53 protein-coding genes, 1 tRNA gene and 1 pseudogene (2 of these 55 running past the window's edge) are annotated in these 56,481 nt (G+C 66.4%); 45 read left to right on the forward strand and 10 right to left on the reverse strand.

Annotated elements, in window-relative coordinates; translation table 11 throughout:
* The 4 genes from VGC56_RS07450 to VGC56_RS07465 all read left to right on the forward strand — a co-directional run.
* A protein-coding gene (locus VGC56_RS07450; protein ID WP_464124251.1) for a hypothetical protein crosses the window boundary here: on the forward strand, positions 1–440 show its 3' portion. The gene continues 133 nt to the left of window position 1, outside the view; the window shows 440 of its 573 coding nt (coding positions 134–573); its start codon lies beyond the left edge, outside the window; its stop codon occupies positions 438–440.
* A gap of 209 nt (positions 441–649) precedes the next feature.
* A complete protein-coding gene (locus tag VGC56_RS07455) occupies positions 650–1,780 on the forward strand; it encodes an HlyD family secretion protein (protein WP_464124252.1) in 1,131 nt (376 codons plus the stop codon).
* A 4-nt stretch (positions 1,781–1,784) separates the two neighbouring features.
* Positions 1,785–3,929, forward strand: a complete 2,145-nt coding sequence (locus tag VGC56_RS07460) for a peptidase domain-containing ABC transporter (RefSeq protein WP_464124253.1) — start codon at positions 1,785–1,787, stop codon at positions 3,927–3,929.
* A gap of 51 nt (positions 3,930–3,980) precedes the next feature.
* Complete coding sequence (locus tag VGC56_RS07465; RefSeq protein ID WP_464124254.1) at positions 3,981–4,847, forward strand: hypothetical protein; 867 nt, start codon at positions 3,981–3,983, stop codon at positions 4,845–4,847.
* 2,169 nt (positions 4,848–7,016) lie between these two features.
* On the opposite strand, the gene VGC56_RS07470 is transcribed toward VGC56_RS07465, so the two are convergent.
* Positions 7,017–7,469 (reverse strand): Fic family protein, encoded by a 453-nt coding sequence (locus VGC56_RS07470; protein WP_464124255.1) that lies wholly within the window; start codon positions 7,467–7,469, stop codon positions 7,017–7,019.
* A 1,709-nt stretch (positions 7,470–9,178) separates the two neighbouring features.
* On the opposite strand from VGC56_RS07470, the gene VGC56_RS07475 reads away from it, so the two are divergent.
* Positions 9,179–9,400 (forward strand): hypothetical protein, encoded by a 222-nt coding sequence (locus VGC56_RS07475; RefSeq protein ID WP_464124256.1) that lies wholly within the window; start codon positions 9,179–9,181, stop codon positions 9,398–9,400.
* Positions 9,401–9,643: 243 nt separating this feature from the next.
* Entirely contained in the window at positions 9,644–10,234 is a 591-nt protein-coding gene (locus VGC56_RS07480) for a hypothetical protein (RefSeq protein WP_464124257.1), read from the forward strand.
* 616 nt (positions 10,235–10,850) lie between these two features.
* Here the strand turns inward: VGC56_RS07480 and VGC56_RS07485 are convergent.
* Positions 10,851–10,927, reverse strand: a tRNA-Arg gene (locus tag VGC56_RS07485).
* 48 nt (positions 10,928–10,975) lie between these two features.
* On the opposite strand from VGC56_RS07485, the gene VGC56_RS07490 reads away from it, so the two are divergent.
* A complete protein-coding gene (locus VGC56_RS07490; RefSeq protein ID WP_464124258.1) occupies positions 10,976–11,566 on the forward strand; it encodes a class I SAM-dependent methyltransferase in 591 nt (196 codons plus the stop codon).
* Between the two features lie 2 nt (positions 11,567–11,568).
* On the opposite strand, the gene VGC56_RS07495 is transcribed toward VGC56_RS07490, so the two are convergent.
* The 3 genes and pseudogenes from VGC56_RS07495 to thiS all read right to left on the reverse strand — a co-directional run.
* Positions 11,569–11,937, reverse strand: a complete 369-nt coding sequence (locus VGC56_RS07495) for a hypothetical protein (protein WP_464124259.1) — start codon at positions 11,935–11,937, stop codon at positions 11,569–11,571.
* Position 11,938: 1 nt separating this feature from the next.
* A complete protein-coding gene (locus tag VGC56_RS07500) occupies positions 11,939–12,724 on the reverse strand; it encodes a thiazole synthase (RefSeq protein WP_464124377.1) in 786 nt (261 codons plus the stop codon).
* 581 nt (positions 12,725–13,305) lie between these two features.
* Positions 13,306–13,521, reverse strand: a pseudogene (thiS, locus tag VGC56_RS07505) (sulfur carrier protein ThiS); the annotation flags it as partial.
* A gap of 23 nt (positions 13,522–13,544) precedes the next feature.
* On the opposite strand from thiS, the gene aroQ reads away from it, so the two are divergent.
* The 4 genes from aroQ to VGC56_RS07525 all read left to right on the forward strand — a co-directional run bounded on the left by aroQ (position 13,545) and on the right by VGC56_RS07525 (position 17,829).
* Positions 13,545–13,985, forward strand: a complete 441-nt coding sequence (gene aroQ, locus VGC56_RS07510) for a type II 3-dehydroquinate dehydratase (protein ID WP_464124260.1) — start codon at positions 13,545–13,547, stop codon at positions 13,983–13,985.
* A gap of 29 nt (positions 13,986–14,014) precedes the next feature.
* Positions 14,015–14,512 (forward strand): acetyl-CoA carboxylase biotin carboxyl carrier protein, encoded by a 498-nt coding sequence (gene accB, locus VGC56_RS07515; protein ID WP_464124261.1) that lies wholly within the window; start codon positions 14,015–14,017, stop codon positions 14,510–14,512.
* A 4-nt stretch (positions 14,513–14,516) separates the two neighbouring features.
* The gene (gene accC, locus VGC56_RS07520) at positions 14,517–15,863 is read left to right on the forward strand and encodes an acetyl-CoA carboxylase biotin carboxylase subunit (RefSeq protein WP_464124262.1); all 1,347 of its coding nucleotides are present in this window, start codon (positions 14,517–14,519) and stop codon (positions 15,861–15,863) included.
* Positions 15,864–15,963: 100 nt separating this feature from the next.
* A complete protein-coding gene (locus tag VGC56_RS07525) occupies positions 15,964–17,829 on the forward strand; it encodes an autotransporter domain-containing protein (protein WP_464124263.1) in 1,866 nt (621 codons plus the stop codon).
* Between the two features lie 14 nt (positions 17,830–17,843).
* Here the strand turns inward: VGC56_RS07525 and VGC56_RS07530 are convergent, their stop codons facing one another.
* The gene (locus VGC56_RS07530; RefSeq protein WP_464124264.1) at positions 17,844–18,464 is read right to left on the reverse strand and encodes a M12 family metallopeptidase; all 621 of its coding nucleotides are present in this window, start codon (positions 18,462–18,464) and stop codon (positions 17,844–17,846) included.
* A gap of 213 nt (positions 18,465–18,677) precedes the next feature.
* On the opposite strand from VGC56_RS07530, the gene VGC56_RS07535 reads away from it, so the two are divergent.
* From VGC56_RS07535 to VGC56_RS07590, 12 genes are all read left to right on the forward strand, one after another.
* Complete coding sequence (locus VGC56_RS07535) at positions 18,678–20,522, forward strand: di-heme-cytochrome C peroxidase (protein WP_464124265.1); 1,845 nt, start codon at positions 18,678–18,680, stop codon at positions 20,520–20,522.
* 10 nt (positions 20,523–20,532) lie between these two features.
* The gene (locus VGC56_RS07540) at positions 20,533–21,777 is read left to right on the forward strand and encodes a cytochrome P450 (RefSeq protein WP_464124266.1); all 1,245 of its coding nucleotides are present in this window, start codon (positions 20,533–20,535) and stop codon (positions 21,775–21,777) included.
* 48 nt (positions 21,778–21,825) lie between these two features.
* Positions 21,826–22,401 carry a NifU family protein gene (locus VGC56_RS07545; protein ID WP_464124267.1) on the forward strand — a complete coding sequence of 192 codons (576 nt, stop codon included), beginning with the start codon at positions 21,826–21,828 and terminating at the stop codon, positions 22,399–22,401.
* An 89-nt stretch (positions 22,402–22,490) separates the two neighbouring features.
* The gene (tsaB, locus tag VGC56_RS07550) at positions 22,491–23,102 is read left to right on the forward strand and encodes a tRNA (adenosine(37)-N6)-threonylcarbamoyltransferase complex dimerization subunit type 1 TsaB (protein WP_464124378.1); all 612 of its coding nucleotides are present in this window, start codon (positions 22,491–22,493) and stop codon (positions 23,100–23,102) included.
* Positions 23,099–23,569 carry a ribosomal protein S18-alanine N-acetyltransferase gene (gene rimI / locus VGC56_RS07555; RefSeq protein ID WP_464124268.1) on the forward strand — a complete coding sequence of 157 codons (471 nt, stop codon included), beginning with the start codon at positions 23,099–23,101 and terminating at the stop codon, positions 23,567–23,569. The genes tsaB and rimI overlap by 4 nt, the downstream gene beginning before the upstream one ends.
* A 114-nt stretch (positions 23,570–23,683) precedes the next feature.
* On the forward strand, positions 23,684–24,109 hold the full coding sequence (locus VGC56_RS07560; protein WP_464124379.1) for a Ros/MucR family transcriptional regulator: 426 nt from the start codon (positions 23,684–23,686) through the stop codon (positions 24,107–24,109).
* A 73-nt stretch (positions 24,110–24,182) separates the two neighbouring features.
* Positions 24,183–24,608 (forward strand): Fur family transcriptional regulator, encoded by a 426-nt coding sequence (locus VGC56_RS07565; RefSeq protein ID WP_464124269.1) that lies wholly within the window; start codon positions 24,183–24,185, stop codon positions 24,606–24,608.
* Positions 24,605–25,348 (forward strand): lysophospholipid acyltransferase family protein, encoded by a 744-nt coding sequence (locus VGC56_RS07570; RefSeq protein ID WP_464124270.1) that lies wholly within the window; start codon positions 24,605–24,607, stop codon positions 25,346–25,348. Before VGC56_RS07565 ends, VGC56_RS07570 begins: the two co-directional genes overlap by 4 nt.
* A 7-nt stretch (positions 25,349–25,355) precedes the next feature.
* Positions 25,356–26,687, forward strand: a complete 1,332-nt coding sequence (gene miaB / locus VGC56_RS07575; protein ID WP_464124271.1) for a tRNA (N6-isopentenyl adenosine(37)-C2)-methylthiotransferase MiaB — start codon at positions 25,356–25,358, stop codon at positions 26,685–26,687.
* Positions 26,687–27,688 carry a PhoH family protein gene (locus tag VGC56_RS07580; RefSeq protein ID WP_464124272.1) on the forward strand — a complete coding sequence of 334 codons (1,002 nt, stop codon included), beginning with the start codon at positions 26,687–26,689 and terminating at the stop codon, positions 27,686–27,688. The genes miaB and VGC56_RS07580 overlap by 1 nt, the downstream gene beginning before the upstream one ends.
* Positions 27,685–28,194 carry an rRNA maturation RNase YbeY gene (gene ybeY / locus VGC56_RS07585; protein ID WP_464124273.1) on the forward strand — a complete coding sequence of 170 codons (510 nt, stop codon included), beginning with the start codon at positions 27,685–27,687 and terminating at the stop codon, positions 28,192–28,194. Before VGC56_RS07580 ends, ybeY begins: the two co-directional genes overlap by 4 nt.
* Complete coding sequence (locus tag VGC56_RS07590; RefSeq protein ID WP_464124274.1) at positions 28,194–29,081, forward strand: hemolysin family protein; 888 nt, start codon at positions 28,194–28,196, stop codon at positions 29,079–29,081. The genes ybeY and VGC56_RS07590 overlap by 1 nt, the downstream gene beginning before the upstream one ends.
* A gap of 13 nt (positions 29,082–29,094) precedes the next feature.
* Here the strand turns inward: VGC56_RS07590 and VGC56_RS07595 are convergent, their stop codons facing one another.
* Positions 29,095–29,625: a TlpA family protein disulfide reductase gene (locus VGC56_RS07595; protein WP_464124275.1), complete on the reverse strand. Its 531-nt coding sequence runs from the start codon at positions 29,623–29,625 to the stop codon at positions 29,095–29,097.
* Positions 29,626–29,709: 84 nt separating this feature from the next.
* Between VGC56_RS07595 and VGC56_RS07600 the strand changes: the two genes are divergently transcribed.
* The 11 genes from VGC56_RS07600 (at position 29,710) to VGC56_RS07650 (ending at position 40,801) form a co-directional block, all read left to right on the forward strand.
* Positions 29,710–30,489 (forward strand): enoyl-CoA hydratase-related protein, encoded by a 780-nt coding sequence (locus tag VGC56_RS07600; protein ID WP_464124276.1) that lies wholly within the window; start codon positions 29,710–29,712, stop codon positions 30,487–30,489.
* A gap of 47 nt (positions 30,490–30,536) precedes the next feature.
* On the forward strand, positions 30,537–32,069 hold the full coding sequence (locus VGC56_RS07605) for an acyl-CoA carboxylase subunit beta (protein ID WP_464124277.1): 1,533 nt from the start codon (positions 30,537–30,539) through the stop codon (positions 32,067–32,069).
* A 22-nt stretch (positions 32,070–32,091) separates the two neighbouring features.
* Complete coding sequence (locus VGC56_RS07610; protein WP_464124278.1) at positions 32,092–32,784, forward strand: TlpA disulfide reductase family protein; 693 nt, start codon at positions 32,092–32,094, stop codon at positions 32,782–32,784.
* 43 nt (positions 32,785–32,827) lie between these two features.
* Entirely contained in the window at positions 32,828–33,805 is a 978-nt protein-coding gene (locus VGC56_RS07615) for an SHOCT domain-containing protein (protein WP_464124279.1), read from the forward strand.
* Positions 33,806–33,818: 13 nt separating this feature from the next.
* A complete protein-coding gene (mce, locus tag VGC56_RS07620; protein ID WP_464124280.1) occupies positions 33,819–34,235 on the forward strand; it encodes a methylmalonyl-CoA epimerase in 417 nt (138 codons plus the stop codon).
* A gap of 44 nt (positions 34,236–34,279) precedes the next feature.
* Positions 34,280–34,534 carry a hypothetical protein gene (locus tag VGC56_RS07625; RefSeq protein ID WP_464124281.1) on the forward strand — a complete coding sequence of 85 codons (255 nt, stop codon included), beginning with the start codon at positions 34,280–34,282 and terminating at the stop codon, positions 34,532–34,534.
* Positions 34,534–34,806, forward strand: coding sequence for a type II toxin-antitoxin system RelE/ParE family toxin (locus tag VGC56_RS07630; protein WP_464124282.1), 273 nt, complete (start codon positions 34,534–34,536; stop codon positions 34,804–34,806). The genes VGC56_RS07625 and VGC56_RS07630 overlap by 1 nt, the downstream gene beginning before the upstream one ends.
* A complete protein-coding gene (scpA, locus tag VGC56_RS07635; protein ID WP_464124283.1) occupies positions 34,803–36,950 on the forward strand; it encodes a methylmalonyl-CoA mutase in 2,148 nt (715 codons plus the stop codon). Before VGC56_RS07630 ends, scpA begins: the two co-directional genes overlap by 4 nt.
* Complete coding sequence (locus VGC56_RS07640; RefSeq protein WP_464124284.1) at positions 36,947–37,552, forward strand: hypothetical protein; 606 nt, start codon at positions 36,947–36,949, stop codon at positions 37,550–37,552. The genes scpA and VGC56_RS07640 overlap by 4 nt, the downstream gene beginning before the upstream one ends.
* Positions 37,552–38,571, forward strand: a complete 1,020-nt coding sequence (gene bioB, locus VGC56_RS07645; RefSeq protein ID WP_464124285.1) for a biotin synthase BioB — start codon at positions 37,552–37,554, stop codon at positions 38,569–38,571. Before VGC56_RS07640 ends, bioB begins: the two co-directional genes overlap by 1 nt.
* 220 nt (positions 38,572–38,791) lie before the next feature.
* A complete protein-coding gene (locus VGC56_RS07650) occupies positions 38,792–40,801 on the forward strand; it encodes an ATP-binding protein (protein ID WP_464124286.1) in 2,010 nt (669 codons plus the stop codon).
* A gap of 126 nt (positions 40,802–40,927) precedes the next feature.
* Here VGC56_RS07650 and VGC56_RS07655 read toward each other — a convergent pair whose 3' ends face one another.
* Genes VGC56_RS07655 through VGC56_RS07665 form a run of 3 tightly spaced genes read right to left on the reverse strand, consistent with a single transcriptional unit; the run spans position 40,928 to position 44,771 of the window.
* Positions 40,928–42,502: a sensor histidine kinase gene (locus tag VGC56_RS07655; protein ID WP_464124287.1), complete on the reverse strand. Its 1,575-nt coding sequence runs from the start codon at positions 42,500–42,502 to the stop codon at positions 40,928–40,930.
* Positions 42,499–43,215, reverse strand: coding sequence for a response regulator transcription factor (locus VGC56_RS07660; protein ID WP_464124288.1), 717 nt, complete (start codon positions 43,213–43,215; stop codon positions 42,499–42,501). The genes VGC56_RS07655 and VGC56_RS07660 overlap by 4 nt, the downstream gene beginning before the upstream one ends.
* A 5-nt stretch (positions 43,216–43,220) precedes the next feature.
* Positions 43,221–44,771, reverse strand: coding sequence for a DUF4153 domain-containing protein (locus VGC56_RS07665; RefSeq protein WP_464124289.1), 1,551 nt, complete (start codon positions 44,769–44,771; stop codon positions 43,221–43,223).
* Positions 44,772–44,959: 188 nt separating this feature from the next.
* Between VGC56_RS07665 and VGC56_RS07670 the strand changes: the two genes are divergently transcribed.
* The 11 genes from VGC56_RS07670 to VGC56_RS07720 form a co-directional block, all read left to right on the forward strand.
* Positions 44,960–45,199, forward strand: coding sequence for a WGxxGxxG family protein (locus VGC56_RS07670; RefSeq protein WP_464124290.1), 240 nt, complete (start codon positions 44,960–44,962; stop codon positions 45,197–45,199).
* Between the two features lie 25 nt (positions 45,200–45,224).
* Positions 45,225–45,773 (forward strand): hypothetical protein, encoded by a 549-nt coding sequence (locus tag VGC56_RS07675; protein ID WP_464124291.1) that lies wholly within the window; start codon positions 45,225–45,227, stop codon positions 45,771–45,773.
* A gap of 1,057 nt (positions 45,774–46,830) precedes the next feature.
* Positions 46,831–48,150, forward strand: a complete 1,320-nt coding sequence (locus tag VGC56_RS07680; RefSeq protein WP_464124292.1) for a DEAD/DEAH box helicase — start codon at positions 46,831–46,833, stop codon at positions 48,148–48,150.
* Positions 48,151–48,255: 105 nt separating this feature from the next.
* The gene (locus VGC56_RS07685) at positions 48,256–50,367 is read left to right on the forward strand and encodes a TonB-dependent receptor (protein WP_464124293.1); all 2,112 of its coding nucleotides are present in this window, start codon (positions 48,256–48,258) and stop codon (positions 50,365–50,367) included.
* Between the two features lie 48 nt (positions 50,368–50,415).
* Positions 50,416–51,060, forward strand: coding sequence for a glutathione S-transferase family protein (locus VGC56_RS07690; RefSeq protein WP_464124294.1), 645 nt, complete (start codon positions 50,416–50,418; stop codon positions 51,058–51,060).
* A 1-nt stretch (position 51,061) separates the two neighbouring features.
* Positions 51,062–51,547 carry an OsmC family protein gene (locus VGC56_RS07695; protein WP_464124295.1) on the forward strand — a complete coding sequence of 162 codons (486 nt, stop codon included), beginning with the start codon at positions 51,062–51,064 and terminating at the stop codon, positions 51,545–51,547.
* A gap of 81 nt (positions 51,548–51,628) precedes the next feature.
* Positions 51,629–53,194, forward strand: a complete 1,566-nt coding sequence (locus VGC56_RS07700; protein ID WP_464124296.1) for a hypothetical protein — start codon at positions 51,629–51,631, stop codon at positions 53,192–53,194.
* Entirely contained in the window at positions 53,191–54,003 is an 813-nt protein-coding gene (locus VGC56_RS07705) for a hypothetical protein (protein WP_464124297.1), read from the forward strand. Before VGC56_RS07700 ends, VGC56_RS07705 begins: the two co-directional genes overlap by 4 nt.
* Before the next feature lie 61 nt (positions 54,004–54,064).
* Complete coding sequence (locus tag VGC56_RS07710; RefSeq protein WP_464124298.1) at positions 54,065–54,403, forward strand: hypothetical protein; 339 nt, start codon at positions 54,065–54,067, stop codon at positions 54,401–54,403.
* A gap of 275 nt (positions 54,404–54,678) precedes the next feature.
* Positions 54,679–56,322 (forward strand): DNA polymerase III subunit gamma/tau, encoded by a 1,644-nt coding sequence (locus VGC56_RS07715; RefSeq protein WP_464124299.1) that lies wholly within the window; start codon positions 54,679–54,681, stop codon positions 56,320–56,322.
* Positions 56,323–56,481 carry the 5' portion of a YbaB/EbfC family nucleoid-associated protein gene (locus VGC56_RS07720; RefSeq protein ID WP_464124300.1) on the forward strand. 165 nt of this gene lie beyond the right edge of the window, so the window shows 159 of its 324 coding nt (coding positions 1–159); the start codon lies at positions 56,323–56,325; the stop codon falls past the right edge of the window. It abuts the gene before it with no gap.

Raw genomic sequence — 56,481 nt, forward strand, 5'->3', positions numbered from 1 at the left:
TGAAACCCGGATACGCCGTCGAGTTACGGGGAGAGAACGGCACTGACATCAGCGGCCAGACCGCTGCTACGCCGGAAGATTACGAGACAGCCAGCGTGGATCATCTGTTAGGCCGCGATGGCCGTTACTTCGTGGGATCCGTTGCGGTCGCGCCTGGCGCAACCCGCCGAACGCCGCCGCCGAAGCCGGGCGTCGTACGTTTTAAAGCCATCGAATATCCGCAAGGACAAACAGCGCTTGTTGTCGAAAACGGCTATTCATCAGCGCTGACGTACCACCTTGAGATTCTGGCAGGCGGCAAGAAACACAAGGCGACCGTATGTCTCGTGAAGCCGCATAGCCGCACAATTGAACATTGGCCGGGCAAGGTCAGTGTCCTGGACGTCCACGAGCCAAAGCTCATCCCATGGGATAAGGACAGCCGAGTCGTCTGCGGCTAGCGCCGATAGCGTGCTGTTTCCTGACTTTTGCGGTGCCACCTGAAATGCTAGCGCTTCCACCCAGTCCCCCCTCACGATCCGAGGGAGGGGGCGACCCAGCAAAAGACCTCTTCCGCAGCGAGGTTTTCGACGCTCGCCGCGGGCGACTCGCCGGTGAGATACTTCTCCACCAGGAGGGGTTTTCGCGGCTCCTGACCGCGCTCTTTGTCATGATATTTGCCGCCGCCGGTGCTTGGGTGGCGCTCGGCTCTTATCACCGGACAATCGAGGCGAAGGGTCTTCTGATCACAGCCACGAGCTCGGCAAAGATCCTTGCCAGTCGCACTGGTGTCGTAACGCAGCTTTTTGTGAAGGATGGTGATGTCGTAAGAGAGGGCCAAACCATCGCGACGGTGCGGGTGGAACAGGCGAGTGACGTCGGTGCCGGGCTTTCGGAGGCGGGGCAACGCGCCCTCGAGGAGGAGCAGAAACTGGCTCTAGCTCGTGCGTCTCTTGCCCGCCGGAAAATCTCGCTCCAGGACGCAGCCGTGACCGGGATCGTTTCAAGTCTCCGCTCGCAGCGTGCAAAGGTGTCGAAGGAGGCGAAGTGGCAAGGTGAGGTCGTTCGCTCTGAAGAGAAGAGCTTCAGAGCACTCGACAGCGTCGTTTCGCGTGGATGGGTCAGCAAGATTGAATATGAGCGCCGACGCGAAAGCTATCTTCAAGCAGTCGAGCAGCAAGCGCAGCTCGAAACTCAGGCTGAAGCTTTGAATGCTGAGGTTGTTAAAGTCGAGCAAGAAGGCACAGCTGGCCGGATGTCAAGCCAAGACGAGATACTAAGCTCTCTTTCGACCGCCCAAGGCTTACAGGAGCAGCGACTACAATTACAGGCTCAGCATGGTTACACCATCTCTGCACCTGTCGCCGGCCGGGTCACAGCCCTCCAGACGGGCTTAGGTCGCGCCGTCGGCGGGCCGGTTCCGCTCATGTCAATCGTCCCGCTTAACGCTGAGATCGAGGCGGAGATCTATCTTCCCTCACGGGCGATTGGCTTCGTCCGTGTAGGCGAGCGGGCGAAGCTCGAGTATGATGCGTTCCCGTATCAGCGCTACGGGAGTTTTGACGGGGGCATCATCTCCGTTTCCAGGGTTGCGCTGTCGCAAAATGAAGCCGATGTACCTTTCAAGGTAGAGGAGCCAGTCTACAAAGCAGTTGCGAGGATTGATCATCAAGACGTTTTGGCCTACGGGAAGCGATACTCGCTGAAGCCGGGCATGACCCTCACAGCATCCATTGTGTTGGACCAGCAGCCTTTCTGGGATTGGCTAATGAGCCCTTTCCGCGCCGCAAGCCGGGGCTGACGCATTGCAGCTTGAAACGCACCTCTTTCGACGCGGAACGCCGCTCTACTTTCAAACCGAAGCCAGTGAGTGTGGACTCGCCTGCCTGGCGATGACGGTCAGTGCGCACGGTCTAGTCGTTGATGTAAGTTCACTGCGGCGAAGATTTAGCATCTCGCTCAAAGGCGCTACCCTTCCAGCCTTGGTTCAAATGGCAGAAGCCCTCGGCTTCGCCGCCCGCGCGGTCCGGCTCGAGCCAACCGACTTTCGGTACTTGCGCCTGCCGGTGGTGCTCCACTGGAACCTCAATCATTTTGTTGTACTGGTGAGTATTTCGCGGCAGCGTGGAAGTCCTCGTTACCATATAAATGACCCCGCTGTCGGACGGGTTACGATGAACGCCCAAGACTTCTCAGACCACTTTACCGGAGTGGCGCTGGAGCTGTCGCCGACCCTTGGCTTCCGGCCGGCGAAGCAGGTCGAAAGATTGAAGATAAGTCAGCTCTGGAGTCGTATCGTTGGCCTCTGGCCCAGCCTCGCGCAGCTTTTGGCGCTGTCTATTCTGCTTCAGCTGGCCGCACTGGCTGCTCCATTCTACATGCAGTCTGCCATAGACTCGGCATATCCTGCAGGTGACCTCGACCTACTTCTCCTTCTCGCTCTCGGGTTTGGGGGGTTGGCGTTCATCACCATTTGCGTGACATGGCTACGGTCTCTCGTTTTGATAAATGTCAACAATTCGTTGTCATTTCAAATGTCGAGTAACCTGCTACAACATTTGGTTAAGCTTCCGCTTAGCTGGTTTGAGAAGCGCCAGGTGGGAGATATTATATCTCGTTTTACTTCGACCCAGCCTATTACCACGCTGTTGAGCGACGGGCTGATTTCCGGAATTATAGACGGCATCCTGGCGTCCACGACGCTGGCGCTGGTGTTCTTATACTCCCCTATGCTCGCGTCTATAAGTTTGGGCGCGACCGTCCTCTACGTGGTACTCAGACTCTCGTTTGTTCCCGCCTTACGATCATTGAACGTCGGGACGATCCGCGCAATTGCGGCAGAGAGTTCCACCTTCATTGAAACAATGAGGGGAATTTTTACAATTAAAGCCTCTGGCAATGAACAAACCCGACAGCGAGTCTGGTTCAGAAAAAAGTCTGACGTCGTTAATGCGCAGACTCGGCTGGCCCGATTGAATGCAGCGTTCGCTGCAGGTCAAGGACTGGTACTCAGTGCCGAGCGAGTCTTGTTTATATATCTAGGTATTCGCCTCGCGATGAAAGGAGAGATCACGCTCGGCTCAATTTTTGCCCTTCAGGCTTACAAGCAGCAATTTATGGATGCTACAGCTAGGCTTGTTGATCAGTCGGTGAACCTTACCCTCGTGAAAGTGCACCTCTCTCGCATCTCCGACATCGCTCTCAGTCAGGTGGAGCCGGCCCCCGAGGCGATGTCCGCGCCGCTATCTGGGCCGCCCGTAATAGAATTGAAAAACGTGTGGTACAAGTATGGGACGAACGAGCCCGACGTTCTTCGCGGCGTGTCAATTCGTATCGAGCCTGGTCAGTTCGTGGCTATAGTAGGACCTTCTGGGGGCGGGAAGACCACCCTGCTGAAGATCATGATGGGACTCCTTCCGCCTACCTATGGCGAGGTTCTGGTGAACGGAATCAGGCTCTCAAACTTCGGGCCCCAAAACTGGAGAAGTCAATGTGGTTTCGTTGGACAGGAGGACCTTCTCTTCGCAGGCTCCATCGCGGATAACATCGCTTTTTTCGATCCAGATTTGGACATGAGCAGGGTTCAGGCGTCTGCTGTTGAGGCGTGTGTGGCCGCCGAAATTGAGGCGATGCCGCTGAAGTACGAAAGTGCCGTTGGTGACATGGGATCGGTACTTTCCAGTGGGCAGAAGCAGCGGATCCTGCTCGCGCGAGCTTTCTACCGTCGCCCCGTCGCCATCTTCCTCGATGAGGTGACAGCCCACTTAGACGCCATGTCGGAAGGGTCCGTGCTCGCTGCGCTTGCAAAGTGCGACGCGACCCGGGTGGCAATTGCCCACAGGCCTCGTGCCCTGGAGATTGCGACGCGGCTTCTGGTTGTCCAGGATGGCACTGTCCGAGAATTTGCGAAGTCCGACTCAACAGTAGCTTCTGCGTCTGATAAGCAGTGATTCGCGGCGCGTCTCTGTGCCCAACTGCCATCGACCAAAGGAGCTTGGCGAATGTCCAACGTAGCGTCTTCCCCGGTTCGTGATCTTACCAATGCCGAGATGGCGCTCGTCGCCGGCGCGAGCTCGAGCGATGACCGTGATGACCCGGTCATTTGGCCGGTAGACCCGGGTGCCGATGTAGATGTGTATCTGGCTTTCGGTGGGTACGACGAATCTGCGGACAACGAATATGACACCAACTCGGACGATGTTCCCGCAGAAGGTGATCCTATCATCGTCACCGGACACCGGCTGAGCGACAACGATGACGGTTCATCATGGCAGGCGCCGGACTGGTGGTCGAATCCCTATCTCGCTCCAGGTGTCGAGACATGGGGCGGTAGCGGCGATGTACCAGAGGCCTCGCACGACCCTCTGACGCCGCATCAGATAGAGGTGGCGAGTAAGATTATTCAGGCGCGTGCCGCGGCGCTTAGAACGATAGTTGAGGAACATCCCGGTATTCAGGTCAACATGCCGGACCATACTCTATCAGACGCCGCGCACATGCTCGGTAACCTTGATAAAGCGCTTACTGCAATACAGGCTGGCACCCTAGGCTACGAGATCGCGGTCGGCGATAAGGACTTTCACGATGCGATTGCGTTCGCGTTCGGCCTAACGGCCGCTGCCATGGCTGCCGAGGCAGAGGCTCCGGCGGTCTTCGAGTTTCTGATTGGTGAGGGGGCCGAGTACGCCGCAAACCACATGGTCGATTGGATCGATGCCACGAAGGTTTGGATTAACGACGAAGCCCATTCCGCCAGTCAAGAGGTGCAGCATTGGGTGGAGACGCATCAGGACCAGACCGGAGACAACAGAAACCCAATCCAGGTCTATCAAGGAATGTTTGGGATTCCCATTAGCCCGCAGCTGTAGGATGGTTCAGATGGGGAGTCTGCCGTGCCGGCGGGCTCCCCCCGGATGGAGAGGCTCCAGCTTGAATAGTTCGCTTGCCGCAGCAGCCGCCGTCTTCGCGGTTGCTGCGTGCGCGGCAACGCCTGCACCACCGCGGAAGGGCCTACCAACCGCGGTTATTTACCTCCCTGGAGCCGATCCGGATGTCACGTCCCTGCGATTGATAGTTCGGTCCGGCACACTGAACGAGCAGGCGAGCACATGTGGGGCGATCCATCTCCTGGAGCATGTATGGGGAGGCCACTTGTTTGCGCGACTTCGGCCGGGCGCGGGTTTCCAAGTGCGGATCAACGGAGCGACGGGACCCGACCGAATGGTGATGTCTCTCGACACTACCGGAGGGACCGAGGGCTTCGAGGCAGCGTTAGATGCGTTCGGAGAGCTCTTCCAGAACCCGCCTGACCCGGAAGAGATTTCCCGCGAATTACCTTTAGTTCGAGCTGAACGCGACATCCGCAAGGCGCTCGGTCCGGCGGCGGAGGTTATCGTCGCAATGCAGCCGGCGGCACGTGAGAAAGCATCGGGCACCTGTCTCGTCGGCGCACCCAGCAGCGCCGTTGATGATCTCTGGCGCGGCTTGAGGTCGATCCCGATTCAACTCGTGATCGTTTCGGGAAGATCCGAGGATGCGACGCAGTCCGTTCTGCAGCGGTCATCGCTCATGCGCTACCTTCGCGGAGGCTCCGGCAACCGGCCGACTGTAGATTTTGACGTGCCGAAAGTGCCTCTGGCATCCCAACCGGGCAAACGGGTGTGGTTTGCTGCCGCCGATTCTGATCTGCTGACGTCCGCGTCCTACTGGATCTTGGTTGGCTCTCGATTGGGGCCAAGCGAGCCCCGACTAGAGCCGCTCGGGGATCTTGGCTACGAGGTCAGTTTCAAGACGCCTATCGCGGCTTCAGCCGACGAAGCCGTTGCGGCCGTACGGCGCGACATCATCGATGACCGATTAACCGATCGACAGGCCGAAGAAGCGTTGGAGCGCGCACGTGCTTTGATTTGCCGGTCCGTAAATGGGAGGACGCGTGAATCGATCGCAGCGGCTGATCTCATCGCTTTTGATCCTTGGTCGGGAATCCTGCCTCTCCAGCCTAGTTTTTGCTCAAGGAACAGCGGTACTCCGCGGCAGATTTTGAAGCACTGGGTAGAGGCACGATCTGGAGGTATGCGTCAACTGACAATCCCGTTTGAGTGGATAGCTCCGCAGGCCCCAAAGCCGACCCTCGCCGTCAAGATCTGTAGTCCGCCGAGTTCTACCCGTCTCGACGGCGGTGCAGCTTCCACAGAGCAGCTGACCCTGCGAGAGCTTCTAATCCGCCGGCTCCGACTCCGTGACCGTTTAGCCCTTAACGTTGCTCCAGCGCGATCTGCTGCTGAAGGCAGCCGGGAGTGCTGGGGGTTCGGTCTAATAGGAGTAGTGGCCTCCCCCGCGGACCTAGTCGCTTCCGTGCGTCGGGGGACGGGGAGTTTCCCGGTCGAAGCTTTGCAAGCTCGCACGGTCGCCTGTATGGAGTGGGCATCAACGGGAGCTCCCGGAACAGCGAGATCCGGGTGCGTGAGGCGTGGGAGTGGGGACGACGCGCGATTGGAGGCTGAGCTTTCAGATGCCACGGTGTTCAATCTTTAGTGAACGTCTCATGTTTGGCGTGGACGTGAAAACGGAACTTGCATGACCCGGTGGTCTTTGTTCGTCAGTCTCGTCGCGGTCTCGGCAGTTATTATTGCTTGTTGGATCAAGGGTGCGCTGACTGCGCGCTTATTTTTCATTTTGCCTATCATTCCGTTTTACCTTTACGTGACTGACATTCGAATTGCCGCCTGGACAAGGCGAGTTAAGACTCGCGATAATTAATCACCTTCGCTTGCCGCGGAGGGCGGCATCTGGTGGCATCTACTGGGCGCGTTGATCAATCCACGCGCCTCGTCCTGTGGGCCGCGAAGCCTCGGCCCAGGCACTCGGTTCCTCCTCTCAGTGGCCCCGCCCTTGAATTTGCATGCCCCCTGCGTGCCCGGGGAAATGGATAAGTGCGTCGCTAGCTTTTGAGGGACAATTCCTAGGTCACTCGCGCTGACTCGGCAGGTGGGTCGAGCGAAACGCGTTAGTCCGAACCGCCCCACGTCAAACACCGCCTATTGGGACAGTCTCGTCTGAAGGCGCCGGCATAATATCACCGACTGCGCCAGATACCGCATCATGTGCTCCCAATCGCCTTGTTGCTGAGCACGCCGAAGCGCCAACAGCCATGCCCCTCCGGTGACGAGTCCAATCTCATAGAGCGGGAGGTACGAGCGCGTCAGGCCGGATTCCTGGAGCATTTGATTGAACAGGATGCGGCTCATTCTCCCGTTCCCGTTCATGAAAGGGTGAATGGCGGCGGCCACGGTCATTGCGGCGGCGGCGGCGAAGGCTGGAGCCTCAACCCAAAGGGGCCGCAGCGATTCGGCTAGTCGTTCGATGAACTTTGAGATCGTCAGCGGATCCACGAAAGCCGACCGCCGTCCGAGGGCGTCTGCATGCGACTCAATCGGTTTAGTGCGGAAAGCAGCTTCGGCCTGGAGGGAGGCAGACTGCAGCGCGAGCATTTGGCGGCCGAGCGCTTCGCCGGACGCTAGTGCGCCACCATCAAAGCGAGATGCCCTCCCGAGTGCGGCCGTTTCTAATGCAACCCGGTTCAGCAGACCGGGACACCGTACCGAGCGGTCGAGGTGCGGGGTCAGGGGGTCGGTGAATTCCGTGAGTAGGTCAGGCTCCGTTGCTACGAATTTGTGGAGCAGCAAATGAAGTTTCGATAGATCCTCAGACGTCCAAGGTGCGAGGCCCCGAAGCTCACGGACGAAATCAGCTGTCGTGGTCGGAGGCACCACCGGTACGTCAGGGACTGGGAGGGGAAAAAGCATGGCCCTCCCGACCTCGCTGCTGGCTGTGTGGCTTTCTTACGACAATTTTATCTACATCGGCAAAAGTTGCAACATGACGCAGGTTGGGGGCGGCCGTCACCTCGTTGCAGGCAGCGTGCAGCTGGTGCGGCCACCGCGATTTCAGGAAGATCGAGGGTCCCGACTCGATCGTTTGAAGGGGCCGAGGACGAGGCCGTTCGCGATGGGTTGGTGCCGCCAGAAGCCTCGCCTTTGCCAGGTGCCGGCGCGTCGGCGCAGCGGCGCCGCGGGATCGTTGTCGCAAGCAGCTGAGAAATTTGAAAAGCGGCGAGGATGATGCGCGCTCCTGCGGAGAATTCAACGGACCGGCCGTCGCGTAGAGGCAACGGTAGGCGGGCGGCGGTCTGAAGAGCGATGCTCCAGATGGCTCGCGCTCTATGGGAGAGGTCGTCGAAGGCGGGCTCCTCGCGGAGCCAATCGGCGGCGGCAGGCGTCAGTCTATCGAGCATCGGATCATCTCGGTGCAGGAAACCCCCTGCATCATCTCATCGGCGATCGGGAGGAGCATCAGGTTGCTGTCGAATGGGCAACGCCTGCAATGACCGCCGCCCGCAACGGCAGCGCGGAACTGGTGATCGCATGCGCAGGCCTGTTTGACAGCCGAAACTGAAGTCCGGGAGACCTCCATTGATGCCATCCTAGGTGTCGTACCGCGCGACCGGATCATCCCGTAAGTGTCGGCACTTCGGGCTGGCGTCTTCCTGCTGGTAGCACGCTGTCCGCGCGCCTCCCCCGTTCGCTCGGCTCAGCTCGTCGCCGGGCGCCGGCCTATCTGGAAACCAGGAGCAATCGCGACTCGATCAGCGATTGAGATTAAGGCGAGTACGAAAGAGCCGGTGATGCGCTAAAGCAGGTAATTTGCGCTTAACGAACAAAATGAATGCGAATTGTGTGGTTATGCATCATCGCCTTGATCGGAGAGTGGTTTCTGGCGCCTTTTTGGGTGAATTCGTCAATGAGGGATTAATCTCTGCTTTGCGATTGTTTAAGGCCGCGCATGCAACTCTGAGTGCGAATCGCCTCTGCAGGCGGTTCCGCGGTTTGGCTTGAGAGAGTGTGATATATTGCCCACTGTAGCCGATAAATCACACGCCACCGAAACAAACTGCGGCTGCGAATCAGCGGGTTTGTCACCTAACCGCTTGAGAGTGAACGTCACTCCACGGTTTCTGCAGTGATGGCTGATGCGGCGGCGTGGGGGCTGTCAAGCTAGTTTTTTCGGAACCGGGCTATTAATGTTGCGTTGGGAGACCGAGGTATGCGGATCGAAGCAGTGGCAAGAAAAGCTTCGCCTGCAAGCGAGCCACGGTGGCCCAAAACAAGTGGACGGGGGCGCAAGCGTGGATAGGGCAGAAATGAGCGACCGAAAAGCACCTGTGGATTTTGGCTTCCTATTGGAAGCCGATGTCCAATTTGAGAACAGGGTTAGCCCGGCCGACGAGGCCAAGAAACGCTTTGTGATGAGCGACCAAAATCACCGCAACGTTTCCGGTGAGGATGTGTGGCGGGTATTCTGGAGCGAGGAGTTTCAGGCGAACAGGCCCTCCACCGTCACAGAGCCAGCGACAGACAAATAAGGGTCCCATTCGGGCCATTTTCCGCATGTGCGGCGGTGCGCCGTCGGCACACGCGGTAGTTCGCGTTTCGGGCTCGGCCAATCCTCCACCGTGAAGTTTGCGTTAACCGGTTGAGATGGTAGAGGTCGAGCATCCACGGGGATCGATCCTCTGGATGCCGTGGTGGGCACATAGGCGCGTTAGGGGAGACGCCGGGTGGGTGATGGTCACGAGAGCAGCCTATTTTATAGCGACGAAAGTGGGGTGGAGCGGCTGAAGGAGACGGTGGAGCGTTTCGCCAAGGATGTGTGCAGAGCTCAAGCAGTTCCGATAAAGATCGACGAATTCATCTGCGCAGAAGTCCACGCCCGCGCGAAAGAGACGCTCGGCTTTCACAAAATCAAAGAGTACTCCGTCTACAAGGAGGTCGCTCACGTCGGATTTTGGATCAACCGCCTTAAACCGCTTCGTATCGATTCCCCGATGAATGTCTTTCGCGTATTAGAAATGGCGAGAGGCGCCCTCGACGAGTGGACCAAGGGTCGGTGGACGACGATTGAGCAGAAAGCTCGATCCGCTGAGGAGACCCTGAGCCGAAAGCTTGATTTCCCAGTGAACGAGCACGTGGTTGTTTCTCTCGTGATGGATCTCGTGGAGGCGGCGCAGCTTGCTCACGCTGAAAAGCTAGGTGGCGTCACCGGCACGGATTTTCTAACCGCCATCGAGGATAACAAGAAACGCGCCCCGTGGCTTCGCAACAGGCTTGAGAGCTCGCTACGTGACCACAACCACTCCGCTCGCGGGTTCGCTACCTTGGTGGAAGCCACATTCAGAACTCGCTGTGAGCACGACTAAAACTCGTTTGTGGCTTCTGGCCGCTTGCTGCGTGCCATATCTTCTCCTGGTTCCTGCAGCAACGAGGACACTCATCTTCGGACACAGGGGGTGGGCGGCGGTTGCAACTGCTTGCCTGCTCCTTCTCGTCGGTTTGATGAGATACCGCGACAGCAGCGATGAAGATCGGGGCGATCAAGGGTTTGGTCTAGTGCGCTCTTTGTTGCGGGACGTCCTGACCCACGACAAAGACGCTTCCACGTTTGCCGGGCCCGTGGTTGGGGTATTCATGGGTATCGTGACGTTCGGATCCACGCCGGATACTCGTGCACCACAGATTTCACCCGCTAAAGCACAATCGACGAGCCCCGCGTCATCCCCGGCGGCCCCCCCGGTGCAAACTGTGAAGGTTGGTGCGCACGTCGCAGGAGCCGGAAACCAAGCGCCTGGAGATGCGGTCACCGCGTCTCCGACTCCTCGGGTCGCCATACCTGCCGACTCGGGATTGGCGGTGGGCCAGAAGAAGCATCAGGCGAAGTGAGGAACGCGGCTGCGCAGCCGGGGCTGGTCATACATACACTTCAGGTGCAGTGCTGTGCGCGACCGGCGCACTAATATTGCGACCGGACAAAATCGCTGGCGCGCCCGGCAGGATTCGAACCTGCGACCCCAAGCTTAGAAGGCTCGTGCTCTGTCCAACTGAGCTACGGGCGCCCGTGCGGTCCTGTAGCGCGGAATGTCGGGGGCTGCCATGGTGGCGCGATGCACGATCGGATCGTCGGACAGTATGAGGACAATGCCGCCGCGTGGGACCAGCAGCGGGGGCGTGACCTGTTCGAGAAGGCGTGGCTCGACCGCTTCCTGGCGCTGCTGCCGCCGGCGCCGCGGGTGCTCGACATCGGCTGCGGCATGGGGGAGCCGATCGCCGCCTACCTGATCGAACGCGGCGCAAAGGTCACGGGGGTGGATTCGTCCCCATCGCTGATCGCGCTTTGCCGGGAGCGGTTTCCGGAGCAGAGATGGGTGGTCGAAGACATGCGCGCGCTCCGGCTCGGCGAGCGCTTCGACGGCCTGCTCGCTTGGCACAGCTTCTTTCACCTGTCGCCCGAGGACCAGGCGCCGATGTTTCCCCGCTTCGCCACCCATGCCGCGCCAGGCGCCGCCTTGATGTTCACGAGCGGCTGGGGCCGCGGCGAGGCGATCGGCCGCTGGCAAGGCGAGCCGCTCTATCATGGCAGCCTCGACAGCGACGAATATGCGGCGCTGCTCACTGCGAACGGCTTTGCCGTCCTCGATCATCGCCTTCGCGACCCGGAGTGCGGCGAGGCCACGATCTGGCTCGCCCAGGCCTGATCTTACTCGCCGAGGTCCGCCCGCCGCTGCGATATTACCTCCTGCAAAAGGAACATCGCACGGAACACGGAGGCGAAGGCGATGAAGAAGGCGATCAGCGAAATGGGCAGGAGGAATTTCTCCTCCAGCGGCATGTCCGAGAAGGTGAACGAGGCGACGCGCCGGCCGTGCTCCTCATGCCCATAGCGCTCGACCATGTACCTGGCGTTGGCGATGAAGATGAGCAGGCAGGCGAGGCCGAGATAGCATTTGCCCGCGCGCACCTCCTGGTCGTCGTCCATCCAGTAGCGCCAGGTCAGGAGGTAGCCCTCCCGGCTCCTGCGGCGGCCGTGGACCAGCCTGCAGAGGGCGCGGGCGGGCCGCTCGAGCATGTCAGATGAGGCCGGCTAAGGGGCTCGACGGATCCGCGTAGCGGCGCTTGCCCATGCGGCCGGCGCGGTAGGCGAGGCGGCCGCTCTCGACTGCGAGGCGCATGGCGCGCGCCATCAGCACCGGATCCTTTGCCTCGGCGATGGCGGTGTTCATGAGGACGCCGGTGCAGCCGAGCTCCATCGCCACCGCGGCGTCGGACGCGGTGCCGACGCCAGCGTCGACCAGCACCGGCACCTTCGCCTGCTCGACGATGATGCGGATCATCACCTCGTTCTGGAGACCGAGGCCGGAGCCGATCGGGGCGCCCAGCGGCATGATGGCGACTGCGCCGGCGTCCTCGAGCTTCTTCGCGGCGATGGGGTCGTCGGTGCAATAGACCATCGGCTCGAACCCCTCCCTGGCCAGGATCTCGGTGGCGCGCAGGGTCTCGGCCATGTCCGGGTAGAGCGTCTTCGCCTCGCCCAGCACCTCGAGCTTGACCAAGGTCCAGCCGCCGGCCTCGCGCGCCAGCCGCAGCGTCCGCACGGCTTCGTCGGCGGTGAAGCAGCCGGCGGTGTTGGGGAGGTAGGTGACCTTCTTCGGGTCTATGAAGTCCATCAGCACCGGCTGCTTGGGGTCCGAGATGTTCACCCGCCGCACCGCCACGGTGACGATCTCTGCGCCGGCGGCCTCCACGGCCGCGGCATTCTGGGCGAAGTCCCTATACTTGCCGGTGCCGACGATGAGCCGCGAGGTGAAGCTGCGCCCGGCGACGGTCCATAGGTCGCCGGCATCGTCGACCCGCATTGGCCTTGGCGTCTCTGCGCTCACGTCTTCAGGTCCGTTCGTTGTAATTGGAACCTCCGCCGATAGAGGGCCATTGCGATCCGCGAAAGCCGTCCTATGCGCAATCTCCGGTGACCGGTGGAAGGGCGGCGATGGGACAGTTCCGCTTACGCTTCATATCTGCGGCAGCGCTGGCGCTCATGCCCCTCCCGTGGCCGTCGGCGGCTGCGGCGCAGGTAGACATCATCGTGCTGGGCGACTCCAGGAAGGTGGAGATCGAGCGGATCCTCGATGCGGACAATGTCGACACGGCGCGGCTCCCTGCGCGCGAGGTCGCAGACGTGATGGCGCGCATCGTCCGGGGACGCGCGCCGGAGGATTTCTGGCTCGCATATCGTGCCCATGTGACGGCGTGGCAGCGGCTTGCCCAGGCGGAATCGGGGCGGCGGCAGATCTCCGCCGGCGTCGACGGCGAGGAAGCCGTTATCAGGGCGGAGCAGGCGGTCGAGCGGAGCTTCGACGAGGTGGAGCGCCTCGCCCGCCGCTACGGGGCGCGCGTTCCGGCGCCCGCCTCGAAGCGGCCGGCGGCGGCCGCGGACTCAGCCTCCGCCGACGAAGGTGACGATCTCGAAATCGTCGCCGTCCTCGACCTTCACCTCGGCGAGGGTGGAGCGGGGGACGATTTCGAGGTTGCGCTCCACCGCCACGCGAGTCGGCTCGAGGCCGAGATCGAGGGCCAGCTCGGCGACGCTGATGCCCTTCGGCACGCGGCGGTGTTCGCCGTTGACGGTGATCGAAAAGGTGTCGTCGTAAACCACGAGCCGCCCTATAGCGTCTCGCCATGGCGACGCTACCCACCGTCTATGTGCTGAACGGCCCGAACCTGAACCTGCTCGGCACCCGCGAGCCCGAAGTCTATGGCGACGAGACCCTCGACGACATTGCCGGGCAGCTCGAGGACCGGGCGCGGGAGCTCGGCCTCGCCATCGAGATGCGCCAGTCGAACCATGAGGGCCACCTGATCGACTGGCTGCACGAGGCGCAGGCGGAAGGTGCGAGGGCGGTGATCCTCAATCCCGGCGGCTTCACCCATACGTCGGTAGCGCTCCACGACGCGGTGAAGGCGATCGTCACGCCGGTGATCGAAGTCCACCTCTCCAACCCGCAGGCGCGTGAAAGCTTCCGACGGCGGAGCTTCGTCGCGCCGGCGGCGAAGGGGACGATCGCCGGCTTTGGCGCGCTGGGATACCTTCTGGCGCTGGACGCGGCGGTCCGCTTTTGAGTAAGGCGCCCGCTTCAAAGGGGAAAAGAATGACCGACGAAAGCGACGCGGCCGAATCCGGCGGCATGCGCATCGAAGCCGATCTCGTCCGCCAGCTCGCCGAGCTGCTGAACCAGAACGCACTTACCGAGATCGAAGTCGTGGACGGCGGGCGCCGCATCGTCGTCAAGCGCGAGGTGCAGGTCACCCATGCCGCGCCGCCCGTCCAGGCGGCTGCGCCCGCGCCGGCTCCTGCCGCAGCGGCGCCGGCGCCCGCGCCTGCCCCGGCGGCGGATGTGCCGCCGTCCGCGCACCCGGGAGCGGTCAAATCGCCGATGGTGGGCACCGTCTATCTCTCCGCCGAACCCGGCTCGAAGCCCTTCGTCACGGTCGGCGAGAGCATCAAGGCGGGCGACACAATTCTCATTGTCGAGGCGATGAAGGTGATGAACCCGATCGTCGCCCCGCGCGCCGGCATTGTCCGCCAGATCCTCGTCGTCGACGCGCAGCCGGTCGAATTCGACCAGCCGCTCGTGATCGTCGAGTAAGGCAGTGCCGATCCAGAAGGTCCTCATCGCCAATCGCGGCGAGATTGCGCTCCGCATCCACCGCGCCTGCCACGAAATGGGCATCAAGACGGTGGCCGTGCACTCCACTGCCGATGCCGAGGCGATGCACGTCCGGCTCGCCGACGAGGCGATCTGCATCGGCCCGCCGGCGGCGGCCGACTCCTACCTCAACATCCCCAACATCATCTCGGCGGCCGAGATCGCGCACGCCGACGCGATCCATCCCGGCTACGGCTTCCTGTCGGAGAATGCCCGCTTCGCCGAAATCGTCGAATCGCACGGCATCGTCTGGATCGGCCCGAAGCCGGAGCATATCCGTGTGATGGGCGACAAGGTCGAGGCGAAGCGCACGGCGGCCAAGCTCGGCCTGCCGCTGGTGCCTGGCTCGGACGGCCCCATCGAGGGCATCGAGGAGGCGCGGGCGGTGGCGCGGGAAACGGGCTACCCCGTCCTCATCAAGGCGGCGTCCGGCGGCGGCGGGCGCGGCATGAAGGTCGTGCGCTCCGAAGACGAGCTCGAGACGCAGATCAGCCAGGCTCGCTCCGAGGCGAAGAACGCGTTCGGCGACGACACCGTCTACATGGAGAAATATCTCGGCGATCCCCGCCACATCGAGTTTCAGGTGTTCGGCGACGGCGAGGGCAAGGCGGTCCACCTCGGCGAGCGCGACTGCTCCCTCCAGCGCCGCCACCAGAAGGTGCTCGAGGAAGCCGGCTCCCCCGTCATCACGCCGGAGGAGCGCGATCGTGTGGGCGGCATCGTCGCCAAGGCGATGGCCGACATGAGCTATCGCGGCGCCGGGACGATCGAGTTCCTCTACGAGAATGGCGAATTCTACTTCATCGAGATGAACACGCGGCTGCAGGTCGAGCATCCGGTGACCGAGTACATCACCGGCATGGACCTGGTGCGCGAGCAGATTCGCATCGCCTCCGGGGAGGGCCTCTCCTGCACCCAGGAGCAGATCACCTTCCGCGGCCACGCCATCGAGTGCCGGATCAACGCCGAGGATCCGCAGACCTTCGCCCCCTCGCCGGGGCTGGTGAAGAATTACGTCGCGCCCGGCGGCATGCACGTCCGCGTCGATAGCGGTCTCTACGCCGGCTACCGGGTGCCGCCTTATTACGACAGCATGATCGCGAAGCTGATCGTCTACGGATCGAACCGCGAGCGCTGCATCATGCGGCTGCGCCGCGCGCTCGAGGAGTTCGTCGTCGACGGCCTCAAGACCACCATCCCGCTCCACCAGAAGCTGGTCAACGATCCGGAGTTCCTCGCCGGCGACTATACGATCAAGTGGCTCGAGGAGTGGCTCGCGCGCGAGCGATAGCCGCCGCCCGCGCCCATTTACCGCCTTGTCAGTTGCGGCAAAGCGCGGCACTCCTGTCGCACGAGCTGCCCGGGGGGCGGCCGATGGGGAGGGTGTTTTCATGGCGCGTTTTTCGGCGAAGCTCCTGTGCGCGGGGGCGGCTTTTGCGGCTTTGACGATGGGAGCGGCGCCGGCCTCGGCGCAGCGGGTCGGCCGCATCGTCGCGTTCGGCGACAGCTATGCCGATACCGGCAACCTCTTCCGCCTGCTCGGCGTGGCGCCGCCGGCGGTTTATGCCAACGGCCGCTTCTCGAACGGCACCAACTTCGTCGACACGATGTCGCAGATCCTCGGCGTGCGGGACGACAATTTCGCGATCGGCGGCGCCTTCACCAACAACGGCAACATCAACGGACCCGGCATCCCCGGCTTCGTCACCGAATATCAGTCGTTTCTGGCGGGCGGCGGCCCGGCCTCCTTTCCGCGGGTGAGCGGGACGTTCGGGCCCAACGACCTCCTCGTCCTGTCGATCGGCGGCAACGACGCGCGCGCCTATGAAAAGAGCCTCGGCAACACGCCGACGGCGGCGCAGATCACCACCCTCCTCGCCGGCGTCCCGGGGCAGGCGACGCAGAAGGTCGCGGAGACCAAGGTCGGTCTCGACGCCCTGGTCGGCGCCGGTGCGCGCAACATCACCTTCCTCGCCGGCGACACCGGCCGCCTCCCCGAGGTTGTGGGCCAGCCCATCGCCCAAATCGGAACGGCTTACTCCACCGCCTTCAACACCGGGATGCAGCCGGTCCTGGCCGGCTATGCCGGCCGCGGCGTGATCGTGAACTATCTCGATCTGAACAAGATCGGCGATCAGGTCGCGGCCAATCTCAGCGCCTTCGGCCTGCAGAGCGCCGGCGCCTGCCCCGTCGCCTGCGTCACCACCAATCCCGAGCTGCTCGACAAATATCTGTTCTACGTCGACAACCTCCATCTGACCTCGGCGGGCTTCGCCATCGTCGGGAAATATGCGGTGCGCCAGCTCGAGGCGCCGCTCCAGTTCCAGGCGCAAACCGACGCCGGGCTGCAGGCGGCGAACGGCTTCGCGAAGCTGATGGGCGGCAGGCTCGATCTGTCCAAGGCGCGGAGCGGCGCCGAGGCCGCGGACGGCGGCGGCATCCACTTCTTCGTCAGCGGCAGCACCGAGCACCAGCGCCAGCGCTCGACCAACACCAGCCTCGATTATACGCTCGACACGTTCGGCGTCAGCGGCGGCGCGGAATATGACATGGGTCCGGCGGTCATCGGCGGGGCCATCCAGTACAGCCGCCCGCGGGCCGACATGAACACCGGCACCGGCAGCATTCGCGCGACCGCCTGGCATGTCGGCGCCTATGCCGGCTTCGCCTCGGGCGGCGCGTTCCTCCAGGGTTATGCCGGCTATGGCTGGGTCGATTACCGGATTAACCGCCGCGCCGTGATCGACGACATCCATGCCACGCCCAAGGGCCACAACATGCTCGCGGGCGCGAAGGCGGGATATCTGTTCGACACCGGCGGCCTGCGCGTCGGCCCCGTCGCGGCCGTCAATTATGCCCGCACCAAGATCGATGCCTATACGGAGACCGGCGATCCGGTGCTGACGCTCAACGTCCAGCGCCAGCGGCTGAAGGCGCTGACCGGAAGCGCCGGGCTCGAGCTTCGCGGCACGATGGAGATGGGCGGCCTCGCCGTCCGCCCCTACGCCGACGTGCTGGCGGAAAAGGATTTCGAGGGCGACGGCCGCATCATCTCCTATTCGGAGACGGCCGCGCCGGTGATCGTCAACAGCTACGCGCTCGGCAACCGCACCAAGCGGACCTACGGCCGGGTGACGGCAGGCGCCGACTTCGCGCTCGGCGGCGCGGTGTCGCTGCAGGTCCAGGGCAGCGGCTCGTTCGAGCGGCGCGGCGGCAACGACCTCGGGGGCTTCGCGGCGCTGAAGGTCGGCTTCTAGCCCGCGGCGAAGACTCAGCTCCCGGCCGGAGGCGCGACGTCCGCATACAAAGCGGCGACGCTGGCGAGGTCGCCGGGGCTGAGACCGTCCCGCTGTCCCTGGACGACGCCCGGCGGCAACGGCTGTTTCGGGATCAGCACCGGCGTGTCGTCGATGAAGGCGCACGCGGTTTCCGAATAATGCATGATCGATCCGAAATCGTAGTCCCCGACGTCGGTTGTCGGGGTCGGCTCGTCGGCGATCGAGTCGATGGCGAAATTCTGCCAGCTGCCCTGGTCGATGTTGGGGAAATCGACGGTGACGAACGTGTCGCGATCATGGCGGCAATGCTCGTGCCACAGCCCGATCGTATGGCCCAGCTCATGGATGATGGATCCGACAGGGCATCCCTCCCCGAGACAGACCTGCTGCTGCCCTGTCCGTCGGCCGACATCCGAATTCGCGCCGCCCGGCACGCTGGTCACCAGCACATAATCGACCTGGGCCTGGCGGGGCATGAAGCGGATGACGCTCTTCTCGTTCCAATGCTCGATCGCCGCAAGCACAAGATCGGAATCCGGAAAATCGGGGTCGATCACGTAAGCAATTGTTCTATTGGGCCAAAGAAATTGCTGCCCGGTTATCGCGACCCCCATCTCGCCCCTCCCCGCTGAATCGCCGGCTAGTATGCGCACGGTGATCAGTACCGGCAACACCGATTCGCATCATATCGGCCGCGAAAGCGGTTGACTTCGGACGGTAAATAATACCGATTGTGCACTTGGCGCCCGTTCTACTGTCGCTGGTTATCTCGGCGATAAAGGGTGGGCGCAAACGCATGATGCGATTTACGTCGCCGGGGGGCTGCGATGACAAGCGCTGGTAAAGTAAGCACAATATCACTGACTGTGGGCGCGGGGCTGCTTTTCGCCCTGGCCGCCTGCAAAGACGGCAGCCTGAGCAATCAGAGCGGTCCGAAGCCTGCCGCAAGCGTGCAGGGGTGGAACAACGATCAGCGAGTCGCGTGGTACCAGGCGACCCAGGGGTCGCGGCTGTTGCCGTGGGCATGGGCGCAGGTGCTGGAGCAGAAGGACAACGACCAGCTCTTCTTCGACCAGAACAACATGGCGAAGTTCCGCTTCCTTCCTCTCGCCGAGTCGGCGGCAAGTCCAAAGCTCCCGATTGGGTTCGCGATCGATCAGCAGGACGACAGCAAGCTCACCTTCACGAAGCTGCGGTGGTACGCGCAGCAACCGGGCAACGAGAAATGGGTCGGCCTGAACTGCTCGGCCTGCCACACCGGTCAAATGGAGTTCGCCGGTAAGGCGATCACCGTGGACGGTGCGCCAAGCCTCGTCGACTTCCAGTTATTCATCCAGGAGATCGACGCGGCGCTCAGCGCGACGCTCAACGACGCTGCCAAGCTCGATCGCTTCTCCGCCAAGGTGCTGACGGGCAAGGACAGCCCGGCCAACCGCGGACTTCTGAAGGCCGAGCTCACGAAGCTCGTCGCCTGGGAGACGGCGAACGCGCAGCTGAATGCGAACAATGTCAGCCCCGGCTTCGGTCGCCTCGACGCTGTCGGGCATATCTTCAACAAGGTCGCCCAGCTGGCGGCCTACGATCCCGACAAGAGCCTGAAGCTGCCGCCAGCCAAGCCCAATCCGTCCGACGCGCCGGTCAGCTACCCGTTCCTCTGGGACATCTACCGGCAAAGCCAGCTTCAATGGGACGGCATCGTCAAGACGCAACGGCTTAACATCGGTCAGGGCTATCTCGATTACGGCGCGTTGGGGCGCAATGTGGGAGAGGTGGTCGGCGTGTTCGGCGACGTCGATCTCCGCAAGGCGTCCCGGATGGAGAAAACGGGCTACAATTCCAGCATCCAGGCGTCGAACCTCAACAGCCTTGAGGAGGTGCTTCGCAAGCTCGAGCCGCCGAAATGGCCGGGCCAGCTCGATCAGGGCAAGGTCGCGCAGGGCAAGACGCTCTACGAGAGCAAGGGCTGCATCGGCTGCCACACGATGGTGCCCGCCGGCACCGACATCTTCCAGATCCACATGACGCCGCTGACCGGGTCGCCCACCAGTCCGAACCGCAACAACACCGATCCCTGGATGGCGTGCAACGCGCTCACCTATGCCAGCAACGCCGGAAATCTGCAGGGGGTGCCATCCAGCTACATCAAGGGAACCCCGCTGCCGGCCCAGGCGCAGCTCTCGGATATGCTCGCCACGACGGTGATCGGCACGCTCATCGGCAAGTGGCAGCAGCTCGCCGCCACCGCGGTCGACATCTTCTTCGGCGTCCAGCCGCTGCCGCGGGTGATCAAGGCCGGGGATCAGCAGACGCCCCAGATGAAGCGGGATGCCCGTCTCGCCCAATGCTATAATGCCAAGAGCCCGCTCTTCGCCTACAAGGCGCGGCCGCTCGACGGCGTCTGGGCGACCGCGCCGTACCTTCACAACGGCTCCGTGCCGACGCTGTACGACCTGCTGCGCGCACCTGCCGATCGGCCGAAGACGTTCAATGTCGGCACCCGCAATTATGACCCGGCCAAGGGCGGCTACGTCACCGATGCTTCCGCGCCGGGCAACAGCTTCACCTTCAACGCGGTCGGCAACGGCAATTCGAACGAGGGGCATGACTACAACGTCGGGAACCTCACCGAACCCGAGCGGCTGGCGCTTCTCGAATATCTGAAGTCGCTCTGAGGCGGCGGGGATGGGAGCCTATCTCGACCGCATCGACGCCGCGCCCGACGCGGAGAAGTGGCCGCTCGTCCGGCAGCTGATGCTCAAGGAGCGCCAGCCCTTCTTCGCGGAGCTGCGCGCGGAGCGGCCGGTGCTGCGCCTGCCGGACAACATGCTGTTCGTCACCCGTCATGCCGACTGCACGCTGGCGCTGCAGCGGTGGCACGATTTCGGAGTCGACCTCTACAAGCCCAAGCAGGGCGATTATTTCATGGCCCAGGACGACACGCCCGATCATTGGCGTGACAAGTCCGTGATGAAGGCGATCCTCGATTTCGAGGACATCCCCGCGATCCGGGCCTTCGTCGGCCAGGAAGCGGCGCGCATCCTGCGCGACGCCAAGGGTGCGATCGACGCACCCCAAGCCTTGACCCGGATGGTGCCGGCGCGGGTGGTGCAGGAGTTTTTCGGCTTTACCGGCAGCGATGCGGGAAAGCTCATCCAATGGTCCTACTGGAACCAGCAGGATGCGTTTCACAACCAGCCGTTCGACAAGGACGTCATCTCCGATCCGGAGCATGTCGTCTCCGAGCGAAAGATGGCGGGCATCCGCCTCGCGCTCTACCTCGGCCGGGTGCTGCTGACGCGCGGCGTCCAGCTCGCGCTCCATCGCAACCGCACCGATTCGGTCACCCGGCTGCTGCGGCTCAAATGCTCGGGCGGCCTGAAGTGGAGCCTGTCCAAGGTGCTCTTCAATGCCGGCGGCCTGCTCATCGGGACGATCGAGACGACCTCGAACGCCGTCAGCAATGCGCTTGCCGAGCTGCTCAAACGGCCGGACATTCTCGCCAAGGCGGTCGCCGCCGCGGCCGGGGACGACGCCAGGGACTTCGACGGCTATGTCTTCGAGGCGCTGCGCTACAGCCCCGCTTTCCCCTATTTCTTTCGCGTCTGCCACACGCCGACGCTGTTGGCCGGCGGCACGCCCCATCCCGTCACCGTCCAGCCCGGCGAGATCGTCATCTTGTGCACCCACAGCGCCATGTTCGACGACGCTGTCTACGCCGATCCGCTTTCCTTCGATCCCAGCCGGTCGATCTGGCAGACCTTCACGCTGGGCTACGGCCACCACGAATGCCTCGGCCGCGCCATTGCCGCCGAGATGATCCCCGAGATGGTGCGCCAGGTGCTGCGCCTCCCGGGCGTTCACGCCGAAGGGGGGCTTGGCTACGAGCAGGGGGTTCCGGAGCATTTGGCGCTGCGCTGGAACGCGTGAGAGGTCGCGGACCTTGATCCGCTGCGCGCGCGGGGCCACATCGGCGCCATGCTGATCCAGACCGAAACGACTCCCAATCCCTCGACGCTCAAGTTCCTGCCGGGACAGCGGGTGATGGAGGCGGGGACGCGGGACTTCGCGAGTCCCGAGGACGCGCAGGCTTCGCCGCTGGCGGAGGCGATCTTCTCGACTGGGGATGTCGATGGCGTGTTCTTCGGGCGTGACTTCGTGTCGGTGACGGCCGGTCCTGGCGCCGACTGGCGGCAGCTCAAGCCGCAGGTGCTCGGCGTCCTTCTCGACCATTTCGCCAGCGGCGCGCCGTTGTTCAACCCGGGCAGCGCCGGCGGAATTGCCGTCGACGCCGACGACGCCGACCATGGCGACGATCCCGCCGACGCCGAAATCGTCGCGCAGATTCGCGAGCTGATCGAGACGCGGGTGCGGCCGGCGGTGGCGGGCGACGGCGGCGACATCGTCTACCGGGGGTTTCGCGGCGGGAAGGTCTACCTCGCGCTCCAGGGCGCCTGCGCGGGCTGTCCGTCCTCGACGATGACGTTGAAGCACGGCATCGAGAGCCTGCTGAAACACTATGTTCCCGAAGTCGAGGCGGTGGAAGCCGTTTGACTTCGGGCGCGCCGCGGCGAAACCCGGGCCGATGTTCCCCATTTTATTTCGCGGGTGCCGGCCGGTGACGGGTCTGGCCCGTGGCTGAGATGCTCACCCTGGTCATCGAGACGGCGACGCCGGCCTGTTCGGTGGCTCTTGTCCAGGACGGCGCCGTGGTCGCCGAAGCGCATGCGCTGGTCGGCCGCGGCCATGCCGAGCGCCTGCTGCCGATGATCCACGATCTGCTGGCAGGCCGCCGCCCCGCAGCGATCCTGGTCGATTGCGGGCCGGGGAGCTTCACCGGCGTCCGCGTCGGCCTCGCGGCGGCGCAGGGTCTCCGCATCGGCTGGGGCGCCCCTTTGTCCGGCTATTCCTCGATGAGCCTGCTCGCCGCAGCGGCCGTGAGGGAACCCGGCGGCTTCGTCGGAGTCGCGCTCCATGGAGGACATGGACAGATTTTCGTGCAGGATTTCGGCGATGACCCGCTCCGCCCCCTCGGCCCGCTCGCCTCATTGGCGCCAGACGCCGCTGCCGCGGCGCTGGAGGCACCTTTGGTGATCGGCTCGGCGGCCGCTTCGCTGGTTGCGCTGCGGGGCCACGGCGAGGCGAGGGATGCCGTGGCGCGCGCCGCCGACGCACGGCTGCTGCCGCTTGCATTGCGCACGCTGGCGCCGGTGCCGATTTACGGCCGCGCACCCGACGCGAAGCTGCCGGGATGAGCGCCACCACCGTCCTCACCCTCTCGGAGGGCGGCATCGCCGATCTCGACGACGTCATGCAGGTCATGCATGACAGCTTCGACCCGACCTACGGTGAGGCATGGACAGGTCCGCAATGCGCGGGGCTGATGCCGATGCCCGGCGTTTGGCTGACGGTCGCGCGGCTCGGGCCGCAAATTGTCGGATTCGGCCTCGGCCGGACGATTGCCGGCGAAGCGGAACTGCTGCTGCTCGCGGTCGCCCGGGCCGCGCAGCGGCGCGGCGTCGGGCAGGCGATCCTCAAGCGCTTCATGAGCGTCGCTAAGCGCCGGGGCGCGACGCGCCTTCATCTTGAGGTGCGAGACGGAAACCCAGCTCTAGCCTTGTACAGAACCGCCGGATTCGAGGAAGTTGGCCGACGCCGGAATTACTATCATGGCTTCGGAGGCCAGCTTTACGACGCGCTTACGCTCGCTCGCGCATCCTAGACTGAAAAGTTGCGGAAAGCGCAATTTTCACTTGTAAGATACACCGAAATGGACCATTCGAGCCACGGGGGCGATGAAATCAACCTCGTGGTAGGAAGTGCGCAGGCTATAGGTATGGCTGAAAACAACGAATTGAACGAGACCCTAATCACCCTCACCGCGGACATCGTCTCCGCCCATGTCAGCAACAACAGCGTCGCCGTGAACGATCTTCCGAATCTGATCGCGAACGTCCACGGCGCACTCAGCGGTCTTGGCTCGCCGCAGGAGCCGGAGCCGGCGAAGCAGGAGCCGCGGGTGTCCATCCGCTCCTCCGTCAAGCCGGACTTCATCGTCTGCCTGGAAGACGGCAAGAAGCTGAAGATGCTGAAGCGCCACCTGATGACCCACTATCAGATGACGCCGGACCAATATCGCCAGAAGTGGGGCCTGAACGCGGACTACCCGATGGTCGCGCCCAATTATGCCGAGCAGCGCCGGACGCTGGCCAAGAAGATCGGCCTGGGCACGAAGCGCCGCCGCACGGCGCGCGCGAAATAAGCCTTTCGGCGGCCGGGCCGGGGGCGACCGGCCGCCTTTACCCTTCGGTGGATTCGTCTAAATCGGTGCTGGCATGACCCGCCGGATCGATATCGAAGCCTTGTGCGCCGAAAAGGGCCTCCGCATCACCGAGCAACGGCGGGTGATCGCCCGGGTGCTGTCGGAAGCCGAGGATCATCCCGACGTCGAGGCGCTGCACGTCCGCGCCGCGGCGATCGATCCCGGCATCTCCATCGCCACCGTCTACCGCACCGTCCGCCTGTTCGAGGAAGCGGGCATATTGGAGCGGCACGATTTCGGCGACGGCCGCTCCCGCTATGAAGCGGCGGATGCCACGCACCACGACCATCTGATCGACGTCGAGACCGGCCGGGTGATCGAGTTCGTCGACGACGAGCTCGAGGCGCTGCAGCGGCATATCGCCGAGAAGCTCGGGTTCCGGCTCGTCGACCATCGCATGGAATTGTACGGCGTCGCCCTCGACCGGAAGAAGCCTTGATCCGCTTCGCCTGGCGCACGCTGCTGATCGTCCTCGGGCTGCTCGTGTGCGTGCCGCTTCATTATGCCAGCCTCCTCCTCGGCGGCTCCCGCTGGCCGCGCCGCTTCCTCGGCTGGACCGCCTTCGCCGCCGGCATGCGGGTGCGGGTCGAGGGCGAGCCGCTGCGGCGCGACGTCCTATTCGTCGCCAATCATCTGAGCTGGCTCGACATCCTCGTCCTCGCCGGCGCGAGCGGCACCGCCTTCGTGGCCAAGGACGACGTCGCGCGCTGGCCGGTGGTGGGATGGCTGGCCGGCCTCAACAACACCGTGTTCATCGCCCGCACCGCCCGGTCCGCGGTCAAGGACCAGGCGGACGCCCTTCGGACGGCGCTCGCGAGCGGGCTCCCCGTGGCGCTGTTCCCGGAAGGCACGACGGACGGCGGCATGGAGGTCCTGCCGTTTCGCGCGAGCCTCCTCGCCTCGCTCTTCCCGCCGCTGCCGGGCGTGAAGGTACAGCCGGTGGCGCTCGATTACGGCGCCGCCGGGCACGACCTCGCCTGGATCGGGGAGGAGACCGCCCCCGCCAACGCGCGGCGCGTCCTCTCCCGCAAAGGCACCGTCCCGGTGGTCGCCCGCTTCCTCGCGCCGGTCGATCCTGCCGAGGTGGGCGACCGCAAGGTCCTGGTCCAGCAGGCGCGGCGTGAAATTGTGGAGGCGCTGGGCCCCACGCCTTCCGGCCCGGCGCCGGATCGCCTATAGCCGCCGCATGCCCAAACCCCGGACTTTCCAGATCAAATCCTACGGCTGCCAGATGAACGTCTATGATGGCGAGCGGATGGCCGAATTGCTCGAAGCAGAAGGCCTCGCCGCCGCCGGCGCGACGGGGGAGGCGGACCTCGTCGTCCTCAACACCTGCCACATCCGCGAGCGCGCGGCGGAGAAGGTTTACTCGGAGATCGGCCGCCTGCGCCGCGAGGACGGCTCTCGCCCGATGATTGCGGTGGCGGGCTGCGTCGCCCAGGCCGAAGGCGCCGAGATTCCGCGCCGTGCCCCCAGCGTCGACATCGTCGTAGGGCCCCAGGCCTATCACCGCCTGCCGCAGCTGGTCGGCGAGGCGGCGGAGGGGCGCCCCGCGCTGGACACCGACATGCCGCTCCTCTCCAAGTTCGGCGCGCTTCCGAAGCGGCGCCGGCAGGGGCCGAGCGGCTTCCTCACCGTGCAGGAAGGCTGCGACAAATTCTGCACCTATTGCGTCGTTCCCTACACGCGCGGCGCCGAGGTCTCGCGGCCCTGGGCGGCGGTGATGGACGAGGCGCGGGCGCTGGTCGACGCCGGCGCGAAGGAGATCACCCTGCTCGGCCAGAACGTCAACGCCTGGGAGGGCGAGGACGAGAAGGGCGTAGCGCAGGGCCTCGACGGCCTCATCCGCGCGCTCGACCGCCTGCCGGGGCTGGCGCGGATCCGCTATACGACCAGCCACCCGAACGACATGCGCGACGGCCTCATCCGCGCCCATGCCGAGGTCGAGACGCTGATGCCCTTCCTTCACCTTCCGGTGCAGTCGGGCAGCGACCGCGTGTTGAAAGCGATGAACCGCAGCCACTCGGCCGAAAGCTATTTGCGGGTCATCGCGCGCGTCCGCGCGGCGCGGCCCGACATCGCCATCTCCGGCGACTTCATCGTCGGCTTTCCCGGCGAGACGGAGGCGGAGTTCGAGGACACGCTGAAAATCATCGCGGCGGTGAACTACGCCCAGGCTTACTCGTTCAAATATTCCGCGCGCCCCGGCACTCCGGCGGCCGCCATGGAAGGCCAGGTTTCCCCCCAGGTGCAGGACGAGAGATTGCAGCGGCTCCAGGCCCTCCTCAACACGCAGCAGCACGCCTTCAACCGCGCCAGCGTCGGCAGGCGGACGGCTATCCTTCTCGAGCGGGACGGCCGCCGGCCGGGGCAGCGCATCGGCAAGTCGCCGTGGCTCCAGTCCGTACACGTCGAGACGGAGGCGCCGATCGGCAGCCTCGTCGAGGTGGATCTGGTGGATGGTGGGCCGAACAGCCTGCGCGGCGTTCTCGTCGCGGCGATGGAGAGGGCGGCCTGATGGCGCAGAAGAAGACCGCCGCCGAAGCCGCCGCCGCGCCCCGCGCCCGGCTCGAAGTCGAGTTCGAGCAGCCGCACCTGCTCGGGCCGCTGTTCGGCGAGTTCGACCGCAACCTCGTCGCCATTGAGGACCGGCTCGGCGTCTATATCGCCGCGCGGGGCTCGAAGGCGCAGATCGAGGGCGAGCCGGAGGCGGCGGCGCGGGCGCGCGACGTGCTCATCGGCCTCTACAACCGCCTCGACGAGGGCCACGACATCGACGCCGAGACGGTGAACGCGATCATCTCGATGTCGGGCCAGCCGACGCTCGACGGCATCATCACCGCCGAAGTGGCGGAGCCGCCCAAGGTCATGATCCGCACCCGCAAGAAGACGATCGTCCCGCGCTCGAAGATGCAGGCCACCTATATGGAGGCCCTGGCGCGCGACGACATGATCTTCGCCCTCGGCCCCGCCGGCACCGGCAAGACCTATGTCGCCGTCGCCCAGGCGGTGCAGCAGCTGATCGGCGGCTCCGTGGATCGGCTGATCCTCTCTCGCCCTGCCGTTGAGGCGGGCGAGCGGCTCGGCTTCCTCCCCGGCGACATGAAGGAGAAGGTCGATCCCTACCTTCGCCCGCTCTACGACGCGCTCTACGACATGCTACCGGCGGAGCAGGTCGAGCGGCGAATCGCGTCCGGCGAAATCGAGATCGCGCCGATCGCCTTCATGCGCGGCCGCACGTTGAACGACGCCTTCATCATCCTCGACGAGGCGCAGAACACCACGCCGGCGCAGATGAAGATGTTCCTCACCCGCTTCGGCATGCGCAGCCGCATGGTGGTGTGCGGCGATCCGCTGCAGGTCGACCTCCCCAATCCGGGCGCGTCCGGCCTCGCCGACGCGGTCGGCAAGCTCGACGGCATTCCGCGCATCGCGATGGTCCGCTTCGGCGCAGGCGACGTCGTCCGCCATCCGCTCGTCGGCCGCATCGTCGAGGCCTATGAGGGGAAGCAGGCGTGATCCTGGTCGAAGCCGACGTCTCCGAAGAATGGGACAGTAGCACCGGCTGGCCGGCCCTCGCCGAGCGGGCCGTCGGCGCCGCCGTGGCGGCGAGCGCCCACGCGCCGCTGATCGAGTCCGGCCTTGCCGTCGAAGTCTCCGTGAAGTTCACCGGCGATGACGAGGTGCAGGGCCTGAACGCGAGCTATCGCGGTAAGGACAAGCCGACCAACGTCCTCTCCTTCCCGATGTTCGAAGCGGCGCTCCTGCCTTCTCTCGCGCAGACCGATGGCGGCGAGGTGCTGCTGGGCGATCTGGCGCTGGCGCACGGCGTCTGCGCCCGCGAGGCGGCGGAGAAGGGCATCTCCGTCGCCGACCATGCCGCGCATCTTGTGGTCCACGGCACCCTTCATCTGCTAGGCTACGACCATGAGCAGGGGGACGAGGCGGCCGAAGCGATGGAGTCGCTGGAGCGTGCGGCGCTCGCCGGGCTCGGCATTGCCGACCCGTACAGGGTGCACGGCTGATGGCTGAGCATGAGGCGGCCGACGAGCCGCAGCCGAGCTTCTGGAAGGGGCTTCGCACCTTCCTGTTCGGCGAGGACAATGAAGCGACGCTGCGCGACCAGATCGAGGAAGCGATCGAGAGCCACGAGGGCGAGCCGCCCGCGGTCGGCGACCTCTCGCCGATCGAGCGGCAGATGCTGCGCAATCTCCTCCACTTCGGCGAGAGCAACGTCGCCGACATCGCCGTTCCGCGCGCCGACATCATCGCCGTGCCGAGCGACATCAGCTTCGCGGAGCTAGTCCGCGCCTTCGCCGAGGCGGGGCACAGCCGCCTGCCGGTCTACGAGGAGAGCCTCGATAGCGTCGTCGGCATGGTCCATGTGAAGGACGTGTTCGCCGTCCAGGTGGCGGGCGCGCCGCCGCCGGAGGACATTGCCCAGCTGCTCCGCAAGCCGCTCTACGTCCCCGAATCGATGGGCGTCCTCGATCTCCTCGCCCGCATGCGCGCCGAGCGCGTCCATCTCGCCATCGTCGTCGACGAATTCGGCGGAACCGACGGGCTCGTCACCATCGAGGACGTGGTCGAGGAAATCGTCGGCGAGATCGAGGACGAGCATGACGAGGAGGCGCCGGGCCTCCTGATCCTGGTCGACGAGGGCATCTGGGACGCCGACGCCCGCGCCGAGCTCGACGACGTCGCCCAGACCGTCGACGCGCGTCTCGGCGCCGTCGAGGAGGATGTCGATACGCTGGGCGGCCTGGCCACCGTGCTTGCCGGGCACGTCCCGCAGCCGGGAGAGGTGGTCGAGCATCCGTCCGGCTGGCGCCTCGAGATCACCGACAGCGACGCCCGCCGCGTCACCCGCCTCCGCCTCCACGCCCCGGAGGAGGGCGCGCTCACCGAGTGAAGCGGCCGCGTGGCTATTTCGCCGCGGTCTGCGCCGCCGCGGCCGGGACCGGCTCGTTGAGGAGCGGGATGATCAGCTCGACGAAATCGCGCTCGCTGAACGCCGTGGCCTTGGCGTAGCGGACCACGCCCTTGCGATCGATGACGTAAGACGTGGGGACGCCGGTGAGGATCGGGTAATTTCCCGAAAAGTGCCGCACCAGCGGATAGGAGAGGACTTCCGAGAGCCGCTTGAGCTGTCCCGCCGGCACCGAATCCTCGGTCGTGACGCCGAATATCTCGAAGCCCTTGTCCTTGAAGCGGTGGTGGAAGCCGCTCATCATCGGCATCTCCGCCTTGCAGGGGCCGCACCAGGTCGCCCAATGGTTGATGACGACCACCTTCCCCCGGAGATCGTCGAGGCTCAGCTTGTGCTTGTCGTAGGTGAGGAGGGTGAAAGGCGGGGCAGCCTCGCCCACCTTCGCCGGCTTGCCCGCAATCGCCGCTGCAGAGATACTCAGCGCCGCCGCTGCGACGAGCCCACGCACCACGATATTCATTTTCATCCCCTGTTCTGACCCGCGGCGAAGTTGCTGGCGCGGCGCGGCTGTGTCAATCGCGGACGCACGCGGCGCCAGGGGAGAGACGATATGGGCTATGAGCATGTCCGGCTGGAGATCGGCCCCGCCGCCGTCGCCACCTTGACCATTGCGCGCGCCGACAAGCTCAACGCACTCTCCGGCCAGACGGTCGACGAGCTGCGGGCCGCGGTCGAGGAGACGGGGCGCTCCGGCGCACGGTGCCTGCTGCTGGCGGGGGAGGGGCGGGGCTTCTCTTCCGGCGCGGACTTGGCGAGCGGGGGCGGTTTGCCGGAGGACGCCGGTGCGGCGCTGGAGAAGCATTTCAATCCGCTGATCGAGGCTTTGTTCGCGCTGCCCATCCCTGTGGTGGCGGCGGTGCAGGGGCCTTGCGCCGGCGCCGGCTGCTCGCTTGCGCTGGCCGCCGACATCGTCGTCGCCTCGCGCTCGGCCTACTTCCTCCAGGCGTTCGTCAACATCGGCCTGATCCCGGATGCGGGGGCGACGTGGCTTCTCCCGCGCCTCGCCGGGCGCGCGCGGGCGCTGGAGATGATGATGCTGGGTGAGCGCATCTCGGCCGAGCAGGCGCGCGATTGGGGGATGATCTCGCGGGTGGTGGAGGATGAGCATCTCGCCTCCGAATCCGTCGCGCTGGCGACCCAGCTGGCGCAGGGCCCGACGCGGGCGCTCGCCCTCATACGCAAGCTCGCCCGCGCCGCGCAGGACGTGCCGCTCACCGACGCGCTCGCCGCCGAGCGGGCCGCGCAGCGCGAGGCGGGGGCGACAGAGGATTTCCGGGGCGCCGTGGTGGCGTTCCTGCAGAAGCGCCAGCCGCGGTTCGAAGGCCGGTAGCGCCGGGCGGATTGCCTCCCTCCGGCGGCAGTCTTAAAGCACCCGCCATGGCCACGACGATCGAAGAACTCGAAGCCCGCCGCCGCGCCGCCCGCGTCGGCGGCGGTGAAAAGCGCATCGAGGCGCAGCATTCCAAGGGGCGCCTCACCGCCCGCGAGCGCCTGTCGGTGCTGCTCGATGAGGGCAGCTTCGAAGAATATGACATGTTCGTCGAGCATAATTGCGCCGACTTCGGCATGGAGGCGCAGAAGGTGCCGGGCGACGGCGTCGTCACCGGCTCGGGCACGATCAACGGCCGGTTGGTCTACGTCTTCGCGCAGGATTTTACGGTGTTCGGCGGCTCGCTGTCGGAGCGGCATGCGCAGAAGATCTGCAAGGTCATGGACATGGCGATGAAGGTCGGCGCCCCGGTCGTCGGCCTCAACGACAGCGGCGGCGCGCGCATCCAGGAAGGCGTCGCCAGCCTCGCCGGCTATGCCGAGGTGTTCCAGCGCAACGTGCTCGCCTCGGGCGTCATCCCCCAGGTCAGCCTGATCATGGGGCCCTGCGCGGGCGGCGCGGTCTACTCGCCGGCGATGACCGACTTCATCTTCATGGTGAAGGATTCGAGCTACATGTTCGTCACCGGCCCCGACGTCGTGAAAACGGTGACGAACGAGGTGGTGACGCAGGAGGAACTGGGCGGCGCCGTCACCCACACGACCAAGTCGGGCGTCGCCGACGTCGCCTTCGAGAACGACATCGACGCCCTCCTCGCCACCCGGGACTTCTTCGATTTCCTGCCGCTCTCGAACCGCCACGATCTGCCGGAGCGGCCCTGCGACGATCCGTGGGACCGGGTGGAGGACAGCCTCGACACCCTGATCCCCGACAGCTCGAACAAGCCCTATGACATGCACGAGCTGATCCGGAAGGTCGTCGACGAAGGCGACTTCTTCGAGATCCAGCCCGGCCACGCCGCCAACATCATCGTCGGCTTCGGCCGCATCGAGGGCCGCACCGTTGGAATCGTCGCCAACCAGCCGCTGGTGCTGGCCGGCGTCCTGGACATCGCGTCCTCGAAGAAGGCGGCGCGCTTCGTCCGCTTCTGCGACGCCTTCGACATCCCGATCCTGACCTTCGTCGATGTCCCCGGCTTCCTCCCCGGCGTCGCGCAGGAGCATAACGGGATCATCAAGAACGGCGCGAAATTGCTCTTCGCCTACGCCGAGGCGACGGTGCCCAAGATCACCATCATCACCCGCAAGGCCTATGGCGGCGCCTACGACGTCATGGCGTCCAAGCATCTGCGCGGCGATTTGAACTACGCCTGGCCCTCGGCGGAGATCGCCGTCATGGGAGCCAAGGGCGCGGTGGAAATCATCTTCCGGAAGGACATCGGCGCCCCGGACAAGATCGCCGCCCGAACCGCCGACTATGAAGCCCGCTTCGCCAACCCTTTCGTGGCGGCGTCGAAGGGCTTCATCGACGAGGTGATCATGCCCCATTCCACTCGCCGCCGCATCGCGCTGGGCCTCAGGAAGTTGCGCGACAAGCAGCTCGAAAATCCTTGGAAAAAGCACGACAATATCCCGCTGTGAGATGGAGCTCAGGAGACCGCCGATGAAGAGAAGCTGGACCTGTGCCGCGCTTGCGGGAGCCATCCTCATGGCGAGCGTGGGCTGTCAGCAGCAAAGGGAATCGCAGGATGCATCCTCGCGCAACGCAAGCTCCGACGATGAGGCGATCAACGTCGAGATGAAGGCGAAGATCGCCGAGGCGAAAGCGAATTTCGAGAAGCTCAGCCCTGGGGAAAAGAAGAAGCTGGAAGCCCAGTTCGCGAAGGTGCAAAACACTCTGCCGCTTCCGCTTGAGCAGGCTGGGGCTCTCAGCGTCACCCGCCAGGGCAAGCCGTCGAGCACCTTGGCGTCTGTGGCATCTCCAGGCACGCCGACGATCATCGCGGCGTGGGCGAGCTGGTGCGTTCCGTGCAAGCTGGAGGCGCGCGAACTTGCGCGGCTCCGCAAAGAATACCGGCCCGATCAGCTGAACATCGCCTATCTCAACATCGGAGACCCGAAAGCCGAGGCTCAGAAGGGTCCCGAGTTCCTGCGCCAGACGGGAGCGGAGGCGCTGGGGCTCACGATGATCGATCCCAAGGAATTCCTGAAGCTCACTCGAATTGACCAGCTGAGCGTGCCGCGGGTCCTCGTCTACGACCGCGCCGGCAATCCGACGGAGGTGATTGCGGGGGGTTTAGCTGCGGGCGCGGACCCGCGCATCGGACAGGCGATCAGAAAAGTCGTAGGCACCTAATCCGTGAAGGAAGCATGACAATATTCCGCTCTGAGGGGAGAGAATGAGCGACCGCTACGACGCATTGGAGAGGCTGCAGCGGCTGCGCGAGAGCGGGGCGCTGACGGACGAGGAGTTTCAGGCGGAGAAAAGGCGCCTGCTCGGCTACGACAACGGGCCCGCGGTGGAGCGGGTTACCGAGATCGATGTTGACGCCGCCCCGAAGTCGCGGACGCCGCTCTACGTGCTGCTGGGCGCGGGCGGGCTCGCCATCGCGGTGGCGGTGGGCGTGATGCTTGGCCGCACCGCCGGCGCTGATCAGAGCGGCGCCTCCAATGTCATCGACGCGCCGCCGCCGGCGGAGAGCCCGTCCGACATGAACCTCGTCCAGGCGCCGCCGCCGGTGCAGGACGTGCGGTCGCTGCCCAAGCCGGAGCAGCTCGGCCGGGCCTTCGCCGCCGCGTTCGGCGGCGCGCTGGGGCAGGCGAAGGCGCAGGTCGAGGGGCAGACCGTCACCTACCGTCCCGCCGACATCCTCTGGATCGGCGACCGCGCCGTGCTCATCAGCCCGGCGAAGGCGAGCGCCGATTGCCACGCCTGCGCCGGCACGCTCGCCGTCCATTATCTGAAGGCCGCGGGCGACAAGTTCGAAGTGACTGGGTCGTGGCCCGCTTTCCTGCCCGGCGCCGGGTGGGGTGCAGCGCCGAAGTGGAAGCTGACAAGCGCCTTCACCGCCTTTCCCGGCATCTACGCGCAGGGCGGCGGCATGGGGCAGGGCCATGTCTGCACGATCGCGACCCTGACCGAGTTCGCCCCGGGGGGACCGGTGACATCCGGACCGATCCGGCTCCACTACGACAATGAGGGCGCCGTCACCGACGATGCCCCGAAGGTCGTGATCGACGGCCGGATCGTCAATCTGAAGAAGGACGTATCGTTCGACATCTCCTATTCCGGCTCCGAGACCTTCCTCGAAAGCTGGGTGAAGCAGGGCGGCAAGTTCGTGCTGCAGGGAGGCGAGAGCCGGGTGACCCAATGCTGAGTGGAGATGTGCGATGAAGCTCGGCCGCCTCAACCATGTCGGCGTGGCGACGCCGTCGATCGAGCGTTCCATCGCTTTCTACCGTGACGTGATGGGCGCCGAGGTCGTCCGGGAGCCGTTCGATTTGCCGGCGCAGGGGGTGAAGGTCTGCTTCGTCGACACGCCCAATACGCAGATCGAGCTGATCGAGCCGCTGGGGGAGGATTCCCCCATTCACGGCTTCCTCGCCAAGAACCCCGCCGGCGGGCAGCACCATCTCTGCTACGAGGTGCCGGACATCCAGTCGGCGAAGGCCTGGTTCGAGGCGAAGGGCGCCAAGGTGCTCGGCGAACCGCGAATCGGCGCGCACGGCACCCCGATCTTCTTCGTCCATCCCAAGGACATGGGCGGCATCCTCACCGAGATCATGGAAAGCCCGAAGGACCATTGAGGCCGCTTCTGGCGTTCATGCCCTCGGAGGAGTAGAATTGCCCAATGACTGAGCCTTCCATACCCGTCACAATCCAGGTCTCGCCGAGCGACCTTTCCGATCTGGAAGAATGGGCGCGCAACCGTGAGGAGCCGCTCGATGTGCTGCTGCAGGAGGCGCTGCAGCACTATCTGCGGTCCACGCGCGACGACATCGCTGATCTGGGAGAGAGGATGAAGGGGCCCTTCTATCCGCTCGAGGAGGTCAAGGCGCGCCTCGCCGAGCGGCGGCGCCGCTATCGGTCCGAAGCCGCGGAATAGTGCGCCTCTATCTCTCGGCGCGAGCCGAAGCGGATTTCCAACGCATCTACAGGTTCAACCTTGAACGGAGCCTCGACTGGGCCGATCGCGTCGAGCGACGGCTGCTTGCCCGCGTCGACGCGCTCACGACCACGCCTTCGGCTGGGCGGCCCCATCGCCCCGCCGGGGTCCGCCGGGTTTCTGTGGCTGACATACAATACGTGATCGATTACCGGGTGACGCCCGACGCGATTGAAATATTGCGCGTTCAAAGCAGCCGCGAAATCCTATGAGCCACAGACCCACCCGATCCGACTGGCAAGCCGCCGCTTCGAAGGAAGTGAAGGGCAAGGACCTCATTTGGCACACGCCGGAAGGGATCGGGGTGCGCCCGCTCTACACGGCGGAGGACGCCGCCGGAATCCACCCCGGCCTCCCCGGCTTCGCGCCGTTCACCCGCGGCCCCTATGCCTCGATGTATACGGGCCGGCCGTGGACGATCCGGCAATATGCCGGCTTCTCCACCGCCGAGGATTCCAACGCCTTTTACCGCCGCAACCTCGCCGCCGGGCAGAAGGGCCTCTCGGTCGCCTTCGATCTCGCCACCCACCGCGGCTATGACAGCGACCACCCGCGGGTGACCGGCGACGTCGGCAAGGCCGGCGTCGCGATCGACACGATCGACGACATGAAGATCCTGTTCGACGGCATTCCGCTCGACACGATGAGCGTGTCGATGACGATGAACGGCGCGGTGCTGCCGGTCATGGCCTTCTACATCGTCGCCGCCGAGGAGCAGGGGGTGCGACAGGACCAGCTGTCGGGCACGATCCAGAACGACATCCTGAAAGAGTTCGCGGTCCGCAACACCTATATCTACCCGCCCGAGCCTTCGATGCGGATCGTGGCGGACATCATCGCCTACACCCAGGCGAACATGCCGCGCTTCAACTCGATCTCGATCTCCGGCTACCACATGCTCGAAGCGGGGGCGACGGCGGTGCAGGAGCTCGCCTTCACCCTCGCCGACGGCATGGAATATGTCCGCGCCGCGCAGGCCAAGGGGCTCGACGTCGACGCCTTCGCGCCGCGGCTCAGCTTCTTCTTCGGCATCGGCATGAACTTCTTCATGGAGATCGCCAAGCTCCGCGCCGCCCGCACCCTCTGGCACCGGATCATGGACCGCTTCGGCGCCAGCAACCCCAAGTCGCTGATGCTGCGCACCCACTGCCAGACTTCGGGCGTCTCGCTGACCGAGCAGGACCCCTGGAACAACATCGTCCGCACCACGATCGAGGCGATGGCGGGCGTGCTCGGCGGCACCCAGTCGCTCCACACCAACAGCTTCGACGAAGCGATCGCCCTCCCCACCGATTTCTCGGCCCGCATCGCCCGCAACACCCAGCTGATCCTCGCCGAGGAGAGCGGCATCACCAACGTCGCCGATCCTCTGGGCGGCTCCTATTATGTCGAGGCCCTGACGCAGGAGCTCGCCGACAAGGCCTGGGCGCTGATCGAAGAGGTGGAGGGCCTCGGCGGCATGACCGCGGCGGTGCGCGACGGCATGCCCAAGCGCCGCATCGAGGAAGCCTCCGCCGAGCGCGCCGCCCGGGTCGACCGCGGCGAGACGGTGATCGTCGGCGTCAACCGCTACCGGCTGCAGGACGAAGCGCCGCTCGACATCCTCCAAGTCGACAACGACAAGGTTCGCACCGGCCAGATCGCGCGGATCGAAAGGGTGCGCAGCGGCCGTGACGAGGCGGCCTGTCGCGCGGCGCTTGCGGCGCTGACGGAAGCGGCGCGGGGAGGATTGGACACGAACCTCCTCGCCCTCGCCGTCGAGGCCGCGCGCGCCCGCGCCACGCTCGGCGAGATCAGCGCGGCGCTGGAGGAGGCTTGGGGCCGCTACGACACCGTGCCGACGCCCGTGAAGGGCATTTACGGCGGCGCCTATGCGGGCGATCCGCGCTGGGCGCAGGCGGAAGAGGGCGTCGGCGCCGTCGAGCGCCGGCTCGGCCGCCGCCCGCGCATGCTGGTCGCCAAGATGGGGCAGGACGGCCACGACCGCGGCGCCAACCTCGTCGCCTCGGCCTTCGCCGACTTGGGGTTCGACATCGTCTCAGGGCCGCTGTTCCAGACGCCGGAGGAAAGCGCCCGCATGGCGGTCGAAAAGGAGGTCGACGTGGTCGGCGCCTCCAGCCTCGCCGCCGGCCACAAGACCTTGGTCCCCGAACTGATCGGCCGCCTGCGCGATCTCGGCCGGCCCGACATCAAGGTGGTGGTGGGCGGCGTCATCCCCGCCCAGGATTACGACATGCTGCGGGAGGCCGGCGTCCAGGCGATCTTCGGGCCGGGGACGAACCTCGTCGACGCCGCCGGCGAGGTGCTGAAGCTCCTGGGCCACAACCTGCCCCCGATCGAGGAAGCCGCCGAATGATCCTGTTCCTGCTGCTCCTCGCCCAGGCGCAACCGCCGATGACGCGCAGAGACGCATTCGAGCCGCTGAGCGTGCGAGGAACCGACCTGGAACGCATCACCACCGAGTTTCAGGCCGTGTGCCTCGCGAAACCGTTCGACCGCGACGGGTTCGAAGCGGCCGTGAGGGCCTCATCCTGGAAATACGAGTATCGACCCTCACATCGGGCCTACGCCGACGATTGGCGCTCCGCCTACGCGGACGCCTCCTTCAATACCGAACGTGCGGAGCTCAGAGGCTTGGCGGTGCCCCAGTGCAACCTCCTCGCCGCGACCGCGAAGAAAGTGAGTGCCCCGGCCGTCGAGGCCGCTGTCGATGCAATGGTCAGGAAGGGCGCGCCCGCGGCCCGGCTGACCCGCGACGGCGGACATACCCGCTGGACGTGGGACGCAGCCGGAGGCGTCGCACAGCTGCACCTCATGAATCCCGGGCCCAATGGCCAGACCGTTCACCTGTCGCTGCAATTCTGGACTCCCGAGTGGGAGGCCCGGGCCCCCGCCATCCTCGAGGAGGCGAAGCGCCGGGGGCTCGCCTATTCGCTCGACGAGGCGACGAAGGAGTGATGACCGTGATCGACTCTTCGCCGCGGCAGCAGCCTCGCACGGACTGGACGCGCGGCAGCATCGCGCAGCTGTTCGACATGCCGTTCCTGGACCTGGTGCTGGAGGCGCAGACCGTCCACCGCCGCCATCACGCGCCGAACGAAGTCCAGCTCTCCACCCTCCTCTCGATCAAGACCGGCGGCTGCCCGGAGGATTGCGGCTATTGCAGCCAGTCGGCGCACGCAAAGACGGGGCTCAAGGCCGAGAAGCTGATGGAGGTGGCCGCCGTCCTCGCCGCCGCGGCGGAGGCGAAGGCGAGCGGCTCCGGCCGCTTCTGCATGGGCGCGGCGTGGCGGGAGCCCAAGGAGCGCGACATGGATGCGCTCTGCACGATGGTGGCGGGCGTCAAGGCGATGGGGCTCGAGACCTGCATGACGCTCGGCATGCTCACGCAAGAGCAGGCTGACCGGCTCGCCGAGGCGGGGCTCGATTATTACAACCACAATCTCGACACCTCGCCCGAACATTATGGCGCGGTGATCACCACCCGCACCTATCAGGAGCGGCTCGACACGCTCAGCCACGTCCGCGCCTCCGGAATGGCCGTGTGCTGCGGCGGCATCGTCGGCATGGGCGAGAGCCGGGAGGACAGAATCGGCTTCCTCCACGCCCTCGCCACCCTCCCGGCGCATCCTGAGAGCGTGCCGATCAACGCCCTCGTGCCGGTGAAGGGCACCGTGCTCGGTGACATGCTCGCCGGCACCCCGCTCGCGCAGATCGACGACATCGAGTTCGTCCGCACCGTCGCCGTCGCCCGCATCCTGATGCCCCGCTCGATGGTGCGGCTCTCGGCCGGCCGCGAGAGCATGAGCGAGGCCACCCAGGCCCTGTGCTTCCTCGCCGGGGCGAACAGCATCTTCACCGGCGACAAGCTGCTGACGACGGGCAATGCGGGCGCCGGTGCCGACGCGGCGCTGTTTGAGAAGCTCGGGCTTCGGGCGATGGAGAGTGCCGAGCCGGCGCGGGTGGCGGCGGAGTGACGTGGCGGAAGGGGGCAATGGCGACCCTGTGGTCAGCTGCCGTGCTTCTCCTCGCCTATGCCGCGCTCACGGCGATTGGCATTGACGATCGGTGCTTCGACTATTGCCCTGGCGGGCCCGTCCCCAGCGCGCCCCCGATGATGAGGACGGCGACCTTCGTCACCGCCTTCTTCCTCTATTGGGCCCGAATTCTCTTCCTTATTAGGCCGTGGAGGCCCTGATGTTTTCCAAGATCCTGATCGCCAACCGGGGCGAGATTGCCTGCCGGGTCATTCGCACCGCTAGGAAGATGGGCATCAAGACGGTCGCCGTCTATTCCGATGCCGACGCGCGCGCGCCGCATGTGCGGATGGCGGACGAGAGCGTGCGGCTGGGGCCGCCGCCCGCTGCTGAAAGCTACCTCAACGCCGAGCTGATCATCACCGCCTGCAGGGAGACCGGCGCCGAGGCGGTGCATCCCGGCTATGGTTTCCTCTCCGAGCGGGAGAGCTTCGCGCGGGCGCTGGCGGAGGCGGGGATCGCGTTCATCGGGCCGCCGCCGAACGCGATCGCGGCGATGGGCGACAAGATCGAATCGAAAAAGCTGGCGAAGGCGTCGGGGGTCAATGTCGTCCCGGGCTTCCTCGGCGACATCGCCTCCACCGAGGACGCGGTGCGGATCGCCGGCGAGGTCGGCTATCCGGTGATGATGAAGGCCTCCGCCGGCGGCGGCGGCAAGGGCATGCGCCTCGCCTGGGCCGAGCAGGACGTGCGCGAAGGCTTCGAGGCGACCAAGCGCGAGGGCCTCGCCAGCTTCGGCGACGACCGCGTGTTCATCGAAAAGTTCATAGAAAGCCCGCGCCACATCGAGATCCAGCTGATCGGCGACCAGCACGGCAACATCGTCTATCTGGGCGAGCGCGAATGCTCGATCCAGCGCCGCCACCAGAAGGTGGTCGAGGAAGCGCCTTCGCCCTTCGTCACGCCCGAGATGCGCAAGGCGATGGGAGAGCAGGCCGTCGCCCTCGCCCGGGCGGTTGGCTATTACAGCGCCGGCACAGTCGAGCTCATCGTCAGTGGCGCCGACACCAGCGGCAAGAGCTTCTACTTCCTCGAGATGAACACGCGGCTGCAGGTCGAGCACCCGGTGACCGAGGAGGTGACGGGGGTCGACCTCGTCGAGCTGATGATCCGCGTCGCCGCCGGCGAGCCTCTGCCGTTCGGCCAGGAAGACGTGAAGCTCAATGGCTGGGCGATCGAGAACCGGGTCTATGCCGAGGACCCCTATCGCGGCTTCCTGCCGTCGACGGGACGCCTGGTCCGCTACCAGCCGCCGCGCGAGGCCCGCGACGCCGACCATGTCGTCCGCGTGGACGACGGTGTCTTCGAGGGCGGCGAGGTCAGCATCTTCTACGACCCGATGATCGCCAAGCTGGTCACCTGGGCGCCGACCCGCGAGGCGGCGATCGACGCGCAGGTCGACGCGCTCGACAGCTTCGTCGTCGAGGGCATCGGCCACAATGTCGATTTCCTCTCGGCGCTGATGCAGCACCCGCGCTTCCGCTCCGGCGCGATCACCACCGGCTTCATCGCCGAGGAATATCCTGAAGGCTTCCACGGCGCGCCGGCCGACGCCCGATTGATCGAGGACCTGGCGGTCATCGCCGCCTGGCTCGGCGTAGAGACCGAGATGCGCGCCTGCGACGTCTCGGGCCAGCTTGGCGCCCGCATGCTGCCACCGCCGATCCGCTCCGTACGCATCGGCGGCGAGAGCTTCGCCATCCAGTTCGACGCGTTTGAAGGCGGCCTCATGGCTTATGTGAACGAGGGCGAGGGGCGCGAGCTGATCGGCCGTTGGCAGCCCGGCCAGCGGCTCTTGAAGGCCAGCATCGACGGCCGCGTGCGCACCGTCCAGGTCGCCCGCGCCGGCCGCCAATGGCGCCTCACGGCGCACGGCGCGTCGCACAAGGTGGAGGTGCTGCCGCCGCACGTCGCCGAACTGTCGCGGCACATGATCGAGAAGGTGCCGCCGGACCTCTCCAAATTCCTCATCTGCCCGATGCCCGGGCTGCTCACAGCCCTCAATGTGGGTGAGGGCGACAAGGTCGAGGCCGGCCAGCCGCTCGCGGTGGTCGAGGCGATGAAGATGGAGAACATCCTGCGCGCCGAGAAAGCGGGCGTGGTGAAGAAGGTCGACGCCAAGCCCGGCGAGAGCCTGGCGGTCGACGCCGTCATTCTAGAGTTCGAGTAGCCCTTATGCCTCCCTTCCGCGAAGCGGTGGGGAGGGGGACCAGCGAAGCTGGTGGAGGGGTATGGGCCGGGGCAGAAGCGATTCTCGTGATCCACCTCTGGTGACCTTCACTTACCCCTCCACCAGCTACGCTGGTCCCCCTCCCCATCTGGCGATGGGGAGGCAGAGTTCGAACGCCGCCCCTTCCGGCACAGGCACGCTCCTGATCGTCCCGCCGCACGCATCCAGCAGCGAGCGGGCGATGGCCAGGCCGAGGCCGGAGCCGCCCTCCGCGCGTCGGCTGGTGTGGAAGGGCTCGAAGATGCGCTCGTGATCCGCGGCGGGAACGCCCGGGCCATCGTCGCGGAGGGTGAGGCGGACCCGAGCCGCCTCGGCCGCGGCGGTGACACGAACCGCCGTCGCGCCCGCCTGACGGCTATTCTCGACCAAAGTCTCCAGCACCGCTTCGATCAGCTCCTCCGGCGCCGCGACCGCTGGGAGGGGCGCCAGGTCCACGGCGACCGCCAGCGTCTCGCCGCGGTGCGCATCCGCGACCTTGAGAACGGCCGCGGCAAGGTCGCTCGCCGCATCCTCGGGCGCCGCCGCCATGTCGGCCCGGGCGAGGTCGAGGAGGCGGCGGAGCAGGTGGGAAAGGCGGTCGGCGTCGGCGCGGGCGTTGGCGAGGAAGCGGGCGCGCTCCGTCTCGCGCATCTCGGGATGCTCCTCGATCAGCTCCAGCGCGCCCTTGATGCCGGCGATCGGGGTCTTGAGCTCGTGGCTGACCGCCGCGGCGAAGTCGCGCAGGTAGCGCGAGCGCCGCTCGATCCGCTCGGCCATCGCCGCGAAGTTCAGGTAGAGGCTGCGGATCTCGATGGCGGCGGTCGGCGGCGGCTCGGGTACGGTGAGCCGGCCGCGCGCGACATTGTCCGTGGCTTCGGCGAGCGCGTCGATCGGCCGCGAGATGCCGCGCGAGAGAAGGCCGGCGAGCACCACCAAAGTGAGGAAGATCAGCGCGACGCCGAGCGCGATCTTGCCGCGGTCCTGGTAGACGCCGACGAACAGCCCGCGCGGGCTCCGCGACAGCATCAGCACGCCGATCACCTTGCCACCCGCCAATACCGGCCGCGTGTAATGGACGCGGATGCTGGAGGCGCGGCTCAGCCATTCGAGCGCGTAGCGTGGTTCGTAATCGGCGCGGCGGCGGAGCACTGTCGTCGTCTCCCCCGCGAGCGCGCGGCTGACCTCGGGAAGCGCGGCATAGCTGCGGCGGAAGTCATCGCCGCCGAGGACGACGATCCCCTGCGCGTCCAGCACCCGCGTCGCCGCCAGGGTGGTGAGCGAGGCCTCCCGCACCACCGGCGCGAGCTTCACCGCCGCCGCCCGCGCCTCGGCGACGGCGACCAGCGGCGTCGGCACCGCCGCCGGTTGGGCGGGGAGGAGCGGCATGGCATTGAGGTCGATCCGCGGCGGCTGCGGGTCGAGCCGCTCGGAGGGCGGGGGCAGGGGTGCCGGCCAGTCCGCCCGCCAGGCCCCGGCGAGCACCGCGCCTTCGGCGATCAGCTCCGCTTCCGTCTGCTGGACGAGGGTGTTCTCGTAGACCCGCAGGAACACCGCGCCGACGCCTGGCAAGGCGGCGACGAAGAGCAGGCTGAGGAACAGGATGGTGCGCAGCCGCAGCGCCGGCCAGTGCCGCTTCGCAACCTCCTTCAGCGCGCCGATCAAGCGGCGGGCCCGCCCTGGCAGCGGCCAATGCGGTAGCCCACGCCCGGCCGCGTCTCGATCAGATCCGCGCCGCCGAGCGCCGCGAATTTGTGGCGCAGGTTGCGGATGTGGCTGTCGATGGTCCTGTCGGTAATGGCGAAGCCGGGGCCGTGGAGCCGGTCGATGATCGCGTCGCGGGTGAAGACCTTGGACGGCAGGCTCGCCAGGAGCAGCAGCATCTGGAACTCGGTGACGGTCACCGGCACCTCGGCGCCGTCCCACCGCGCCTCCCATGCCTCCGGATCGAGCCGCAGCCGGTTCTGGACGACCGGCCCCTTCGCCCCCGCCTCGCTCAGCGCCCGCCCACCGCGCTTCAAGATCGCGCCGACGCGGGCGACCACCTCGCGGGGGCTGAACGGCTTCACGACATAATCGTCGGCGCCGAGTTCGAGGCCGACGACTCGATCGATCTCGTCGTCGCGGGAGGAGAGGAAGAGGATGGGAAGATCCCCTTCCGCGCGCAACCGGCGGCACACTTCGAGGCCGTCCATCCGCGGCATGTTGATGTCGAGAACGACGAGGTCGGGGCGGGCGCGGCCGACCGCCGCCAGCGCCGCCTCGCCGTCGCCGGCTTCGCTGGTCTCCATCCCCGCCTTGCCGAGCGCGAAGCTCAGCACCTCGCGGATGTGCGGGTCGTCGTCGACGATCAGGATCTTGTGGCCCATCGCGTTCATGTCTCTCACCTCCCGGGCGCGGCTGTCAAAGGCGCAGACGCGCTGCACGGCTGCCGCGCCGCGGTCGTGCGGGGAAGGCGGCCAGCGGCGATGGCCATGTGCGCCTGCAAAAGCCGATAGGCGTCGTGCGCAATCCACTGCCGCCAGTCGCCCTGCCGCGGCTCCATCCGGTCGAGGATGAGGTTCCGGACCCACTGCACCCGTGCCCGCGCCGACGGGGCGAGCGGCCGCCGCTCCATCTCCGTCAATGGCAGCAGCGCGGAGGCGCCGAGGTCGGCCATGTAGCAGATGTCGAGCGCCGCGCCCTTGCCGCCGGCCTCCCGCGCGTGGCGGACGTTCCACGAGGCGGCGACGGCGCCCAAGTCCACGAAGGCGCAGGCGGCGAGCGCCACCGCCGCCGCGGCGCAATTGGCGTTGATCAGCCATGCGCCGCTCCGCCCCTTCCAGATCCGCCAGCAGATCAGCACCAGCCCCACCGCGACCAGCGCCATCCAGAGGAGGGCGGCGATGCGCAGCCGGGTGAGCGAGTACGCTTCGACATAATCGAGCGTCCGCAGCACCGTCGAGGCGACGAGCAGCACGTTCTGCGCGATCCACAGATAGACGAGACGGCGCAGCGCCGGCATCGCTGCGAGCGGTGAGCCGGGGCGCAGCGTCACCAGCACGAACAGCCCGGCGAGGAGCGCCGTCGCGATCAGCGGATAGGCGCCGCGATGGGCGTAATGGGCGAGTGTCATTCCGGCGGGAAGGCCGGCGCCGCTCCACAGGAACGCCAGGTCCATGCCGTTCTGCAGCGCGAAGATCAGGTTGAAGGCGAGAAGCGACAGCATCACCGACGCCGCGCTGACTCCCGGGATGGGCATGGCTTCGGCGGTTTCGCCCCGGGCCTCGAAGCGGAGCACGCGTGGCCGCAGCATCGCCCAGAGCGGCAGGGCGAAGAGCAGCCAGAAGCCGATCCGGTAGAGGCTCAATGACGCGAAGATCAAAGTGACGTCGATGCGCGCGAAGGCGTCTCCCAGTACCGGATTGGCGAGCGCGAACAGGCCGAGGAAGACCGCGCTGCCAAGCGCCGGGAGCACCAGGGCGGGGAGGTGCGCGCGGACACGGCCGCCGGGAACGCGCCGACGCGCGGCGCGCAAGTGCAGCCATTCGGACACCGGGAGGATCAATGTCCGCAGCGCCTGCCACGCCAGGCGGATCGCCCATCGCTCGCCGTCGTCGAACTTCGCCTTCGGCAGCAGCACGGCGAGGCTCGCCGCCGCCCAAAACAGGCAAAGCGCGAGCGCCGACGGATTCCACGCCAGCGCGATCGCGAAGAGCAAAGCGGCGCCTGCAGCGAAGCGGCTCCCACCGAGCCGCGCCGGCGGCGTCAGCGCGAGGACTAGGACCAGCAGAGCGAACGCCCACGCTCCCCAGGTCGAGCCGCCGCCGCCGTCGAAGAACAGCCAGTCGGCGGCCGCGACCAGTACAAGCAGGCTGGCGGCCTTGGCGCGGTAGCTGAACCGGCCGGGCGCGGCGGGCCGGGCGGCCGCGGGGAAGGGGGCGGCGATCTCCATGGGCATCTCCTCGTCGATTGCCTGGGGGGATGCGGCAGAGGCGTGCAGGCGGAGCGGCGGCCGCGAAGGAAAGCGCGCGCCGGAGCTGTGCAGAAACGGTGCAGGGCCGGAACAGCGGAAGCGGCAATCCGTTACCGGGAGCAGGCTGAGAGAGATCAAATTCCTCTTTTAACACAGGAGGTTATCACATGTTATCTTCAAGCAGGCGAGCCTTCGCCGCGGCGGCGTGGGCGGTCGCTCTGACGGTGGCCGCGGGGCCGGCGTCGGCGCAGCAGGTCGGCCGCCGCGATCCCGGCGTCGCCACCGAAACGCAGGAGCGGCAGTCGGAAGGGCAGGACAACAGCTTCGACTGGAACTGGATCGGCCTCGTCGGCCTGCTCGGCCTCGCCGGCCTGCGGCGCCGCCCCGATTATCACCACGCCATCTGACGCGACGGCGAACAGGAGGAAGATCATGAAGACGAACGTGCTGACGGCCGCCGCGGCGGCCAGCCTGCTGATCCTCAGCCCCGCCCTCGCGGCGGCCCAGGGCGGCGGCGGTGCCGGCGGTGCTGGCGGCGGCGCCGGTGCGGCCGGCGGAACCGGCGGCGCAGGCGGAACGGGCGCCGGCGGCAGCACGGCGACTCCGGGCGCGACGGCTCCCGCCGGCGGCGGCACGGGAGCCGGTGGAGGCGGTGCCGGAGCGGGCGCGGGCGGAGCCGGAGCGACCGGTGGTACAGGCGCGGGCGCCGGCGGTGCCGGAGCGACCGGAGCCGCAGGCGGCGCGGGCGGTACGGGTACCGGCGGTGCCGGCGCGGGAACCGGTGGCGCGGGAGCCGGCGGTGCCGGAACCGGGGCCGGCGGCGGCCTCGGCACCCCCGGGAGCGGCATCGGCAACGGAGCGGTCGACACCTCCTACGGCAACCCGCAGGTCCAGCGTCAGCGCGGCTTCCCCTGGGGCATATTGGGCCTCCTCGGCCTCGCCGGCCTGGTGCCGATGCTCCGCGGCAACCGCCGCAGCTGAGGCGGGTTCGCCGTGGCTTGAACACCCTCCTCCGTTCGGGCTGAGCCTGTCGAAACCCTTTCCTGTCTTGCTCCCGGAGAGAAGGAGGACAACTCCTCGACAAGGTCAGGGCGAACGGTTGTGGGCGGTCGACGCACGCGAGACAGCGCTCTGCGTGGGGTCGCCGCGGTGATCGACACTATCGCTCGGCCCTCTCGCCGCCGGCTATCGAGGATCCGCTGGACGGCGCGCGCTTCCTTGCTCGTGCTCTCGAACAGGAACGGGCTGGAGCAAGGTGCCTGCAGTACCGCTAAAGACTTTGGCTCTCGGTTGGGCATGATGGTGGCGCTCGGCCCGCGAAGCGGAGGGATTCCGGAAGCCGGGCGGCGCAACGCGATGAGGAAAGGCCCGGTAGGTATCGTCTCGGGCTCCGGGAAAGTCGAATTGTCCCAGGTCGCGTTAAGGCGCCTGGCTGCGCTGCCGGCGAGCACGCGGTCGACCGTGATGACGAAGCGCGCATAATCCGGGAGGAGAAGGTGCGGGCCATCATAGAATTTCCGCCTGTCCGGCGGGAGCGCCGGAGCGGCCAGCATCTTGCGGCGAGACGCGAGGTCTCGGACGATACGGTAATGGCTGACCCGGCCCACCACGACTAGATCGGCATAACGCACGTCGTTGACGTCGAGCGGGGCGGCGATGCGGCATGCAGACGCCGGCACGCTTGCCGACCCGAGGGTGGTCACAGCGGCTGCGAGGACCCAGTTTCGTTGCATGTCACCTCCCGCTCGACGGCGCGGCTTGTTATGCGCCGCGGGCGTTAACGTCCGACTTCGGGCAGTGCCCTCCTTGTTGACTTCTTAAGGCTTTCCCCCCACATGGCTCTCAGCGAAGCGCCATGCAGCGTGAACAGGCGCAGGTGCGCCCCGGCTCCGCTTCGTAATTCCAAAGGTTTCCCTTTTCACGCGGGTCACCAGGGTTCGCATGAAAGTCGTACTTTCATGGGGGCCCGCTTAACCCGCCGCGTTTCCGCGCGCCATTTGGGCTGCCCGAGGGACGCCGCACATTAGTGAGTCTACACATGTCTTTTCAAAATCTCGGGCTTTCGCAGCCCGTCCTCCAGGCGCTCGCGCTCAAGGAATATAGCGAGGCGACGCCGATTCAGGCGCAGGCTATCCCGACTTTGCTCAAGGGCCGCGACCTGCTCGGCATCGCCCAGACCGGCACCGGCAAGACGGCGGCCTTCATGCTGCCGTCGATCGACCGGCTGACCGCGTCCAAGAAGCGGCCGCAGCCGCGGACCTGCCGGATGCTCGTCCTCGCGCCCACCCGCGAACTCGCCTCGCAGATCGCCGAGAGCGCCCGCGCTTACTCGCACTTCAGCCACATGAGCGTCGCCACCGTGTTCGGCGGCACGTCGATCAACAAGAACCGGCAGGACGTCAGCCGCGGCGTCGACATCCTCGTCGCCACGCCGGGCCGCCTCCTCGACCTCATCGAGCAGGGCTATCTGATGCTTCGCGGCGTCGAGATCCTCGTTCTCGACGAGGCGGACCAGATGCTCGACCTCGGTTTCATCCACGCCCTGAAGGCGATCGTGAAGCTGCTCCCGGCGCAGCGCCAGACCCTGTTCTTCTCGGCGACGATGCCGAAGGCGATCAAGGAGCTGGCCGACCGCTTCCTCACCGATCCGGCGCAGGTCGCGGTGACGCCGTCGGCGACGACCGTGGAGAAGATCGACCAGTATGTCACCTTCGTCCAGCAGGCGGAGAAGCCCGCGCTTCTCACCATCATGCTGCGGGTCGGCTTCGGCGAGAAGGGCAATATGGACCGGGTGCTGATCTTCTCGCGGACCAAGCACGGCGCTGACCGCGTCGTTAAGCAATTGAATGCCTCGGGGATCGCGTCCAACGCGATCCACGGCAACAAGAGCCAGCCGCAGCGCGAGCGGGCGCTGGCCGAGTTCAAGTCGGGCAAGGTCAAGATCCTGATCGCGACCGACATCGCCGCGCGCGGCATCGACGTCTCGGGCGTCAGCCACGTCATCAACTTCGACCTGCCGAACGTGCCCGAGCAATATGTCCACCGCATCGGGCGGACGGCGCGCGCGGGCGCCGCTGGCGTCGCCGTCGCGTTCTGCGCCGAGGATGAGCGCGCGTACCTGAAGGGCATCGAGAAGCTGACCCGCCAGCAGGTCGAGATCGTGCCGCTGCCGCAGGGCTTCACCGCCGAGGCGGCCCGCATCAAGGCGGCGCGTCCGGCCGAGCCGCCCCGCGCGGCCCGCAGCGAGGAGCGCGAGGACCGCAACCGCGTCCGCCGCCCCCGCAGCCGCCGCCCGAGCTTCGGCTCGGCCGGCGCCCCAAAGACCAACCGCGCCAGGCGCCGCGCCTCCGGGCGGTAACACCCAGTCCTCCCCCATCCGCTGCGCGGACGGCGAGGACGGGGATCGCATTAAATTCGCGTCACTCCCTTTCCGGGGAGCGGAGGGCGGGAGTAGGGCGGCGCGGTGACGCGCCCGCTGCTCCTGCCCTTTCTGTTGCTGACCGCGTCGGCGCCCGCCCTCGCGCAGGAGCCGGCCCCGACGTCGGCGCCCGCGCAGCCGGAGCACCAGGTTGCCCAGCCGCCGCCGCAGCCCGAGCAGAATATCGTCGTTACCGGCCATGGCCTCGCTCCGGGGACGGGGGAGGGGGTGCTCGACGTCATCGAGGTGCCGCGCGAGCGGCTCGAGACGGCACAGCGGCTCGAGGACGTGCTGCGCGACGTGCCGGGCTTCCAGCTCTTCCGCCGCTCCGACGCCTCCAGCGCGAACCCCACCAGCCAGGGCGCGACCCTGCGGGCGCTGGGCGGCAACGCGTCGAGCCGCGCGCTCCTCCTCCTCGACGGCGTGCCGCAGAGCGACCCGTTCGGCGGCTGGGTGAGCTGGCCGGCCTACGATCCCTATCGCCTTGGGGCGGTGCGGGTCACTCGCGGCGGCGGCTCCGGCGTCGAGGGGCCGGGCGCGCTCGCCGGCACGATCGAGCTCGACAGCGCCGGTCCCGACACCTTCCGCGGCCTGCGCGCCGGAGCCCTGTACGGCAGCCGCGACAGCCTCGAGGCGCGCGCGGCGCTGGGCGAACAGATCGGCGGCGGGTTCGCCAGCCTTTCCGGCGCCTACGCCCGCGGCTCGGGCTTCATTCCGATCGTCCCCGAGCAGCAGGGCCCCGTCGACCAGCCGTCGCCCTACGAGCAGGCGAGCGTCGCCGCCCGCGCCGTGGTGCCGCTCCCCGGTGGTGTCGAGCTGCAGGCGAGCGGGCTCGGCTTCACCGACTATCGCGAGCGCGGCACGCGGCTCAGCGGCATCTCCACCACCGGCGCCGACGCCTCGCTGCGTCTCGTCGGCCGCCGCTGGAGCGCGCTCGCCTACGTCCAGAGCCGCGACTTCTTCAACAGCTTCGCCAGCGTCAACGCCGCCCGCACCAGCGTCACCCGCGCCTCGGAGCAATATAGCGTTCCCTCGACCGGCCTCGGCGCGCGCGCCGAATGGCGGCCGCGTGTGGGCGAGCACGTCGAGCTGCGCCTCGGCGGCGACTGGCGCGACATGGACGGGGTGAGCCGCGAGCTCTTCTCCTATTCCGGCGACACGCCCACCCGCATCCGCGCCGCCGGCGGCCATGCCCGCACCCTCGGCGGCTTTGCCGAAGGGACGTGGACCTCCGACGCCCTGACCCTCACGGCGAGCGGACGCCTCGACCGGTGGGACTTGTCGAACGGCGCGCTGTACGAGCGGCTGCTGGCGACGAACGCGCTCATCACCAATTCGCCTTATCCGGACCGCGGCGGCTGGCAGCCGACCGGCCGCGCCGGCGTCGCGTGGCGGGCTGTGCGAGGGCTGACCCTCCGCGCAGCCGCTTATGCCGGCTGGCGGCTGCCGACGCTGAACGAGCTCTACCGCCCCTTCCGAGCCGGCACCGACGCCACCGCCGCCAATCCCTTCCTCGCGCCGGAGCGGGTGAAGGGCGCGGAGGCGGGGCTCGACTGGCGACCCGCGCCCCATGCCCGCATCGGCCTCACCGCCTTCGTCAACCGGCTCGAGGACGGCATCGCCAACGTGACGATGGGCAAGGGGCCGGGCACCTTTCCCGGCGTCGGCTTCGTCGCGGCCGGCGGGGTCTATCGCCAGCGGCAGAATATCGACGCGATCCTCTCGCGCGGCGTCGAACTGGACGGCAGCGTCGACCATGGCCCGTGGCGCCTCTCCGCCGGCTGGTCCTTCGCCGATGCGAGCGTCCGCGCCTCCGGCCTCGCCGCGCCGCTCGACGGCCTTCGGCCCGCGCAGACGCCGCGCAGCACCGGCACCGCCACCCTCGCCTGGCGCGGCCCCCGCCACGCCGAAGCCTCGCTCACCGGCCGCTACGTCTCCAGCCAGTTCGAAGACGATTTGAACCGCCAACGCCTGCCCGGCGCCTTCACCCTCGACGCCGCCGCGCGGTTTCCCGTGGGGCGCGGCGTCGCCATCGAGGCGCGCGCCCAGAACCTCGCCGACAAGCGCGTCGATGCCGGCATCAGCGGCGACGGCATCGTCGAGCGGGCGACGCCGCGTACCATATGGATTGGCCTCAGCTTCCAGGGCTTGCCGTGAGGGTCCGTGGCAGATACGTTTTCACATGCAACTAAAGGGGAGGCTGCCATGATCGTCTTCGGCTCGTCGATATCGCCGTTCGTGCGCAAGGTGCTCGCCTTCGGCGCCGAAAAGGGGCTTGAGCTGGAATTGCGGAGCATGGGGCTCGGCTCCGAGGATCCGGATTTCTGCGCGGCGAGCCCGTTCCGCAAGATGCCTGGCTTCAAGGACGGCGACTTCTCGATCTGCGATTCGTCCGCGATCGTCCATTATCTCGAGGCCAAGTTCCCCGAGCCGAACCTCATCCCCGCCGAGCCGCGGGCGCGGGCGCGGACGATCTGGTTCGACGAGTTCGGCGACACGATCGTGATGGGCTGCGGCGGCAAGATGTTCTTCAACCGCGTCGTCGCGCCGCGCTTCCTCGGGCGCGAGGGCGATCTCGCACTCGCCGACCAGGCCGAGAAGGAAGAGCTGCCGCCGATCCTCGATTATCTCGAGACCATCGTGCCGGCGAGCGGCTTCCTCGTCGAGGACCGGCTGACGCTGGCCGACATCGCCGTCGCCAGCCCGTTCGTGAACCTCGGCCACATGGACGTCCAGGTCGATGCGGCACGCTGGCCGAAGGCGCGGGCCTATGTCGACGCGATCCTCGCCCGGCCGAGCTTCGCCGCCTGGATCGAGCGGGAGCGCGCCTTCTTCGCCAAGGCGGCCTGAGATGAGCGCGCATCGCGCGACGGTGGAATGGACCGCCGCGGGCGGTGCCTTCACCGAGAACCGCTACAGCCGGGCGCATAGCCTGCGGTTCGACGGCGGCGCGGTCGTGCCGGGCTCCTCGTCGCCGCAGGTGGTGCCGGAGCCGATGTCGGACCCGGCCGGCGTCGACCCGGAGGAGCTGCTCGTCGCCTCCGCCTCGTCCTGCCATATGCTGTGGTTCCTCGATCTCGCGCGGCAGGCCGGGCTCGACGTGGCGTCGTACCGGGACGATGCGGTGGGCACGCTCGGCCGCGGCAGCGACGGCAGGCTCGCCATCACCCGCATCGTGCTGAAGCCGCGCGTCGAATTCGCCGGCGAGGCGCCCGACGCCGCGGCGCTCGAACGCCTCCACCACGAGGCGCACGAACGCTGCTTCATCGCCTCCTCGCTCAAGGCCGAGATCGTCGTCGAGCAGCGGTATCTCCGTTTCAGACACCGCTTCGGATGATTTACCCTTCGCCACGCCGCGCCCGTTTGGCGACTATCCTCCAGCGCCGATTCGGGGTCCGGCGCTTGGGCGGGGCGAAACATGGGAATTCAGAAGAATAGCCAGACGGGGAATTACTTCGTCACCTACGTACCGTTTGTCGACAGGACGAAGCGGCGTTCGTTCACCAAGGCACCGATGGTGAGGCCGCGATCCGGCATCGTCCAGTTCTTCGTTGACCTGTTCCGCGGCGGGCCCAATCCCTTCCTGGGTTCGCCGATCGCAACCTCCATCGACCGGCGCCTGAAGGTGGAAAAACGCGCCAAGGGCCTCGCCGGAAACGGCGGCTCCGCCGACGCACTCATCGCCGGCATCGACGGGCAGCTCGACAAATATGTCCGCGATGCTGCGAACGAAGCCGATGCGGAACTCGATCCGCTGGACGGTTATCTGGAGCAGGAGGAGAATTGTCTCAGGAAATGCCGGCCCGCCGAAATCGAGGCGCGGCTGGAGGCTGAGCTCGACAAGGTCCTTAACGACGTCAACAGCGAGTTCGGTCCGGCCGCCACGGGATTCGTGCGCAAGCGCGTGGCGCTGGAGAATTTCTGCGAAGACAATCATCTGGAGCGTACGCTCCATTGGGGCAAACCGCTGACCCGGCAGTCGATTTACCTGATCGCAGCGATCACGATCTTCGAATTCCTTCTCAACACGGCCTTCTTTTCAGGCTCGCAGCGCAGCGGCATCATCGGCGGTGCGGCTCTCGCCATTCTGCTTTCCGTCACCACGATCATTCTCGGCGTGGCGTTCGGCCTCTGCTACCAGTTCGCGAACCGCAAAGCGGAAGGCCACGGCTGGTTCGGACGAGTCGGCGCGGTCATTCTCCTGCTCACGACCTTTTACTACCTCCTGCTCCTGACGCTCGCGCGCATGGCAGGAGAGGCCGGCGAGACGCACATGTTCGCCGCGGCCGCACGGGAGGTACAGGTGCATCCCTTTTCCGGGCTGCTCGACCTGCCCGCGCTCGCCTATTTCTTCTTCTCCATCGCCGTCATCGCGGGCGTCTATCGCAAGTTTGTCGATACGATGGGCCACTTCCCCAGGCTGCGCCATCACCGGCTCTCCGCGGATCGCGCCGAAGGGGAGATGGAGGAAGTTCGGATCGGCATGGGGGAAGCGGCTCGTCATTATGCCGACGAGGCCGTCAAGGCGGTCGACGGCGCGCCGGGGCTGATCGAGGCGACAATCATTCCGATCAAGGAACTGGCGATGAACTACGAGAACGTCGTCGATCAGCTTCGCGACAATCTGAAGGACGTCAAGGATGCGGCGCGGCTGCTGATCAGCGTCGTTCGTGAATACGTCCCTGTGGAGCCGACGGTTCTGACGGTCGATTATGCCGCGCCTATGGCAAAGTTCGACCTTCGGCTGGCGGAGTTTCGCGCCCGGGCGCGGGCTTTGGAAGACTGGGACGACATCAAGCAGACGACGATCGACCGCTGCCGAAAAGGAATGTCCGAACGCGGCGTCGCCACGTGCGAGGAACTCGAGCGCCGCTGCACGGAGCTGGTGGAGGCGAAGTATCGGGAGTGGAGCGGCAAGGGCAGGATCGAGCGCGCGGCCGATCAGTCCGGCAACGTCACCTGGCTCACCCAAGGAGCGGCGTGATGGGCAAATATAGCTCCGGCGGCCGGCCCGGCGCTCACCACCGCGGAGGGGGAACGGGCGGTGGCGCATCGACTATGTTATTCGCCGTCCTCGCCCTCGTCATCCTCGGCGCGCTCGGCTTCTTTGGCTATCGCTACGCGCAGAGCCGCAGTGCCCGGGAAGTCGACAAGGACAATTGCCTCACCAACGTCCCGGGGCCGCAGGCTGCCCTGTTCCTGATCGATGAAACCGACCGCCTGACGCACGAGAATGCCGAGCGCATCAAGGCGCGTATCCGGGACGCGGTCAATGCGATGCCGCGTTACAGCCGCGTGACGATCGTCCCGTTCGGGGGTGATGTGGCCACTCCGCTCCAGCCCATTTTCAACAAATGTCTGCCGGGTCGCTCATCGACAGCGTCCCTCGACGAGGGCGCACAGTTGCTGGAGGAGCAATATCAGGGCTTCGAGAAGGCCCTCGACACAGAGGTCAAGAAGCTCGAGGAGGTACCGGATTCGAAGACCTCACCGATTACCGACCAGGTGATCCGCGCAGCCAGCGACCCGGAGCTCCACTGGCAGGGGAAGGCGCGTACGCTGGTGCTCATCACGGATGGGCTCGAATCGAGCATCTACTGGACGAGGAACCTTAGGTTGAAGGATGCGCCGGAGGGCCTCCTTCGCAACGTCCATGCCGAGTTCTTCGAAATCGGCAATGCCCGCGCCACCCGCCTCCAGACACCCGAAATGCGCGGAGAATGGAAACGTTGGCTTGAGAAGGCCGGGGCCGAAGTCCGCGTCACGGCTCCCGGCTACTCCGCTGCCGACTGAGCGACGGGAACGGCACCGCCTGCCTCCCGTTCTTTCGCCAGGAGACTCGAAAGGGCGGATCATGGCGGACGCCACCGATACGACAGGCGGATTGAACGAGGCAGCGCTTGCCGGGCGCGAGAAGGAGGGGCTCGGCAGCACCGGCGGCTCGAGCGGCGGCGGGACCATCGGCGGGAAAGGTGACCCTTCGGGCGGCACGCTCGGCGAACGAGGTTCGGCTGTAGGCGCCGGCGCGGACGACAAAGACGGTGCCGTCGCCGCCGAAGCCGCGACACTGGGCGACGCGACCGGCAGCCTTGCCGATGCGGCGAGGGCGGCGACGCCCGGCTCAGCGCCGGACCCGTCGGCGGCGGGACGGTCGGTGCCGGCCCGAGGGAAATCCCCACTTCCGACCGGATGACGAGGCGCGCGACTGCGCGCGGCGTCCGGCGTCCGCGCCGGCCACCTGCAACCGCTCCCGCCTTCGAGGCTCCCGCGGCGGGCGAGCGCGGGAGCCCCGGCGGGCGGGCTGTTTTCGTGACATCCAACAATGTCAAAGACCCGGTTCTTGCGCCGGCGATTCACATTATGTTCTCACAATCCCCGCCGATTTGCAAGCGGAAAGTTCTCCCCCTGTTCACGCATACAGCACCGCCGCCGCTGGCGCCCGAGCCGGCGCTGCACTAGGTTGAACCCATGTCCTCCGAATCCCCCGACGACTCCCCCGGCTTTGGTGCGCTCGGCCTCGACGAGCCGCCCCAGCCGGCCAAGGCGCAGCCCTATCGCGTCCTCGCCCGCAAATACCGGCCGCAAAGCTTCCAGGAGCTGATCGGCCAAGACGCGATGGTCCAGACGCTCGGCAACGCGATCAAGCGCGACCGCCTCGCCCACGCTTTCCTGCTCACCGGCGTCCGCGGCGTCGGCAAGACCTCGACCGCCCGGCTCATCGCCAAGGCGCTCAACTGCATCGGCCCCGACGGCACCGGCGGCCCGACGATCGAGCCGTGCGGCGTGTGCGAGCCGTGCCGCGCCATCGCCGAAGGGCGCCACATCGACGTCGTCGAAATGGACGCCGCCAGCCACACCGGCGTCGACGACGTGCGCGAGATCATCGAGGCGGTGCGCTACGCCGCGGTCTCGGCGCGCTACAAGGTCTACATCATCGACGAAGTCCACATGCTCTCGAAGAACGCGTTCAACGCGCTTCTCAAGACGCTGGAAGAACCCCCTCCCCACGTTAAGTTTCTGTTCGCCACGACCGAGGTGAACAAGGTCCCCGTCACCGTCCTCTCGCGCTGCCAGCGCTTCGACCTCAGGCGCATTCCGGCTGAGACCCTCGCCGCCCATTTCGCCGCAGTCTCGAAGCTGGAAGGCGTGGAAGTGGAGGAGGGCGCGCTCGCCCTCATCGCCCGCGCCGCCGAAGGCTCGGCCCGCGACGGCCTCTCGATCCTCGACCAGGCGATCGCCCACGGCGCCGGCGGCGTCACCGCCGACCAGGTCCGCGCGATGCTCGGCCTCTCCGACCGCGGCGCCATCCGCCGCCTGCTCGGCCTCCTCCTCGCCGGCGAGGCACAGGAGGCGCTGGCGGCGCTGCGTAACCAGTACGATCTCGGCGTCGAGCCCTCGGCGGTGCTGCGCGGCCTGCTCGAAAGCGTCCACGGCATCACCCGCGCGAAGGTCGGTGGCGCGCAGGATCCCGCCCAGTCGCTTGAGGAGCGGGAGGCGTATGCCGAATGGTCGAGCCGCCTCTCCTACGCCGCCGTCCACCGCCTGTGGCAGCTGCTGCTGAAGGGCCTCGCCGAAGTCCACAACGCGCCAATGCCGCTGGAGGCCGCCGAAATGGCGCTGCTCCGCGTCATCCACGCCTCCGAGCTCCCCGATCCCGCCACCCTGATGGAGCGCCTAGCAAGTGGCGACGCGGTCGCCGCGCGCGCCCCCGCCGCCCCGGCAGCACCCGGGCAGGGCGCGCTGATGCAGGCGCCGCCCTCCTTCCCGGCGCTGGTCGAGCGACTGGAGGCGAGCGGCCGCCGGCAGCTCGCCCAGCAGCTTCACGATTATGCCCGCGTCGTCAGCTACGGCGACCACGCGCTCGTCTTCTCAGCCAACGGCCCGATCAGCCTCCGCGACCTGCCCGCGGCCCTCAAGGAGCTGACCGGCAAGCCCTGGACGCTCGAGAATCGCAACACCGGCGGCGAGCCGACCCTGCTCGAGCAGGAGAAGTTGGCCGAGGCCGCGGTCAAGCAATCGGTGCTCGACGCGCCTTTGGTGCGGGCTGCCTTGGAAGCCTTTCCAGGGGCCGAGCTCGCCGGCTACAGCCTTGACGAACAACGGAGCGCGTAAATGCCTGATTTCGACGACATCATGAAGATGGCCCAGGAGGCCCAGGCCAAGCTGATGCAGGCCAACGACAATCTCGACAAGGTCGAGGTTCAGGGCGCGTCGGGCGGCGGCCTCGTCAAAATCCGCGCCAGCGCCAAGGGCCGGATCATCGCGGTCGAG

The organism is Allosphingosinicella sp. (genome assembly GCF_036403745.1).
In the GTDB taxonomy this organism is placed as follows: Bacteria; Pseudomonadota; Alphaproteobacteria; order Sphingomonadales; family Sphingomonadaceae; genus Allosphingosinicella.

Coding starts and splice junctions, on each gene's coding strand:
- VGC56_RS07640 (WP_464124284.1), top strand. CDS start 36,947: ATGATCCTGTTCCTGCTGCTCCTCGCCCAGGCGCAACCGCCGATGACG.
- VGC56_RS07715 (WP_464124299.1), top strand. CDS start 54,679: ATGTCCTCCGAATCCCCCGACGACTCCCCCGGCTTTGGTGCGCTCGGC.
- VGC56_RS07660 (WP_464124288.1), bottom strand. CDS start 43,215: ATGAACGCGATGGGCCACAAGATCCTGATCGTCGACGACGACCCGCAC.
- aroQ (WP_464124260.1), top strand. CDS start 13,545: ATGGCGACGCTACCCACCGTCTATGTGCTGAACGGCCCGAACCTGAAC.
- VGC56_RS07495 (WP_464124259.1), bottom strand. CDS start 11,937: ATGCTCGAGCGGCCCGCCCGCGCCCTCTGCAGGCTGGTCCACGGCCGC.
- VGC56_RS07545 (WP_464124267.1), top strand. CDS start 21,826: ATGCTGATCCAGACCGAAACGACTCCCAATCCCTCGACGCTCAAGTTC.
- VGC56_RS07535 (WP_464124265.1), top strand. CDS start 18,678: ATGACAAGCGCTGGTAAAGTAAGCACAATATCACTGACTGTGGGCGCG.
- accB (WP_464124261.1), top strand. CDS start 14,015: ATGACCGACGAAAGCGACGCGGCCGAATCCGGCGGCATGCGCATCGAA.
- tsaB (WP_464124378.1), top strand. CDS start 22,491: ATGCTCACCCTGGTCATCGAGACGGCGACGCCGGCCTGTTCGGTGGCT.
- VGC56_RS07595 (WP_464124275.1), bottom strand. CDS start 29,625: ATGAAAATGAATATCGTGGTGCGTGGGCTCGTCGCAGCGGCGGCGCTG.
- VGC56_RS07675 (WP_464124291.1), top strand. CDS start 45,225: ATGAAGACGAACGTGCTGACGGCCGCCGCGGCGGCCAGCCTGCTGATC.
- VGC56_RS07710 (WP_464124298.1), top strand. CDS start 54,065: ATGGCGGACGCCACCGATACGACAGGCGGATTGAACGAGGCAGCGCTT.
- VGC56_RS07530 (WP_464124264.1), bottom strand. CDS start 18,464: ATGGGGGTCGCGATAACCGGGCAGCAATTTCTTTGGCCCAATAGAACA.
- VGC56_RS07455 (WP_464124252.1), top strand. CDS start 650: ATGATATTTGCCGCCGCCGGTGCTTGGGTGGCGCTCGGCTCTTATCAC.
- VGC56_RS07600 (WP_464124276.1), top strand. CDS start 29,710: ATGGGCTATGAGCATGTCCGGCTGGAGATCGGCCCCGCCGCCGTCGCC.
- bioB (WP_464124285.1), top strand. CDS start 37,552: ATGACCGTGATCGACTCTTCGCCGCGGCAGCAGCCTCGCACGGACTGG.
- VGC56_RS07470 (WP_464124255.1), bottom strand. CDS start 7,469: ATGCTCGCGCTGCAGTCTGCCTCCCTCCAGGCCGAAGCTGCTTTCCGC.
- VGC56_RS07580 (WP_464124272.1), top strand. CDS start 26,687: ATGGCGCAGAAGAAGACCGCCGCCGAAGCCGCCGCCGCGCCCCGCGCC.
- VGC56_RS07670 (WP_464124290.1), top strand. CDS start 44,960: ATGTTATCTTCAAGCAGGCGAGCCTTCGCCGCGGCGGCGTGGGCGGTC.
- VGC56_RS07680 (WP_464124292.1), top strand. CDS start 46,831: ATGTCTTTTCAAAATCTCGGGCTTTCGCAGCCCGTCCTCCAGGCGCTC.
- VGC56_RS07610 (WP_464124278.1), top strand. CDS start 32,092: ATGAAGAGAAGCTGGACCTGTGCCGCGCTTGCGGGAGCCATCCTCATG.
- VGC56_RS07490 (WP_464124258.1), top strand. CDS start 10,976: ATGCACGATCGGATCGTCGGACAGTATGAGGACAATGCCGCCGCGTGG.
- VGC56_RS07525 (WP_464124263.1), top strand. CDS start 15,964: ATGGCGCGTTTTTCGGCGAAGCTCCTGTGCGCGGGGGCGGCTTTTGCG.
- VGC56_RS07605 (WP_464124277.1), top strand. CDS start 30,537: ATGGCCACGACGATCGAAGAACTCGAAGCCCGCCGCCGCGCCGCCCGC.
- VGC56_RS07700 (WP_464124296.1), top strand. CDS start 51,629: ATGGGAATTCAGAAGAATAGCCAGACGGGGAATTACTTCGTCACCTAC.
- VGC56_RS07625 (WP_464124281.1), top strand. CDS start 34,280: ATGACTGAGCCTTCCATACCCGTCACAATCCAGGTCTCGCCGAGCGAC.
- scpA (WP_464124283.1), top strand. CDS start 34,803: ATGAGCCACAGACCCACCCGATCCGACTGGCAAGCCGCCGCTTCGAAG.
- VGC56_RS07500 (WP_464124377.1), bottom strand. CDS start 12,724: ATGCGGGTCGACGATGCCGGCGACCTATGGACCGTCGCCGGGCGCAGC.
- VGC56_RS07560 (WP_464124379.1), top strand. CDS start 23,684: ATGGCTGAAAACAACGAATTGAACGAGACCCTAATCACCCTCACCGCG.
- VGC56_RS07695 (WP_464124295.1), top strand. CDS start 51,062: ATGAGCGCGCATCGCGCGACGGTGGAATGGACCGCCGCGGGCGGTGCC.
- VGC56_RS07650 (WP_464124286.1), top strand. CDS start 38,792: ATGTTTTCCAAGATCCTGATCGCCAACCGGGGCGAGATTGCCTGCCGG.
- mce (WP_464124280.1), top strand. CDS start 33,819: ATGAAGCTCGGCCGCCTCAACCATGTCGGCGTGGCGACGCCGTCGATC.
- VGC56_RS07590 (WP_464124274.1), top strand. CDS start 28,194: ATGGCTGAGCATGAGGCGGCCGACGAGCCGCAGCCGAGCTTCTGGAAG.
- VGC56_RS07690 (WP_464124294.1), top strand. CDS start 50,416: ATGATCGTCTTCGGCTCGTCGATATCGCCGTTCGTGCGCAAGGTGCTC.
- VGC56_RS07465 (WP_464124254.1), top strand. CDS start 3,981: ATGTCCAACGTAGCGTCTTCCCCGGTTCGTGATCTTACCAATGCCGAG.
- VGC56_RS07475 (WP_464124256.1), top strand. CDS start 9,179: ATGAGCGACCGAAAAGCACCTGTGGATTTTGGCTTCCTATTGGAAGCC.
- VGC56_RS07540 (WP_464124266.1), top strand. CDS start 20,533: ATGGGAGCCTATCTCGACCGCATCGACGCCGCGCCCGACGCGGAGAAG.
- miaB (WP_464124271.1), top strand. CDS start 25,356: ATGCCCAAACCCCGGACTTTCCAGATCAAATCCTACGGCTGCCAGATG.
- VGC56_RS07565 (WP_464124269.1), top strand. CDS start 24,183: ATGACCCGCCGGATCGATATCGAAGCCTTGTGCGCCGAAAAGGGCCTC.
- VGC56_RS07665 (WP_464124289.1), bottom strand. CDS start 44,771: ATGGAGATCGCCGCCCCCTTCCCCGCGGCCGCCCGGCCCGCCGCGCCC.
- VGC56_RS07615 (WP_464124279.1), top strand. CDS start 32,828: ATGAGCGACCGCTACGACGCATTGGAGAGGCTGCAGCGGCTGCGCGAG.
- rimI (WP_464124268.1), top strand. CDS start 23,099: ATGAGCGCCACCACCGTCCTCACCCTCTCGGAGGGCGGCATCGCCGAT.